The following is a 57,671-nucleotide window of genomic DNA, read 5'->3' as shown; positions in this document are numbered from 1 at the left end:
CTCCGTGAGGCCGAGCTCTGTCGCCTCGGCGAGCTCCTCCTCGATGATCTCGTTGCACAGGTCGATGCACTCGTCGCAGATGTACACCCCGGGGCCCGCGATGAGCTTCTTGACCTGCTTCTGCGACTTGCCGCAGAACGAGCACTTCAGCAGGTCGGCGCCGTCTGAGATACGAGCCACTACGCGTCTCCTTGTCCCGGTGCCGAGGCCTCCTGCCGTCGGGTTCGACGGCGCGGGGCCCGGGCACGGCCGAGCGAGTCCTGCTCCCCATTCCACACCACGGGGCCCTCGTTGTCAGGTGGGCTCCCCGTACGGGGCGCAACGTGTCGCGCCGCCGTCCCCCGGCGGGGGACGACGGCGCGGCGTGAGGTCATGCTGGTCGGGCGGTCACGGTCAGGGCTTGTTGACCGCGACGGCCTTGCGGCTCTCGAGGACCTGGTCCACGAGGCCGTACTCCTTCGCCTGCTCGGCGGTGAGGATCTTGTCGCGCTCGATGTCCTGGCGGACCTGCTCGACCGACTTGCCCGAGTGCAGCGCGAGCGTGTCCTCGAGCCACTCCCGCATGCGGATGAGCTCGTTCGCGTGGATCTCGATGTCCGACGCCTGCGCGTAGCCGCCACCCTCCATCGCGGGCTGGTGGATGAGCACGCGCGCGTTCGGGAGCGCGAGGCGCTTGCCCGGCTGTCCGGCGGCGAGCAGGACGGCCGCGGCGGAGGCCGCCTGGCCCAGGCAGACCGTCTGGATCTGCGGCTTGATGTACTGCATCGTGTCGTAGAGCGCGGTCATCGCGGTGAACGACCCGCCCGGCGAGTTGATGTAGAGGATGACGTCGCGGTCGGGGTCCTGGCTCTCGAGCACGAGGAGCTGGGCCATGACGTCGTCCGCGGACGCGTCGTCGACCTGGACGCCCAGGAAGATGATGCGGTCCTCGAACAGCTTGGTGTAAGGGTCCTGCCGCTTGAAGCCGTACGCGGTGCGCTCCTCGAACTGCGGGAGCACGTAGCGGGCCGACGGCGCGCCGCCCGGCAGCGCGATGCCGCCGGGGCGCGCGCCCGCGCCGGCGAGGCGCTGCGCGGTGGACAGGTACTGGGACTCGGCGCTGAAGCTCACGGGTTCTCCTCGGTGAAGTCTGGTGTCCGGTGCGGGGTCAGGAACCCGTGGTGCCGCCGCCGCCGGTCACGGACGACGCGTTGGTGACGACGTGGTCGATGAAGCCGTACTCCAGCGCCTCCTCGGCCGTGAACCAGCTGTCGCGGTCGTTGTCCTTGAGGATCTGCTCGAGCGGCTTGCCGGTCTGCTCGGCCGTCAGCTCGGAGAGCACCTGCTTCATGTGCATGATGAGCTGTGCGTTGATGCGCACGTCGGTCGCCGTGCCGCCGATGCCGCCCGAGGGCTGGTGCATCATGACGCGCGCGTGCGGCGTCGCGTACCGCTTGCCCTTGGTGCCGGACGAGAGCAGGAACTGCCCCATCGAGGCCGCCATGCCCATGGCGATCGTCGCGACGTCCGGCTGGATGTACTGCATGGTGTCGTAGATCGCCATCCCGGCCGTGATCGACCCGCCGGGAGAGTTGATGTAGAGCCAGATGTCCTTCTCCGGGTCCTCCGCGGCGAGCAGCATCATCTGCGCGCAGATGGCGTTCGCGTTCTCGTCGCGCACCTCCGAGCCGAGCCAGATGATGCGCTCCTTGAGGAGCCGGTTGTAGATGGAGTCGTTGAGTCCGAAGCCCGGACCCTCGGCGCGGTTGACCGGGGCCGTCGCATCGGACGGCAGGTACAGCTCGTTCACTTCCATCTCCTTCGTCGCTCCCGCGGGTCGCCCCCGCCTGCGCTGCCCTGGCCGGTACCGGGAGGGTGTCCCGGTCCAGCCGTGCTGCAAGTGACCCTAACGCGGTCCGTGCCCGGCGTTCGTCCCGATAGCGCGCGTTTTCGCTGACGGCGCACCACGCGGCCGGTGCACGCCGTCACGGCACCGGCACGACGACGGCCCGCCCCCTCGCGCGGAGGGTGCGGGCCGTCGTGCGACCTGCTCCGGCCGGACGGCCGGTGCCGTGTCAGGCCTTCGTCGCGTCCTTCTCGTCGTCCTCGACCGGCGCCTCGGCGGCGGCGTCGGCGGAGTCGTCGACGAGGGCCTCCTCGACGGGCTCGGCCGCGACGTCCTCGACCGACTCGTCCGCGGCGGCGTCCTCGTCGTCCGAGCCGATGAACTCGGTGAGGTCGACGACGTTGCCGGCGGAGTCCTTGACCTCGATCTGGCGCAGCGCGACGGCGAGCGACTTGGAGCGCGCGACCTCGCCGACCATCGCCGGGATCTGCCCGCCCTGGTCGAGCGACTGGATGAACTGGTTCGGGTCCATCCCGTACTGGCGCGACGCGCTCACGAGGTACTCGAGGAGCTCGTTCTGCGCGACCTTGATCTCGAGCTGCTCGGCGAGGGTGTCGAGCAGGATCTGGTTACGGATGGCGTCGGTCGCCTCCACGGTGACCTCGGCACGGTGCGTCTCGTCCTCCAGACGACCCTCGGACTCGAGGTGACGGTGCACCTCGGCCTCGACGACGCCCGACGGGACGGGGATCTCCACGGCTTCGCCCAGCGCCTTGAGGAGCTCGTCGCGCGCGGCGACGGCCTGGTTCGAGGTCTTGATGCTCGCGACCTGCTCGCGCAGGTCCGCGGTGAGCTCCTCGAGCGTGTCGAACTCGGACGCGAGCTGGGCGAAGTCGTCGTCCGCCTCGGGCAGGTCGCGCTGCTTGACGGACGTCGCCGTGACGGTGACGGACGCCTCCTTGCCCTCGTGCTCACCACCGGCCAGCGGGGCGTTGAACGTGGTCGTCTCGTCGGCCGAGAGGCCGGTCAGCGCCTCGTCCAGGCCCTCGAGCATGTTGCCCGAGCCGATCTGGTAGCTGACGCCGGAGACGGAGTCGACCTCCTCGCCGTCGATCTCGGCCTTGAGGTCGAGGACGACGAAGTCGCCCTCGGCCGCGGGACGGTCGACGCCGACGAGGGTGCCGAAGCGCTCGCGCAGCGCGTCGAGGCGCTCGGTGACGTCCTCGTCGGTGACCTCGGCGGGCTCGACCGTGATGGCGAGCGAGTCGAGGGCGGGCAGCGTGATCTCGGGGCGGACCTCGACCTCGGCGGTGAAGACCAGCTGGCCCTCGCCGGCCTTGGCCGGGATCTCGGTGACCTCGACCTCGGGCTGGCCGAGCGGGCGCAGGCTCTCCTCGCTCGCGGCCTGGCGGTAGAAGCCGGACAGGCCGTCGTTGACGGCGTGCTCGATGACGGCGCCCCAGCCGACGCGCTGGTCGATCACGCGCGGCGGGACCTTGCCCTTGCGGAAGCCGGGGATGTTCACCTGCTCCGCGATGTGCTGGTAGGCGTGCTCGATGCTCGGCTTGAGCTCGTCGTACTCCACCTCGACGGTCAGCTTGACCTTGGTGGGGTCCAGGGTCTCGACGGCGCTCTTCACTTCGATGATCTCCAACTGATCGGGGTGGGCCGGCGTCCGGCCGGGGACGGCTCCGCACGCAGGCGTACGGGCAACCGTTCCATGGTACGCGAGCGGTCAAGCGCAGCGGTCAGGCCGACGTGCGCGGACCCGGGCGCTGGACCACCAGGACGACGGCGAGCCCGACGACGGCGGTCGCGACGACGGTCTGCCACCGCAGCCCGACGACGCCGAGCACGTCGAGCAGCGCGGCCATGACCATCTGGCCGCCGACGACGGCGATCGTGAGGACGAACGTGCCGAGGTGGCGCACCGCGTACGCGGCCGCCACGGTGACGAGCGTCCCGAGCGGGCCGCCCAGGTAGAGCCACCACTGCCCGGGCAGCGTGACGCCGTCGAGCCCGCCGAGGGGCACGGCCAGCGCGCAGACGACGGAGATGCCGACGAGCCCGCCCGTGACCGAGGTGAGGGTCGCGACGACCGGGTCGCCCGTGAGCTGCGTGACCCGGCCGTTCCCGGCCTGCTGCCCGCACAGGACGGCGCCGCCGACGAACAGCGCGACGCCGGCGAGGACGGCGCCCCACCCCGCGTCGGTCGTCGCGCCGCCGAGCACCGCGACGCCCAGGCCCACGAGCGCCGCGAGTCCCGCGGCGGCCCGGCGCGCGGTGAGCCGCAGCGGGGCGGGGAGCCCGACGCCGCGCGCGTCGAGCGCGAGACCCGCGACCGTCTGGCCGGCGACCGAGCACACGGACGCGACCGCGACGCCGACGAGCGGGACCCCGGCGGCCATGGCGACGACGATCGGGACGCTGCACAGCCCGACCGCGAACCACCACCAGGACGCGGACGTGCGCAGGACGTGGAGCGTGGAGCGGACACGGCGGCGGGCGACCACCACGAGCACGGTCGCGAGGAAGGTCCCGACGTAGGAGAGCCAGGCGGCGACCACGGGTCCGGTCCCGGCGGCCGCGAGGTCGCCGTTGAGCCGCCCCTGGAGCGACAGCACCGCACCGCTGCCCGCCGCGACCAGGGCCGCGAGCGTGACCCCGGTCGCCGGGCCGGACGCGGGTGTGGTCGGGGTCACGGGCACCTCTCGAGGACGGGGCCGACGCGACGGCCCGGGCGTCGACGACGCCCCGCGACGCCCCCGAGGGGCGCCGCGCGAAGGTCGGGGTGACAGGATTTGAACCTGCGACCTTCCGCTCCCAAAGCGGACGCGCTACCAACCTGCGCCACACCCCGTCGCCCGCCGCGGCGGCGGGCCAGGGCAAGTGTACTGGCGGGTGAGGGCACCCTCGTCGACGCGGGACGCCACCGTGGCAGGCGGCGGGCAGGCGGCGGGCAGAGCCACCGGGGTTTGCTAAGGTTGCGGCCGCAGGTCGGCGCCGCGCCGGTCCTCGGCCCTCCGGCCGGGGAGCCCGGATCCCGGTCCCACGGCCCGCGCGGGCGTAGCTCAATGGTAGAGCCCCAGTCTTCCAAACTGGCTACGCGGGTTCGATTCCCGTCGCCCGCTCCCGCACGTCCCGGCTCCGTCCCGGACGTGGATGTCGAACGTCATGAGGGGCGCCCTGCCAGGCCGGCGGGGCGCCCCTCGTCGTCGTCCCGCCCGCCCCCGACCGGGCGACCGCCTCGTGGACGGCGTTGCAGGGTCCGGACGCGGACCGATAGCCTCGGGATCACACGCGCCGCCCGCAGCCCGGGCCTCCGGGCGACCGCGGCGCGACCGACCAGGAGGAGCGAGGAATGACCGCGACGATCGCGCGTCCCGCACCGCTGCAGCGCGCCACGTCGCGCGTCTCCTGTTGTCGCTGTCTCGGCTGTCGCTGACGCCCGCCGCCCCGCGCGCCTCTGCGCGCCGCATCCCGGCCGTCCGTCCGCACGAGCCGCCGCCGTCGTCCGCGCGCGCCCGCAGCGTCCCCGGGAGACGCTGGGCACCGTGGCCGCGGGACGCGACGGCCCCCGTCCCCTGATCGGTACCCCCACCCCCGGCTCACCCCGAGCCGTCGACAGAAGAGGAAGACATGGCACGCATCTACGACGACGTCACGCAGCTCGTCGGCAACACCCCCCTGGTCCGTCTCAACAAGCTCACGGACGGCCTCGGCGCCACCGTCGTGGGCAAGCTCGAGTTCTACAACCCGGCGAACTCGGTGAAGGACCGCATCGGCGTGGCGATCATCGACGCCGCGGAGGCGTCGGGCGAGCTGAAGCCGGGCGGGACGATCGTCGAGGCGACCTCCGGCAACACCGGCATCGCGCTCGCGATGGTCGGCGCCGCACGCGGCTACGACGTCGTGCTGACGATGCCCGAGACGATGTCGAAGGAGCGGCGCGCGCTGCTCCGTGCGTTCGGTGCCGAGCTCATCCTGACGCCGGGGTCCGAGGGCATGAAGGGCGCGGTCAACCGCGCGGACGAGGTCGTCGCCGAGCGCGAGGGCGCGATCCTCGCGCGTCAGTTCGCCAACGAGGCCAACCCCGAGATCCACCGCCGCACGACGGCGGAGGAGATCTGGGCCGACACGGACGGCGCCGTCGACATCGTCGTCGCGGGGATCGGCACCGGTGGCACGATCACGGGCGTCGGCCAGGTGCTCAAGGAGCGCAAGCCCGGCGTGCAGATCGTCGCGGTCGAGCCCGAGGAGTCGGCCATCCTCAACGGCGGCCAGCCCGGCCCGCACAAGATCCAGGGCATCGGCGCGAACTTCGTGCCCGAGATCCTCGACACCTCGGTCTACGACGAGGTGATCGACGTCAACGCCGAGACCGCGGTCGAGTTCGCGCGCCGCGCCGCGAAGGAGGAGGGGCTGCTGGTCGGCATCTCGTCCGGCGCCGCGATCGCCGCCGCGCTCCAGCTCGCCGCGCGCCCCGAGAACGCGGGCAAGCTCATCGTGACGATCATCCCCTCGTTCGGTGAGCGCTACCTGTCCTCCGTGCTCTACGCCGACCTGCTGGACTGACGTGACCGACCCGCGTCCCCACCACCGGACGGCCGGCTACCGGCTGCGCCGGTTCGTGCGCGTGCTCAGCGAGGACCTCGAGGCGGCCCGGCGGCGGGACCCCGCCGCCCGCAGCCGCCTCGAGGTCGCGCTGGCGTACCCGGGCGTGCACGCCGTGTGGGCCTACCGGCTCGCGCACCGCATGTGGCGCGAGCCTCTGCTGCGCCTCCCGGCACGCCTCGTCTCGCAGGCGGCGCGGGCGCTGACCGGCGTGGAGATCCACCCCGGCGCGCGCATCGGCCGGCGCCTGTTCATCGACCACGGCATGGGGGTCGTCGTGGGCGAGACGGCGGTCGTCGGCGACGACGTGGTGCTCTTCCACACGTCCACCCTCGGCGGGCGGTCGATGAAGCGCGGCAAGCGGCACCCGACGCTCGGGGACCGTGTCGTCGTCGGGGCAGGCGCCAAGATCCTCGGGCCGGTCTGGATCGGCGACGACGTGCAGGTGGGGGCCAACGCCGTCGTCGTGAAGGACGTGCCCGCCGGGGCGGTCGCGGTCGGGGTCCCGGCGAAGATCCGCACGCCCGCCGCCGCGCCCGCGGCGCGGGACGCCGTCGAGGACCCGTCGCTCCTCATCGAGTACGTCATCTGAGCCCACGGACGCGGGGCCGCCGTCGGGAACGACGGCGGCCCCGTCGTCGGACGTCTTTGTTCTAGTTGCCCTAGAACAACTAGACTGGACTCGTGATGTTCCGCATCGACCCGCAGGCCGACGAGCCGCTGTTCGCTCAGCTCGTCGCCCAGGTGCGCCTGGGCGTCGTCCAGGGGCGGCTCGCCCCGGGCGAGCGGCTCCCCGCGGCCCGTGAGCTCGCCGAGGCGCTCGACGTCAACGTGCACACCGTGCTGCGCGCCTACCAGGAGCTCCGTGACGAGGGCCTCGTCGACCTCCGTCGCGGGCGCGGCGCCGTCGTCACGGCACCCGCTGCCGTCGACCTCACGTCGCTGCGCGCCGCCGTCGACCGTGTCGCGGCCGAGGCCCGCGCCCTCGCCCTGCCGCCTGAGACCGTCCTGACCCTCGTGAAGGAGGCCCTCCGATGACCCCAGCCGCCCCGCGCCGCTCGCCCGGACGACCGACCGAGGACGGTCGCCCGGACGACCACCGCACGCTCGCGCTCGCCGTCGGCGCGGCGGGGGTGGTCGTCACCGTGGTCGCGGCGTTCGTCGCCCTCAGCTGGTCGGCGGACCTCCCCGACCCCGTGGCGATCCACTGGGGCACCGGCGGCGCGGACGGCTTCGCGCCGCTCGGCGCGGCGGTCGCGGGGAGCGCCGCCCTGGGCTTGGTCGCCTCCGCGGGGTTCGCGGCGATGACGGCGTTCCTGGGGCGGTCGGCGGCGAACCGGCGCGTCGCCGCGGGGGTCGCCGTCGGGCTCCCCGTCATGCTCGCGGTCCTCACCCTCGGGTCGCTCTGGATCCAGCGCGGCCTCGCCGACGCCCACGACGTCGGCGGGCTGGGCGCCGTCACGGCCGTCGCGCTGGGTACCGGTCTCCTCGTGGGCGTCGCGGTCGGGGTGCTGGTCCCGGGCGACCGCCCGGACCCGACCGACGCCGGGGTGCCCGAGGACGCGCCCCGGGTCGCGCTCCGGCCGGGCGAGCGGGCGGCCTGGGTCGGGCGCGTGAGCGGCGGGCCGACGGTGCTCGTCGCGATGGGCGCGATCGTCCTCACCACGGTCCTGGCGCTCGTCCTGCGCGAGTGGGCGCTCCTCCTCGTGCCGGTGGTCCTGGGACTGCTGCTCGCCGCGATGATGTCGTGGGTCGTGCGCGTCGACGAGGGCGGGCTCTCGGTCCGGTCGACGCTGGGGTTCCCCCGCACGCGTGTCCCGGTCGACGAGGTGGTGCGGGCCGACGTCGCCGACGTCTCACCGATGCGCGACTTCGGCGGCTGGGGCTGGCGCGCCGGTCGGGACGGCGCCGTGGGCATCATCGTGCGCGCCGGCGAGTCGCTGCGCGTCGAGCGTACGGGCGGCCGCGCGCTCGTGGTCACGGTCGACGACGCCGGGACCGCGGCGGCGCTCCTCAACACCCTCGCCGACCGAGCCCGCCGGATCCGCTAGTCTGGAGCAGGGCGGTACCCGAGACTCCGCGTACCGGATACCCCCTGCCCGGCGCGCGACCGGGTACCGCCCGCACCCGCGCACCACGCCCCGGCTCGGCGCCCGGTACGCGGGCGCACCCGTACGACGACCCTCGACGAGGAGGAGCCCGCATGCGTCTCGGCATCCACACCGGCTACTGGTCGGCCGGTCCCCCGGACGGCATCCAGGACGCGATCGTCGCGGCCGACCACCTCGGCGTCGACTCCGTGTGGACTGCGGAGGCCTACGGCTCCGACGCCTTCACACCGCTCGCGTGGTGGGGCTCGCGCACGTCCCGGATCCGACTCGGGACCGCCGTCGCGCAGCTCTCCGCCCGCACCCCGACCGCCACCGCGATGGCCGCGCTGACGATGGACCACCTCTCGGGCGGCCGGTTCGTCCTCGGGCTCGGTGTCTCGGGCCCGCAGGTCGTCGAGGGCTGGTACGGGCAGCCGTACGCGAAGCCGCTCGCCCGCACGCGTGAGTACGTCCAGGTCGTGCGCGACGTCCTGCGCCGCGAGGCCCCCGTCACGTCGGCCGGTCCGCACTACCCGCTCCCCCTGCCCGAGGGCACGGGCCTGGGAAAGCCGTTGCGCTCGACCGTGCACCCGCTGCGCGCGGACCTGCCGATCCACCTCGCCGCGGAGGGGCCCAAGAACATCGCGCTCGCGGCCGAGATCGCCGACGGGTGGCTCCCGCTCTTCTACTCGCCCCGCATGGACGCGACGTTCCGCGAGCTCCTCGCCGACGGCTTCGCGCGGCGCGCGCCGGAACGTTCTCCCGAGGCCGCGTTCGAGGTGAGCGCGACGGTCCCGGTCGTCGTACGCGAGCACGTCGAGCAGGCCGCCGACCAGGTGCGCCCGTTCCTCGCGCTCTACGTGGGCGGCATGGGCGCCAAGGGCGCGAACTTCCACCGAGACGCGCTCGACCGCCTCGGGTACGCTGAGGCGTGCGACGAGATCCAGGCGCACTACCTCGCCGGGCGCAAGGACCTCGCGGCCGCCGCCGTCCCGACGGCGATGGTCGAGGACGTCGCGCTCGTCGGCCCGCCGGAGAAGATCGCGCGGGACCTCGCCGCGTGGCGCGAGACCGCGGTCACGACCCTCCTCGTCCAGGGCGACGCGACGGCCGTGCAGACGCTCGCCCCGCTCCTCGCGCCCCGCCCCTCTCGCTGAGCGCCGGGCATCCGTCGTCCCGTGGTCGTTCGGACGACGGCTGCCCCGCGCTCAACGGTCGGGGGTGTCGTCCTCGGGGAACCAGACCGCGCGGCGCAGGTCGACGCGGCGGCCGTCGCGCGACAGCGGGCACCCCTCGGCGCGCAGCTCCGTGAGCGCCGCGTCGAGGTGGTGCGCAGGCGGCGAGCCCGCCGCGTTGACGACGCGCCACCACGGGACCGGCGCTCCGTCGTCGTCCACGCCGGACGACCCCGCGAGGACCTGCCCGACCTGGCGTGGGCCACCGCGGTTCAGCGTCTCGGCGACGATCTCCGCGACGAGCCCGTACGTCATGGCGCGCGCCGGTGGGATGCGCCGGACGAGCGCGAGCACGGCGCCCGCGTACTCGGCGGCGAGCGCCGTGCGGTCCGTGCCGGTGTCGCCGACCCGGGGCCGGTCCGCGGTCGAGCCTCCCGTGCGTCGTGCCATGGGTCCCGACCCTAGCCGCCGCATTTGTCCTGGCGCGACGCGTGCCGAGCCAGGAGGATCGAGGCCATGAACGACCACCGCCCCGCGCGCCTCCCCGACGGCTACGAGCTCGTCCCCCTCTCGGCGTCCGACCTCCGCGACGTGCTCGAGCTGGACACCACGACGTTCCCCTCCCCGGTCGAGGTCGACGAGCTCGTCGACCTCCCGTTCCCCCTCACGTGGGAGCGCACGCTCGGCGTGACGGTCGAGCACGAGGACGACGACGCGCCGCCCGTCGACGGCGCGCGGCCCGTGCGTCGAGAGCTCGTGGGCATGCACGCCTCGTACCCGTTCGCGCGGTTCCCCGTCCCCGGCGCGACCGCGCCGGTCGCCGGCCTCACGTGGGTGGGCGTCCACCCCGGGCACCGCCGCCGCGGGATCCTCTCCGCCATGATCGACACGCACCTCGCGCGGTGCCGCGAGCGCCGCGAGCCCGTGTCCGCGCTCTTCGCGGCGGAGGCGGCCATCTACGGGCGCTTCGGCTACGGCAAGGCCGCCGACGACGTCCGCCTCACCGTGCCGCGCGGCGCCGCGCTGCGCGACGTCCCCGGTGCCGAGCGCCACACCGTGCGCATCGAGCGGGCCGACCGCGAGCGCCACGGCGCGCTCGTCGCCGCGCTGCACGAGCAGGCCGGCGCCGACCCGACCGGCCAGGGCGCGGGAATCAACCGCCCGGGCTGGGCGACCCGCGAGACCTCCGAGCTCCAGGCCACGTTCTGGGACGACGCGAAGGTGTGGCGCAAGGACCGCGAGCCCACGCGCATCGCGATCGTCGAGCTCGACGGCGAGCCGCGCGGGTACGCACGGTTCCACCGCAAGCTGTCCTGGGAGGTCACCGGGCCGCGCGGGCCCGTGAGCACGGGCGAGGTCGTCGCGCTGGACGCCGCGGCGGCACGCGCGCTGTGGGGCGTGCTCACCGACCTCGACCTCACGCACGAGGTCACGCCCTTCATGCTGCCGGTCGACGACGTCGTCACGAGCCTCCTCGTGGACCCGCGCTCCGCGTCACCGCGCCTCGCGGACAACCTCTGGGTGCGCGTCGTGGACGTGCCGGCCGCGCTGACCGCGCGGCGCTACGCGGCGGACGTGGACGTCGTCCTGCACGTGACGGACGGGCGCCTGCCGCACAACGCGGGCCGCTGGCGGCTGCGGGCCGGAGCCTTCGGGGACGCGACGGCCGAGCGCACCGAGGACGCCGCGGACCTCTCGCTGGACGTGCGCGAGCTCGGCGCCGCGTACCTCGGCGGGACGTCGCTCGCAGCCCTCGGCGCCGCGGGTCTCGTCACCGAGCACTCCCCCGGCGCCCTCGCCCGCGCTGGCGCGGCGTTCGGCTGGCCCGTCGCCCCGGTGTGCAGCTGGGTCTTCTGAGGCTCAGCCCTGGCAGACGCCGCACCAGTAGAGGTTGCGGCCGGCGAGCTCCTTGAGCAGCACGGGCGTGCCGCACACGCGGCACGGCAGCCCGTCCCGGTGGTAGACGTAGAACGCGTCCTCCGCCGGGACGGCGTCGGGCGCGTCGTCGGTGTTCTGCCGCACGCGGCGGCGCCCGGGCGGCGTCTCGACCACGTCGGTCGTGGTCGCCGCGTCGTCGCGGTCCTCGGGCTTGGTCGTGACGATGGCCCCCGTCCGGGTGCCGTCGCGCATGAGCACGACGAGGTCGTCCCACAGCGCGCGCAGGTCCTCGGTGGGCACGTCACGACCGGGGCGCATCGGGTCGAGCCGCGCGCGGAACAGGGACTCCGCGCGGTAGATGTTGCCGACGCCGGCGACGACGTCCTGGTTCATGAGGAGCAGCCCCACCGCGCTGCGCGAGCGCCGCACGGCGGCGGCGAACTGCTCGCGCGGGTCGCCCTCGTCGGGAGCGGCGTCGCGGATCGGGTCGGGCCCGAGCCGGTCCTCGACGGCACGCTTCTCCTCGGCCGTGACCACCTCGCACGCCGTCGGCCCGGTGAGGTCGGCGACGGCGTGCGCCCCCACGAGCCGCACGCGCACCGCGCCGCGGGGCGGCGGGGGCGACCACGCGTCGTCGGGCGCAGGCTCGGGTGCGCCCGGCCCCGCCGGGACCGTCTCGCGCTCCCCGATGCGGCGCCGCGGGGCACCGATCGCGTGCACGACGGCGGTGCTGCCGTCGCCCGCGAACGTCCAGGCGCCGTAGAGGCCGAGGTGGACGCGGAGCCAGCGCACGTCGTCGGGCCGTCCGGCGGCCCCCCGACCGAGGAGCGTCGGGTCGGCGAACCCGAGGAAGAGCTGCTTGCCCCACGCCTCGCTCGCGACGAGGACGTGCCCGTCGAGCACGGCCGCGCCCGCGGCGAACCGGCCCTGCGGGCTGCTCACGGCGAGCGTCTCGCCCGTGAAGAGCTCGCCGAACGCGCGCGCGAGCCGGTGGACGGTGTGCCCCTCGGGCACGTCAGGCGGAGGTGCCGCGCGTCGCCTCGTACGCCGCGAGCTGGTCGATCCGGCGCTGGTGGCGCGGGTCGCCGCTGAACGGCTCGGCGAGGAACGCGTCGACGAGCTCGACGGCCTCGTCGACCGAGTGCTGGCGCGCACCCACCGCGACGACGTTCGCGTCGTTGTGCTGGCGGCCGAGGCGGGCGGTCTCGAGGTTCCACGCGAGCGCGGCCCGCACCCCGACGACCTTGTTGGCCGCGATCTGCTCCCCGTTGCCCGATCCGCCGATCACGACGCCGAGCGAGCCCGGCTCGGCGGCGACCGCCTCGCCCGCCGCGAAGCAGAACGACGGGTAGTCGTCCTGCGCGTCGTAGGTGTGGGCCCCGTGGTCGACGACGTCGTGCCCCGCGGCCTCGAGGTGCTCGACGAGATGGGTCTTGAGCTCGTAGCCGGCGTGGTCCGCGGCGAGGTGAACGCGCATGGGCCCATCATGCCCCAGCAGGGCACCGGGACGTCGGGGGGAGGCCGTAGCCTGAGACGCATGACACAGACCTCCCCGACGTCCACGCCCGCGTCCTCGTCCGGCACGACCGGAACCGTCGGCACCGAGCGCTCCGGCATCGACCTGGACGCGCTGGACCCTGCCGTCCGGCCGCAGGACGACCTGTACCGCCACGTCAACGGACGCTGGCTCGCGACGCACGAGATCCCCGCCGACCGCGCCATGGACGGCGCGTTCCGCGCGCTGCACGACCAGGCCGAGGTCCACGTGCGCGAGATCATCACGGACCTCGGCGAGCAGGTGGCATCGGGAGCCGAGGACGTCGGCGCCGACGCGGCGAAGGTCGGCGCGCTCTACGCGAGCTTCATGGACACCGACCGGATCGAGGCTCTCGGCACCACCCCGCTCCAGACCGATCTGGCGCTGATCGCGGCCGCGACGACGCAGGCCGAGCTCACCGGCGCGCTCGGCGCGCTCCAGCGCACCGGGGGCGCGGGCGCCGTCGGCTTCTGGGTGGACAACGACGCGAAGGACCCCGAGCGGTACGTCGCCTACCTCTACCAGTCCGGCCTGGGCCTCCCCGACGAGGCGTACTACCGCGAGGACCAGTACGCGCCGGTGCGCGAGAAGTACGTGCCGCACGTCGCGCGCATGCTCGCCCTCGCGGGCGTCACCGCCGAGACGTGGGGCGCGACCCCGGAGGACGCGGCCGCGCGGATCCTGGCGCTCGAGACCAGGCTCGCGGCGAAGCACTGGGACGTCGTGCGCGACCGCGACGCCGACCTCACCTACAACCCCCGCACGCTCGCCGCCCTCGCCGACGAGGCGCCCGGGTTCGACTGGCGCGCGTGGGTCCTCGCGCTCGGTGCGCCGCAGGGCTCGCTGGACGACGTCGTCGTGCGCGAGCCGGACTTCGCGGCCGGCTTCGCCGAGCTGTGGGCGAGCGAGCCGCTCGAGGACTGGAAGCTCTGGATGGTGTACCACCTGGTCACCGCCCGCGCGCCGTACCTCACCGACGAGGCCGTCGAGGCCAACTTCGACTTCTACGGCCGCACGCTGTCGGGCGCGCAGGAGGTGCGTGAGCGCTGGAAGCGCGGCGTGTCCGTCGTCGAGGGCGCGCTCGGCGAGGCCGTGGGCGCGCAGTACGTGGCCCGGCACTTCCCGCCCGCACACAAGGCGCGCATGGAGGAGCTCGTCGCCTACCTCGTCGCCGCGTACCGCGAGTCGATCACGACGCTCGAGTGGATGACGGAGGAGACCAAGGAGAAGGCGCTCGCCAAGCTCGAGGCCTTCACGCCCAAGATCGGCTACCCGGTGAGGTGGCGCGACTACTCGGCGCTCGTCGTCGAGGCGGACGACCTCGTCGGCAACGTCCGCCGCGCCCACGCGTTCGAGCAGGACCGCGAGCTCGGCAAGATCGGCAAGCCGCTGGACCGCGACGAGTGGTTCATGACCCCGCAGACCGTCAACGCGTACTACAACCCGGGCATGAACGAGATCGTCTTCCCCGCCGCGATCCTCCAGCCCCCGTTCTTCGACCCCGAGGCCGAGGACGCCGTGAACTACGGCGGCATCGGCGCCGTGATCGGGCACGAGATCGGGCACGGCTTCGACGACCAGGGCTCCAAGTACGACGGTGCGGGCCGGCTCGAGGACTGGTGGACGACGACGGACCGCGAGGAGTTCGAGAAGCGCACCAAGGCGCTCATCGCGCAGTACGACGCGTTCCGCCCCGCCCAGCTCGGCGAGGACGGCCCGCACGTCAACGGCGCGCTGACGATCGGCGAGAACATCGGCGACCTCGGCGGCCTGTCGATCGCGCTCAAGGCCTACCGGATCGCGCTCGGCCGACCGCTCGACGAGGCACCCGTCGTCGACGGGCTCACGGGGATCGAGCGCGTGTTCCTCGGCTGGGCGCAGGTCTGGCAGTCCAAGGGCCGGGACGAGGAGGTCGTGCGCCGCATCGCGACGGACCCGCACTCCCCCAACGAGTTCCGCTGCAACGGCGTGGTGCGCAACGTCGACGAGTTCTACGCGGCCTACGACGTGCAGCCCGGTGACGCGCTGTACCTCGCCCCCGAGGAGCGCGTGCGCATCTGGTGACGCGAAGCACGAGGGGCCCGCGGCAGTTCGCCCGCCGCGGGCCCCTCTGCGTGCAGGGACCGCCCGCGTGCCGGGATCGCCCGGCTCCGCTCCGAGCGGCTCTCAGCTGCTCAGAGCGTCCGGATGCCGGCGCGGGCGATCGTGAACCCCTTGCCCGTCGCGTCGTCGCGGCACGTCATGCCCGTCTCCGCGCTGTCGCACGTGAAGGGGCCGACCGTCTTGGACGTCCCGTAGTCCAGGACCGCGGTGCCGCTCGGTGCGGGCTGCGGCTGCTCGGCCGCCGGGACACAGGGCTGCTCGACGCTGCCGTCGGCGCCGAGGACGACCTTGTAGCCGACCGTGCCGTCGCAGCCCGCCACGGGCGCCGGCTGGGTCCCGAGCTGGGCGATCACGCACGTCGCGCTGAGGTCGGTGACCTCGCACGTGATGTTGAGAGACTCCGACGCGAACGTCTCGGACACGGTGGGCTCGGCCGGGGGCGCTTCCTCGGTCCCCTCCGTCGCGGTCGCGGACGGGGGCGGGGTCGCCCCGCCCGCGGGGTCGTCGTCGTCCCCGCTCCCGAGCAGCGAGATCGCGAACACGATCGCCCCGATGACGAGCAGCGCGTCGACCACGATGAACGCGATCCACCCGGGGCTCAGCCGGTCCGACCTGCGGCCACCGCCGCCGTTGCTCCCGCCGCGCCCGGCGGGCGGACGGGGCGTCGCGCCCGACGCACCCGCGCCGGCCGCCGCGCGGGGCGACGCCGCGGACGCCGCCGCCGAGGCCGGCGGGTGGTAGGCGGGCTGGGGCTGCTGCGCGGCCGAGGCGTAGCTCGCCGGCACCCCGGGGTCGTACGACGGAGCGCCGTACGCGCTCGTCGGCGCGTAGCCCGTCGGCGCGGCGTCCGCGTAGACCGGTCGGCTCGCGGCCGTCCCGACGGGAGCGGCGACACCGAAGCCGTTCTGCTCGGTCGCGTAGCGCACCCGCTGCGGGGGCACCGCGGCAGGCACCGCGGGCTGGGCCGCGGTCGGGAGCTCCGTGATCGGCGTGACGTGCTGGACCGTCGTCGGCTGGAACGACGACGCGACGACGGTCGGCTGCCCGTCCGCGGGCGTGGCGCGGGGCGCCTGGGCCGTCGGCCCGCTCGTGGGCGCGAACGACGGCGGCACGGCCGCCGCCGCGCCCGGCACCGGGCCGGCGAGCGCCTGGGTCGGCTGGGCGTCGTCCCTCCCGACCGCGCGCCCCGGCACGCCGCCAGGGGGCGGCGGCGGTGGTGGCACGGGTGCGTTCGGGGACATGCGGCTCCTCGCGGGCTCCTCGTCGGACTCACCCGGCACGACCGGGCGGCGGGCGCTCCTGACACCGCCCGCAACCTGACGAAGCATGGCACGAGGCACCCGTGCGGGTCGAACCCCACCGACGGCGGGACGGTCCCGTCGGCGAGGTTCCCGGGCCTGACCGGGTCAGTCGAAGACCGGGCCCTGAGTGCGCGTGCGCTTGATCTCGAAGAAGCCGGGGGTGCTGGCGACGAGCACGCACCCGTCCCACAGCCGACCTGCGGCCTCACCCTTCGGGGCGGGCGTCACGACCGGGCCGAAGAAGGCGGTGTCGCCGAACGCGACGACCGGCGTGCCGACGTCCTCGCCGACGCGCCCGATCCCCTCGGCGTGCGACGCGCGGAGCTGCTCGTCGTAGGCGTCGGAGCCCGCCGCCTCCGCGAGCGACGCGGGCAGGCCCACCTCCGCGAGCGCCTCGAGCAGCACCGCGTCGTAGTCCGTGCGGCCGCCCGGGTGCAGGCGCGTCCCGATCGCGTCGTAGAGCGGCTTGACGACCTCCTCGCCGTGCTCGACGCGCGCGGCGGTGACCACGCGCACCGGGCCCCACGCCTTCTCCATGAGCTCGCGGTACTCCTCCGGCAGGTCCCGGCCCTCGTTGAGCACGGCGAGGCTCATGACGTGCCAGCGGACGGTGACGTCGCGCACCTGCTCGACCTCACCCATCCAGCGGCTCGTCATCCACGCCCACGGGCACACGGGGTCGAACCAGAAGTCGGCGACGCGCACGGCGTCCTCGGTCGCGGTGGTGTCGGACGTCGCGGTGAGGGTCACGGGACGGGTCTCCTTCGTCGTGGGCGGCGCCCGGTGGACCCGGGTCGCCGGAGTGGCAGGGCGGCGCGCGCGGGCGGCCGACGGCGTCGCCCACCCAGTCTCGACACCGGGCGGGCGCGGCGTATTCCCGGAGGGTATTCCCGGGGGCGGGGGCGGACGCCCGTGGGATGATCGTCCGTGGCCCACAGGCCGCCGTCGAGGCCGCCCGGCCCGACCCGAGACCGAGGAGATGCAGTGCCCGGAGAGAACCTCACCCGCGCCGAGGCGAGCGAGCGCGCGGCGATCGTCGACGTCCAGTCCTACGAGGTCGACCTCGACCTCACGACGGGGGCGACGACGTTCGCGTCGACGACCGTGGTGCGGTTCACCGCGACCGAGGGGGCGAGCACGTTCGTCGACCTCGTCGCCCCGACCGTGCGCGAGGTCGTGCTCAACGGACGCTCCCTCGACCCGGCGGAGGTCGTCGCGGACTCGCGCATCGCGCTCGAGGGCCTCGCGGCCGACAACGAGCTGCGCGTCGTCGCCGACTGCGCGTACACGAACACGGGCGAGGGCCTGCACCGGTTCGTCGACCCCGTCGACGGCGAGGTCTACCTCTACACGCAGTTCGAGGTCCCCGACTCGCGGCGCGTGTTCGCCGTGTTCGAGCAGCCCGACCTCAAGGCCACGTTCGCGTTCACGGTCACCGCGCCCGCGGCGTGGGAGGTCGTGAGCAACCAGCCGACGCCGGCACCCGAGGCGCTCGGCACCAAGGCCGACCCGACGGGCACCGGCGCGGGTGACGTCGAGGTCGCGCGGTGGGCGTTCGAGCCGACGCCGCGGATCTCCTCGTACATCACCGCGCTCGTCGCGGGTCCCTACGTCGTGGAGCGCAGCGAGCTGACGTCGTCCGACGGCCGCACCATCCCGCTCGGCGTCTTCTGCCGCGCCTCGCTCGCGGACCACATGGACGCCGACTACGTCTTCGACAAGACCCGCGAGGGCTTCACGTTCTTCGAGTCCGCGTTCGAGCACCCGTACCCGTTCGACAAGTACGACCAGCTCTTCGTGCCCGAGTACAACATGGGCGCGATGGAGAACGCCGGGTGCGTGACGTTCACCGAGACCTACGTGTTCCGCTCCAAGGTCACCGACGCCGTCAAGGAGCGCCGCGTCGTGACGATCCTCCACGAGCTCGCGCACATGTGGTTCGGCGACCTGGTCACCATGAAGTGGTGGAACGACCTGTGGCTCAACGAGTCGTTCGCCGAGTACGCCTCCACCCTCGCGACCGCCGAGGCCACCGAGTGGCGCGAGGCCTGGACGACGTTCGCCGCGATGGAGAAGTCGTGGGCGTACCGCCAGGACCAGCTCCCCTCGACGCACCCGATCGTCGCGACGATCAACGACCTCGAGGACGTCTTCGTCAACTTCGACGGCATCACCTACGCCAAGGGCGCGTCCGTGCTCAAGCAGCTCGTCGCGTGGGTCGGCAAGGAGCAGTTCCTCGCCGGTGTCGCCGCGTACTTCCGCAAGCACGCGTGGGGCAACACCGAGCTGCGCGACCTGCTGGTCGAGCTCGAGGCGACGAGCGGCCGCGACCTCACGCAGTGGTCGGCCCTGTGGCTCGAGACGGCGGGCGTGAACACGCTGCGCCCCGAGTTCGAGCTCGACGCGCACGGTCGCTTCACGACCTTCGCCGTCCTGCAGTCGGCCGCCGCGGACCACCCGACGCTGCGTCCCCACCGTCTCGGCATCGGCCTCTACGACCTCGTGGACGGCGTCCTCACGCGCGTCCACCGCGTCGAGGTCGACGTCGACGGCGCCCGCACCGAGATCCCCGAGCTCCTCGGGCTCGACCGCCCGCAGCTCGTCCTGCTCAACGACGACGACCTCGCCTACGCGAAGATCCGCCTCGACGACGCGTCGCTCCAGGTGGCCACCGAGCACCTCGCCGACCTGGCGGACCCGCTGGCCCGCTCGCTCGTCTGGGGCTCCGCGTGGGACGCGACGCGCGACGGCGAGACGCCGGCCGGCGACTACGTGCGCCTCGTGCTCGGCAACATCGCGCGCGAGACCGAGTCGACGACGATCCGCACGACGCTCAACCAGCTCGCGCTCGCCGCGAAGACGTACGTCGCGCCGGAGCGTCGGGACGAGACCCTCGCGCACGTCGGGGACGTGCTCTGGTCGCTCGCGCAGGACGCCGCCTCAGGCTCCGACCTGCAGTTCCAGCTCGTGAAGTTCTTCGCGCACCTCGCCTCCACCCCCGCGCACGGCGAGGCGCTGCGGTCGCTGCTCGACGGCTCGGCCGCCCTCGACGGGCTCGAGATCGACACCGACCTGCGCTGGGAGATCCTCGAGGGCCTGGTCCTGCTCGACCTCGCGGACGACGCGGAGATCGAGGCGACCCTCGCCGCCGACTCGACGGCGACCGGCCAGCAGTCCGCCGCCCGCGCCCGTGCCACGGTGCCCACGGCCGAGGCGAAGCGCGCGGCATTCGACCGCCTCGTCGGCTCGGACGACGCGCCCAACGCGATCGTCCGCGCCACGACGCTCGGCTTCCAGCACGTCAACGACCCCGAGTCCCTCGCCCCGCTCGTCGGCGCGTACTTCGACGCGCTGCTGCCGCTGTGGGACCGGCGGTCGTACCACATCGCCGAAGCGCTGGTCACCGGGCTCTACCCGGCACCGCTCGCGAGCACCGTCCTGCGCGACGCGACGCAGGAGTGGCTCGACGCCAACGCCGACGCCGCACCCGCGCTGCGTCGCCTGGTCGTCGAGAACCTCGCCGGCGTCGAGCGCGCCCTCACCGCCCAGGCCGCCGACGCCTGACCTCTCCCCGAAGCGCCGGGTCGCCCGTCACGACGGGGCGGCCCGGCGCTTCGCAGTCTGTCTCGACGCGCGGTCGGTGTCCGCGACCCGCAGTCGTCCTCAAGCCCGCGAGGCCGGGTCCGCGGTGCGGCGCGGCCCACGCCCCGCCGCCCGCCGAGGTTGAACCGTAGTCGTGCGCGACGGTGTTCGCTCACCTGGCGCGGTCGGTTCGTCAACGGTAGCCGGCCACCAGTGCGGCGCAAGGCTGGGCCGCGACCGCGAGACGCGAGACACCACGCGGACATCCGCCCGGGAAGACGAAGACCAGGATGAGACGGCGCCGGGCGAGGTGGATGGTGGTGCCGCGTCGTGGCGGGCCTGGAACGAGGGATCGTCCGGAGTGAGCCGGCGAACGCAGGACGATCCCGACCGAGAACGCGGGAGCCGCGAGGAACGAGCGGCGGGTGGTAGACGCGGCGCCACCACCCACCCCGACCACCCCACCCGGCCACACGCCGTCGAGCCCAAAGACCACGGCTCTACCTCGCGCTACCAGGGTTCTACCTCGCGCTACCAGGGTTCTACCTCGCGCTACCAGGGTTCTACCTCGGCCAACCAGGGTTCTACCTCGGCGGGTCAGAGGGCGTCGTTCATGGCCTTCGCGAGGGAGCGCAGGCGGGCGGAGTCGAAGAGGTCCTCCAGCAGGACGACGTTGCCCGACGCGTCGCCGAGCGGCACCTTCCAGTTGGGGTACTCCTGGTCCGTGCCGGGCTGGTTCTGCGAGCGGCGCTCCCCCACCGCGTCGGCGAGCGAGACGCCGAGCAGGACGGCAGGCGTGCTGCGGATCAGGCGGTGCAGGGCCTCGACGAGCTCGCGCTCGGACGGGTCGTCGCCGACGAGCCCGCGCTCGCGCAGGAACGCGACCATGGCATCCCGCTCAGCACGGGCGGCGCGGCGCACGTCGGCGACGTCCTCGGTGAGGACGCCGAGCCGGTCGCGCAGCTCGACGTGCTCGCCCGCGAGGTAGCCGGCGGAGGGTGGCAGGTCGTGGGTCGTGACGGTCGCGAGCGCGAGCCGGCGGTAGTCCTCCGGGGGAAGCGGCGCGCCGTCGCCCGTCTTCTCGAACCAGAGCACGGACGTGCCGAGCACGCCGCGGTCGGCGAGGTAGTCGCGCACCCAGGGCTCGAACACGCCGAGGTCCTCCCCGATGACGATCGCCCCGGCGCGGTGGGCCTCGAGGCACAGGATGCCGATCAGGGCCTCGTGGTCGTAGCGGACGTACGCGCCGGCGTCGGCGCGCGCTCCGCCGGGGATCCACCACAGGCGGAAGAGCCCGATGACGTGGTCGATCCGGATCGCGCCCGCGTGGCGCAGGACCGTCCGCAGCATGTCGCGGTAGGGCGCGTACCCGGCCCGGGCGAGCGCGCGCGGGTGCCACGGCGGCTGGGACCAGTTCTGCCCCTGCTGGTTGTACATGTCCGGGGGCGCGCCGACGGAGACCCCGGTGGCGAGCACGCCGCGGTGCGCCCACACGTCGGCGCCCTCGGGGTGCACGCCGACCGCGAGGTCGTGCATGATCCCGACCGACATGCCGGCCTCGCGCGCGGTGCGCTGGGCAGCCCGGAGCTGCTCGTCGGCGACCCACTGGAGCCAGCAGTAGAACTCGACCCGGTCGGCGAGCTGCTCGCGCAGGGCCGCGACGGTCGGGCCGTGCGGGTCGTACGCGCCGGGCGGCCAGTCGCGGTCGCCGTAGTGGTCGGCGAGCGCGCACCAGGTCGCGAAGTCCTCGAGGCCACGTCCCTGCTCGGCGCGGAACGCGTCGAGCGACGCCTGGCGCGCGGTCGACCGAGGAGCCGCGAAGACGACCTCGAGCGCGGCCTTCTTGGCGTCCCAGGCGGCGTCGCGGTCGATCGGTCCGGGATCGGTGTCGAGGTCGCGCACCGGGTCGAACGCCCACTCGACGAGCGAGCGGTCCGCGGCCGACAGGTAGCCCGTCTCGCGGATGTCCTCGACCCGGACGTAGATCGGGTTGACGAAGCGCCGGCTCGTCGGCAGGTAGGGCGAGGGCGTCATGGGGGTGCGCGGCTCGGCGGCGTGCAGCGGGTTGACGAGGACGAAGTCGGCCCCGGCCTCGCGCGCGGACAGCCAGGCGAGGTCGGCGAGGTCGGCGAGGTCACCGACGCCCCACGAGGCCCGGGAGCGCACCGAGTAGAGCTGTGCCATGAAGCCCCAGGCGCGGCGCTCGAGGACCGGGGCGGGCAGCTCGAGGCGCTGCGGCGTCACGACGAGCGTCGCGCGGGCCTGCGTCCCGTCGCTCTCGGCGTGCAGGTCGTGCCACCCGAGGGGCAGGTCGGCGGGCACCTCGAACGTCGCGCGCCCCACGCGCCGGCCGTCGACCGTGCGCGGCTCGACGAACACGTCGAGCTGGCCCAGGTCGCGGCGCTCGCGCGCGGCCCGTGCCGCGTGCTGCCCGGTCGGCTGGCCACCGTGGCGTGACGGCTCGGCCTCGAGCTCGACCCACACCTCGACGGCGGACCCGTCGGCGACGTGCACGGGGAGCGGGACGGCGTCGCCCTGCCGCACGACGACCGTCGGCGGCAGCATCTGGCGCCACGCGTCGTCGCGCGAGTGCTCGAGGCTCACCGCCACCTTCTCGGGCGACGAGGCGGGGACACCGAGGGCCTCGAGCACGGCGACGAGAGTCGAGGCGCGGACCTGGCGGCGCGACCCGTCGAAGTCCCAGAAGTCGGACGCGACGCCGTGGGCGTCGGCCAGCTGCACCAACGGCTCGGGCAGGTCCGTCTGCGGGGGTTCGCTCACGCCTGCATCCTGCCAGAACGCGGGCCCGCGAGCAGCGCGTTCGCCCGGCGCGCCCAGGGACCGCCCACCTGGCCCGGGTACTCTGCGCTCATGTCCCACCCCCTTCTCGCCCCCGTCCTGCGCGTGCCCGCGGAGGTCCCGGAAGAGGTGCGCAACGGCTTCGACCCGAGCAACCCCGACGACTGGTTCGAGTGGTTCGTCGGGGTCCCGCTGCGCGTGCTCCTGATCATCGGCATCGGCGCGATCGTGCTCGCCCTCGTGCGACGGCTGATCCGCAAGGTCACGGAGCACATCGCCGAGGGGACGCCGACCCTGCGGAGCAAGCGCCTCCAGGGCATCGGGTCGTCGGAGGTCGGCTCCGTCCTGCTCCGGGCCAACCCGCTCGCGAGCGCTCGGCGGGCGCAGCGCGCGCGCACGGTCGGGTCCGTGCTGCGCTCGACCGCCAACATCGTCATCGGCGCGACGATCGTGCTCATGGTCCTCACCGAGCTGGGCGTGAACATCGCGCCGTTCCTCGCCTCCGCGGGCATCGCCGGGGTCGCCCTCGGCTTCGGCGCGCAGAGCCTCGTCAAGGACTTCCTGTCCGGGACGTTCATGCTGCTGGAGGACCAGTACGGCGTCGGCGACACCGTCGACTTCGGCGAGGTGACGGGGACCGTCGAGGAGGTCGCGCTGCGCGTCACCAAGGTCCGCGACGGCAACGGGACCCTGTGGTTCGTGCGCAACGGGGAGATCCTGCGCACGGGGAACAAGACGCAGGAGTGGGGCCGCGCCGTGGTGGACGTACGCGTGGCGTACTGGGCGGACGTCGAGGCGGTGCGCGCGGCGCTGCTCGCCGCGGCCGAGGACGTCGGCGCCGACCCCGTGCTCGGCACGTACTTCCTGGAGCCCCCGGAGGTCACGGGCATCGAGTCGATGACGGCCGAGGCGTTGCAGCTCAAGGTGCAGGTGAAGACGCAGGCCGCGATGCAGTGGGAGGTGGCGCGCGCGCTGCGCGCCCGCGTCCGGCAGGGGCTCTCCGACGCGCGGATCCCCCTCGCGGGTGCGCAGCAGGTGGTCGTCCTCGACCACTCGCCGTCCGTACCGGACGAGCGGCCTGACGACGGCCCGGGCGCGTCGGCGCCGGACGAGCAGGCATCGCGGGACCGCCGCGGCGCCGCGGCGGCGGCCGTCGTGCAGGACCGCACCGGTGGCGCGGTCGGACCGACCGCCTGAGCCGGGTGGCGCCGTCGGGCTCGCGGACCGACGGCGCCGGCCCTCCGCTCCGGAGGGCCGCAGGGGTCAGCGCAGGCCGTCGAGCTCCGCGGCGAGGTTGTCGGCCTCCGGGCCGACGATGACCTGGACGACGCGGCCCGAGCGCACGACGCCGAACGCGCCGGTCGCCTTGAGCCGCGCCTCGTCGACGAGCTGCGGGTCCGTGACCTCGACGCGCAGGCGTGTGATGCACGGCTCCAGGTCGACCACGTTGCCCTGGCCCCCGAGGGCTTCGAGGATCTGCTGTGCCTTCTGGTCCGAGGGGGTGCTCATCGAAAGTGTCTCCTGAGGCGTGTCGCGGGTGGGATCCGCGCGGGGGGATCCGGGGTGTCGGGGTGCCGTGCACCTGGGATCAGCCTAGTCTCCTCGCGAGGTTGTCACCGGATCGACGCGAGCCCGCAACCACGGCGCAACGGACGTGTGCCGGGCGCGTGCGACGGTCGCTACGGTGGCGGGCACGCGTGCGCACCGGCCCGGGCACCCGGGTCGCACGCCCGAGGCGGACAGGAGCGAGGTCGTGACGGGCGGAGTTCAGGACGAGGCACGGCAGGTCATCACAGGCATCGGCGTGTGCCCCGGGACGGTGGTCGGACCGGTGGTGCTCATGCCGGAGCCGATCGCGGAGCCGGCACCCGGACTCCGGATGGGACCGCGCGAGGACCACGAGGCGCAGGCCCGGCGCGTGGACGCCGCGGCCGCGCAGGTCGCCGCCGACCTCCAGCGAGCCGCGGACGCCGCCGACGGCGAGGCGCGCGACGTGCTCGAGGCGACGGCGGCGATGGCAGGCGACCCCACCCTGGCTGCCGACGCGCGTCGCCGCGTCCTCGACGAGCACCTGGTGCCGGAGCGCGCCGTGTGGGAGGCCGCGGAGGAGGTCGTGCGGCAGTTCACGGAGCTCGGCGGGTACTTCGCCGAGCGCGCTCGTGACGTCGCCGACGTGCGCGACCGGCTCGTCGCGGCGCTCACGGACCGCCCCGCGCCCGGCGTGCCCGAGCACGCCGAGCCGTTCGTGCTCGTCGCACCCGACCTCGCACCGTCGGCCACCGCGGCCCTCGACCCGGCGCGCGTGCTGGCCATCGTCACCGATGGCGCCGGGCCGACGTCGCACACCGCCATCGTCGCCAACGCCAAGGGCATCCCCGCGGTCGTCGCGGCGACCGGGGCGAGCGCCGCGTTCGCGCCCGAGGACGTCGTGCTCGTCGACGGCGCCGCCGGGACCGTCGTCGTGCACCCGTCCGAGGAGCAGATCGCCTCGGCGCGTGCGCGCTCGCTGCGGGTACGCACGTTCGACGGCACCGGTCGCACGCGCGACGGGCACCGCGTGCAGCTCCTCGCGAACGTCGGGGACCCCGCGGGCGCCGCGCCCGCGGCTGCGGCGGGCGCGGAGGGCGTGGGGCTGTTCCGCTCCGAGTTCTGCTTCCTCGACCGCGAGCAGCCTCCGACCGTGGAGGAGCAGGTGGCGGCCTACCGCACGGTCTTCCACGAGTTCCCCGCGCGCAAGGTCGTCATCCGCACGCTCGACTCCGGCGCGGACAAGCCGCTGCACTTCCTCACGGTCGACGACGAGGAGAACCCGGCGCTCGGCGTGCGCGGGCTGCGCACGGCTGCGCGCTGGCCCGAGCTGCTGGAGCAGCAGCTCGACGCGATCGCCCAGGCCGCCGCGGCCGAGGAGGCCGAGGTGTGGGTCATGGCACCGATGGTCTCGACGGTGGGCGAGACCGAGTGGTTCGTCGAGCGCTGCCGCGCCCACGGCCTCGACGTCGCAGGCGTCATGGTCGAGGTGCCGAGTGCCGCGCTGCTCGCGGGCCCGATCCTCGCGCGCGCCGCCTTCGCCTCGATCGGCACGAACGACCTCACGCAGTACACGATGGCCGCCGACCGTCTCCTGGGCTCGCTCGCCGAGCTGAGCGACCCGTGGCAGCCTGCCGTGCTCCGGCTCGTCGAGGCGACGTGCGCGGGCGGGGCCCAGCAGGGCCGGCCCGTGGGCGTGTGCGGCGAGGCGGCCTCGCAGCCCGTGCTCGCCGTCGTGCTCGTGGGGCTCGGGGTGTCGTCGCTCTCCATGACGGCCCGGGCGATCCCCGACGTCGCCGCGCTCCTGCGCGAGGTGGACCTCGACGAGTGCCGACGGCTCGCGCGGCTCGCGGTCGAGGCCGAGAGCGCGGCGGAGGCCCGCGCCGTCGTCCGCGAGAACCTGCCGGTGCTCGCCGAGCTCGGCCTCTGACGCACCCCCGTGTGACGCGCGCCCCGGAACACGTGCTCAGGCCGGACGGGGCGGCGCCCGGTGCGATGATGGGCCGGTGACGACCGAGCCCAGCCCCCGCACGTCGCTGCCCGTCGCCGGCCTGTCGAACGGCACGACGACAGGCCCGGCGACCGGACCGACGACCGGCGCCGCGCCGGTGCGCCCGAGCCGCACGTTCTACGACGAGGTCGGCGGGCACGAGACGTTCGTGCGCCTCGTCGACGCGTTCTACGAGGGCGTCGCGGACGACCCGGTCATGCGGCCCATGTATCCCGAGCAGGACCTCGGTCCGGCGCGCTGGCGCCTCACGGCGTTCCTCGAGCAGTACTGGGGCGGCCCGACGACGTACAGCGAGCAGCGCGGGCACCCGCGCCTGCGGATGCGGCACGCCCCGTTCAAGGTCAACCCCGAGGCGCGCGACCGCTGGCTCGCGCACATGCGCGCCGCCGTCGACACCCTCGACCTGCCGCCGATCCAGGAGGCGACGCTGTGGGACTATCTGGAGCGCGCGGCGCACTCGCTCCTCAACACCTTCGAGGACTGACCGACCCGCCGCCCGAGCGAAGGAGCCCCCACCCGTGACCCCCGAGCCCACGCCGCCGTCGACCTCCTCGGCCTCTCCCGGCCCGACGTCGGACGCCGCCCCGCGCGAGCAGGTCCCCAACCCGCTGAACCACCTCCTCGACGTGCTGCGCCTCGAGCGGGTGGGCGACGGCGACGGGTCGGCCGCCGACCCCGAGCACTTCCGCGGGGTCTCCGTGCACCAGCCGACGGGGCGCGTCTACGGCGGTCAGGTCCTCGCGCAAGCGGTCCTCGCCGCGGGGCGCACCGTCCCCGAGGGGCGTCTCCCCCACTCGCTGCACGGCTACTTCCTGCGGCCCGGCGGTCTCGACGTGCCGATCGACTTCGCGGTCGAGCGGCTGCGCGACGGGCGCTCGTTCAGCGCGCGCCGCACGCACGCGATCCAGCACGGCAAGCCGATCCTGTCGATGATCGCCTCGTTCCAGGAGGACCAGGGGGGCATCGAGCACTCGTCGCCGATGCCCGCCGCCCCCGCCCCGGAGGAGGTGCCGTCCGCGCTCGACGTGCTCGGCGGCATCGACCACCCGATCGCACGCTTCTGGTCGCACCACTCGGCGTTCGAGCTGCGGCACGTGGGCGGCTCGCTCTACCTCGCTCCCGACCACGAGCCCAAGGACCACCAGATGGTGTGGATGCGCGCGCGCGGCGACGTCGGGGACGACCAGCTGCTGCACCGCGCGCTCATGGCGTACGCGTGCGACCAGGTGATGCTCGAGCCGATCCTGCGCCAGTCGGGCACCAGCTGGGTCACGCCCGACCTGTCGATCGCAAGCCTCGACCACGCGATGTGGTGGCACCGCGACGCGCGCGTCGACGAGTGGCTGCTCTACGTGCAGTCCGCGTCGAGCGCGCAGGGCGGCCGCGGGCTCGGCGCGGCGCGCGTGTTCGCCCAGGACGGGACGCTCGTCGCGTCCATCGCGCAGGAGGGAATGGTCCGCCTCCCGGCGCTGTGAGCGCCGGGAGGCGGACCGCCCTCATCGCGTGTCAGCCGGGTGTCAGCCGCACGCGACCGTCGGTGACGACGGCGGCGCGCCCGTGCCGATGAACCCGAACGACGTCGTGCCGCCGGCGGCGAGCGTGCCGTTCCAGCCGACGTTCGTCGCGGTCAGGACGCTCCCGCTCACGCTCGTCGTCGCGTTCCAGGCCTGCGACAGGCCGCCGGGAGCGAGGTCGAGCGACACGGTCCAGCCCGCGACCCCGGACGGTCCGGCCGTGACCGTGACCTCGCCCTGGTACCCGCCCTGCCACGACCCGCGCGTCGCGTAGGTCGCGGTGCACGCGCCGGGCTCCGGCCCGCCGTCGTCCGCGAGCGTCGTCGCCTCGGCGGCGAGCGACACCGGCGAGATGTTCCCCGCCGCGTCACGCGCCCGCACCGTGTACCGGTACGTGGTCTCGGGCGCGAGGTCCTCGTCGGTGTACGTGGTGCGTGCCGTGGATCCGACGACCGCTCCGTCGCGCAGCACGTCGTAGGCGACCACGCGCACGTCGTCCGTCGACGCCGTCCACGACAGCGACGCGGTCGTGGCCGTCGTCCCCGTCACCGCGAGGTCGGCGGGCGTCGTCGGCGGCTCGGTGTCCGGCTCGGTGGGGACGTCCTCGCCGAACAGGCGGTCGTAGTCCGCGAGCGCCGTCGCGACGGCGGTCTGGGCCCAGAACCGGTGGTAGGTGAACTCGGGCGCCGGTCCGCCGTCGAGGTGCGCCTGGACCTTCGCCCAGTCCGGGTCGTCGAGGTAGAACGACCGCAGGTCGAGGAACGACACGCCGGGCTCGATGACGTCGCCGTTCGGCATGGTCCCCGTCCACCCGGCCGGCACGTAGGTCCCGTCTCCCGTGGTCGACGTCAGGACGTCGTCGAAGCGTGCGTAGTCGGCGCGCGTCTCGGTCGTCGCGACGCCGAGCGGGTCGCTGTTCTGCTCCCAGATCGCGTCGAGCAGGTCGCGTGCGACCTGCTGAGCCGCGTCGTGCTGCGGCCCCTCGCCCCCGGCCGCGTAGTACATGAGCGAGCGGGCGAGCGCGCCGGCGACGCCGACGTCCTGGCCGTAGCCCGTCACCTCGACGCTCAGGCCGGCGTTGTCGCCCGGGTTCTCCGGGTCCCAGTCGTCCGGCTGGCCCGACCACGCGAGGTTGGACGGGATCTGCCAGGAGTCGTCCGTGACCGTGACGTGGTCGATCACCCACGGCACCCACCTGTCGAGGATCGCCTCGGCGCGCTCGTCGCCCGTCTCCTCGTAGAGCTGCGCGATCCGCTCGACCCCCCAGCCCTGCATGCCCATCCACGAGTTCGACGGCGGGTCGTGGTAGACGGGCGCCTCGGTGTAGGCCGTGCCGTAGAACGTCGCGACGTCGTCCGGGCGGTCGGCGTAGTGGCCGTCCCACGAGTTCGTGCTGCCGCCCGCGATCCCGCCCTCGGGCGACTGGAGCCACTGGAAGAGCTCGATCTGGCGGTCGAGGCTCGTGCTCCAGTCGTCGCTCGCCGTGGGCGAGGCCGGCTGGAGCGCGGGATCGTTCGCGAGCGCCCAGGCGGCCATCGGGTTCTGGTACCCGAAGTGCGCGTGGCTCGACCCGATGCGCCAGGCCCACGGGCCGGACGTGTCGAGCGCCCCGCCCCACGCGTAGTACCAGGACAGCAGGTAGTGGGCGCTGCTCCGGCCCGACCCCGCGGCGCACGACGTGGACTCGCAGCCCGGCGTCTTGAAGTACTTGTCGAACAGCGCGTAGCGCAGGTAGTCGCCCATCTTCGAGGCCTTGCCGACCGTGTTGGCGACGGCCTCGGGCTGGCCCTGCTCGGTCGCGAACTTGTTCGCCCAGTAGGCCGCCTCGACCGCGCGCGCGTCGGCGTCGGGCGCGTTGGTGTACTTCCACTGCTTCGCGTACGAGGCGTCGCCCGTGAAGAGGTCGAGGTAGCCGTTCTCGCCGCCGTAGCCGAAGTCGTCGATCGACGGCTGGGGCACCGTCTCCCAGACGGACTCCTGCGGGCCGCGCTGGAACGTGTTGATGTACGACGTGCCCTCGTGGTCCGGCCCGAGCAGCGTCGAGGAGCCCGGCGCGGCGCCGAACCCGTAGACGTTGTCGACGTCGGCGAGCCAGTGCATGCCGTAGACCTCGGGCGTGCCGTACGTCGACCGCAGCTCGGCCCCGATCGGGTCGGTCCCGACGGACACCGAGGAGTCGAGCCGCGACGGGTACTGGCTCGGGTGGTTGAACTCCGGCGCGTACGTCGCGGGCTTGGCCGGGTCGTACGCCCCGTTGGTGGGCTGGTTCTCCGTGGTGGGGATCATGTACGCCTCGAGCGTGTCCCACGCGTGGTTGAACGGCTCCCAGTCGCCGGTCACCTGGCCGTACGACGTCTCGAGCCACAGCCAGAAGGAGTACGCCTCCGACGTCGTCTCGTGCCCGTAGTCCGGCGCCTCGACCATGAGCGTCTCGACCGCGTGGTACGGGATGCCCTGGGGCGAGAAGTAGCCGTTCGCGGGGTCGTGGATCTTCGCGTACAGCTCCAGGAAGCGCTGCGTGTACTCGCCGTCGACGAGCGCTGCGGCCGTCCCCGCCGTCGTCGACCGGGGCTCCGCGGGGTCGGCGCTCGCCGGGGGGACGGTGGCGAGCGCCGCGAGCGCGACGCCCGCCGCGAGCGCGGCGGCCGTCGTGCGCCGGCCCCGCGCGGCTCGGGCGTGCGGGGCGGTGGGTGGTGGCGCTGCGCGCCGGGACGTGCGTGGCATCGTGCTCCCTCTCGTCGTCGAGCCCCGCGACGGCGGTCGCGGGGCGCCGCCGTCGGCTCCCCCACCCCCGCGGGTCGATCGACTCTCGGCGGACGCGACCGGCCGTCACAACGCACGAAACGTTTCGGACGGCGCCGACCACGGCACGACGGTTCCGTACGCGCGGGCCCGACGCCGCGCGAGCGCGACCCCGGCGCGGCGCAGCACCTCGAGCGCGTCCGGGGCGCCGGTGACGTCGCCGAGGTGCTCGACGACGGCCGAGCCGCACGCCCCCGCCGCGCGGACCGCGGCGTGGCGCGCCGCGTCGTCGGAGACGCCGTCGAGGAGCACCACGAGGTCGGTCGGGGCCAGCGCGCACAGGGAGCCCGCCGGGCCCACCGCGCCGCCGAGTCGGTGCAGCGCGGGGACCGTCGGCGGCGCCTCGAGCCCGACGGCCAGGACGTGCGCGCCGTACCCCTCGACCCGCCCGCCACGCCCGATCGCCTGCTCGAGCCGGTCCACGAACAGGGTGCGGTGCAGCACTCCCGAGTCGGGGTCGACGAGCGCCCGCTCGCGCAGCTCGCTGCGGTACCGCTCGACGTCGGACAGGACGGCGAGGGCGCCGACCATACGGGCCGGACGCCCGCCGGCGTCGTGCACGGTCACGGCGCGGCAGCGGACCCGCACGTGCTCGCCGTCCGCGCACCGGAGGCGGTGCTCGACGTCGAGCGGCTCGGTCGTCCCCGCGAGCTGCGCGGCGACGGCCGCGTGCACGGCCTGCACGTCGTCCGGGTGCACGCGGCCGAGCCACTCCTCGGGGTCGTCCCGGAGGTCGGCCACGTCGCAGCCCACGATGCGGGCCCACGCCGGCGACCAGCGCACGGTGCCCGTCTCGACGTCCCAGTCCCACGTGCCGTCGTGGGACGCGATGGACACGAGCGCCGCGCGCTCCGCCCCCGCCTCGACCTCGAGCGCGAGCTCGCGGACGCGGCCGGCCGCGTCCGCGAGCGCGCGCTGCTGCTCCTGCAGCGAGCTGACCAGGGTCTCCCGGTCGAGCGCGACGGCGAGCATGGCCGCCCAGTGGTTGTACCGCTCGCGGGTGCTCGTCGTCCGCGTGTCCACGAGGCCGCCCACCACGAGGAACCCCCAGTCGGAGCGTCCGAACGCGACGGGCGCGACGACCGTGAGCGACCGCGGGTCGAGGAGCTCGCGCGGCGGGAACTGCGCGGTCGGCAGGACCGTCCCCACGAGCCGCTCGACGGCCGTCCCCCCGCCGCGCACGCCGACGACCCGCAGCACGCGGCGCCCGGAGCCGTCGTCGGCGTCCTCCCACAGCGCGAGGGCCGCCGTACCGCCCACCCCGCGCGGGAGCCAGTCGAGGCGGCGCAGCCCTGCTTCGTCGCCGCGCAGCAGGCCGAGGTCGACCTCGTAGAGGTCCACCAGGTCCTGCTCGAGCCGTCCCGTGCGCGCGACGGCCCCGTGCGCGCACCCGCGCGCGACGGCGACGACCACCTCGGCCGCCGTCGCCCGGACGGCCTCGGCGCGCACGGCGGCGGAGCTCGCCGGGGGGTCCCGGTGGGCGCCGCGCGACAGGACGGTCCGGCCGAGCTGGGACGCGCGCGCGCCCGGGCGTCGCCGCCGTACGTCGCGCACGAGCGCGGCGACCTCGGTCTCGAGCGCCGGCACGATCTGCTCGAGCGCCTCCTGCGACGGGCGCAGGCCGGCGGTCCGGTCCGCAAGCGAGCGGAGCGCCGCGGCCGGGGGGACGGCACCCGTCTCGGCGGCGCCCCGGAGCAGGTGCCGGAGCACGAGGAGCCACGCGTCGACCGGCGCGGGGCGCTGGCCGCCGTCCGGCCCGCGCCGGCGCAGCACGCCGCGCGCGTCCGACCGGTCCAGGACGGGGGCGAAGACGACCCGGGCGACCTCGTCGAGGGGCCGGGCCGCGTCGACGGGCGCCGGCACGGCGTCGGCGCGGACGGCCGGGGCGCCGATGAGCTCGCCCTGCGTCCCCTCCAGGCACCCGCACGACTCGCGCCGGATGAGGGCCGCACGGCCCAGCCGGTTCTCCCGGCCCACGCTCTCTCCCCGGGCCTGCGCGACGAGCAGCTCCGCGACCCGCTCGCCGACCTGGTCGTGCAGGGGGTCGACGGTCGACAGCCGGGGACGCGAGCGCGCGCCCGAGTCGGCGTGGTCGAACCCCACCACCGCCTGCTCCGCGGGCAGCTCGAACCCGCTGGCCTGGAGGCCGCGCATGAAGCCGATGGCGTTGCGGTCGGTGGCCGCGAGCGTCGCCGTCGTCGGCAGTCCCCGGGACGCGATCCGCCGCGCGACGGCCTCCGCGCTCGCCTCCTGGTTGTCGCGCGTGCGGTAGACCCACGACGGCGACCACGCGAGGTCGTGCGCCGCCAGCGCCGCCCGGTAGGCGTCGTAGCGCTCGAGCGTGTCGCGCTGCTCGGTGTTGCCCACGAAGCCGATGCGCTGGTGGCCGTGCTCGACGAGGTGGTCGACGGCGGCGCGGACGCCGCCCGCGTTGTCCGGCGACACCGCGGGAGCGCGCAGCCCGTCGGCGCGCACCCCGAGGAGCACGAGCGGGATGCCCGACGCGTCCAGCTCGCGCAGCTCCGCGTCTGCGAGCGCGGTCGTCATGACGACGAACCCGTCGAACGACGAGCGCCCGAGCAGCGGGCGCCGGCCCGGTGGGCCCGGGAACTCGTCGCGGTCGAGGTCCGCCGGGTAGGTCTGGAGGGCGACCACCCGGTGCCCGTGCGCCCGCAGGACCCGGGCGATCCCCGCCAGGGACCGCCCGAAGTAGAAGCCTCCGACCACGGGGCACAGCACACCGAACGTCAGGTGCTCCCCCGCCTGTCTCGGGCGCCTCGTCGCGTCCGTCGACATCCTCGTCACCGTCCCCGTCACGTCATCGTCACCGAGTCCTGATAGGCATCATGCACCCAAACCGGGCACAGTGTGGGAGCGTGACCACTCACTCCTCCGGCGCAGCGTCCTCACCACGCCCCGCCAGCCCCGCCGAGCGGCGCATCACGATCACCGACGTCGCCCGCGCGGCAGGGGTCTCGATCGCCGTCGTCTCCTACGCGCTCAACGGCCGTCCGGGCGTGTCCGAGCGGACCCGCCGGCACGTCCTGCGCACCGCGGCCGACCTCGGCTGGCGCCCGAGCGCGGCCGCCCGCTCCCTGCGCACCAGCGCCCGCAGCGTGGCGCTCCAGGTCGTGCACGCGGCGGAGGGGTCCGCCGGACCCGCCCGCGCCCTCGCGCTCGCCGCCGGCATGCGCGCCGTCCTCGCGGAGCACGACCTCGCCCTCGGCCTGGAGGTCACCGACGACCGCGACGAGGGCGCCCGGGACCTCGAGGCGGGCTGGTCCGAGCGGCGGCACGCCGCGTACGTCGTGGTCGACGCCCACGCGGGCGACCCCCGGGTCCGCGTCGCACGCGACGCCGCGATCCCGCTCGTGGAGGTAGCCCCCGGCCCGCCCGACCCCGACGCGCCGGGCGTGCGCACCTGGTTCGCGGGCGACGCGGACGCCCGCGCGGCCCGCTACCTCGTCGAGCTCGGCCACCGCCGGATCGCGGTCCTCGTCTCCGACGCGCAGGACGAGGTGGCACGCACCCTGGTCGCGGCGACCCACGACGCGGGCGGCCCGGAGGCCCGGGTCGACGTCGTCGAGTGCCGCACGTGGGAGGAGACGCGCTCGCGCGCGGCGAGGCTGGTCGCTCACGACTCGCGCCCCACCGCCGTGCTCACCGACACGGACGTCGCCGCGCTCGCGGTGCTCGAGGCCGGGCGGAGCCAGGGGCTCGAGGTGCCGTGGGACCTGTCGGTGCTGTCCGGCGAGGACTCCGCGACGTGCCGGCTGGTCGCTCCCGCGCTCACCGCCGTGCACCGGCCGTTCCAGCGGCTCGGGGCGCACGTCGCGGACGTCGTCGTCGCACGGCTCGGCCTCGGGCGCCCGGTCGCACGCCCCGAGGCCGACCCTGCCACGACGCACCCGGCCGTCGACCGTGAGCGCCCCGCCGCGCGCCTCCTCCTGCGCGGGACGACCGCGCCACCGCGGGGCGCCTAAACGTTTCAGCCGGTAGCCGACGACGGCCCCGTTTCGTCACGTTGTCCCCACCGGGCAGAGCCGCCCGGTGCGCGGACCCGTCCGCGCCCCCGGACCCTTGGAGGACCACGTGCCATCCCGATCCAGCCGACCGCGCAGGGGCGCGGCCGTCGCCGCGTCGCTCGCGCTGCTCGCCGTCCCGCTGGTCGCGACCACCGCGCCGGCGAACGCCGCCGAGCCACGCGTGAGCAACCCGTTCGCCGGTGCCACGCAGTACGTCAACGACTTCTGGTCCGCCAACGTCGAGGCCGCCGCCGATCGCGCGGGTGGCGACCTCGGTTCCCGCATGCGGGCCATCGCCGAGGAGCCCACCGCGGTCTGGATGGACCGCATCAGCGCGATCGAGGGCAACGCCGACGGCCCGGGCCTGCGGCACCACCTCGACGCCGCGATCGAGCAGAAGCAGCCCGGCGTGCCGATGGTGTTCAACCTCGTCATCTACGACCTGCCCGGCCGCGACTGCTACGCGCTCGCGTCCAACGGCGAGCTCAAGCCGAACGCGACGGACATGGCGCGGTACGAGACCGAGTACATCGACGTCATCGCCGACATCCTCGACGACCCCGCCTACGAGGACCTGCGCATCGTCGCGACGATCGAGCCGGACTCGCTGCCGAACCTCATCACGAACATCAGCACGCCGGACTGCCAGGCGTCCGCGCCGTACTACCGCGAGGGCGTGAAGTACGCGCTGGACGCGCTCCACGACGTCGGCAACGTGTACTCCTACATCGACGCGGCGCACGCCGGCTGGCTGGGCTGGCCGAGCAACGCGGGCCCCGCGGCGAAGCTGTTCAAGGAGGTCGTGCTGTCGACGGAGGCGGGCTACGCGTCCGTCGCGGGCTTCGTCACGAACACCGCCAACTCCACGCCGCTGCACGAGCCGTTCCTCGAGGACGTCCAGCTCGGCAGCACGCCCGTGCGCTCGGCGTCCTTCTACGAGTGGAACGCCGACTTCGACGAGGCCGACTGGACGGCGCACCTCTACGACCTGCTGGTCGCCGAGGGCTTCCCGACGTCGATCGGCATGCTCGTCGACACGTCGCGCAACGGCTGGGGCGGCGAGGACCGCCCGACCGCGGTGAGCACGTCGACGAGCCTCAACACCTACGTGGACGAGTCGCGCGTCGACAAGCGCATCCACCGCGGTGCCTGGTGCAACCCGGCCGGCGCCGGGATCGGCGAGCGGCCGCAGGCCTCGCCCGCAGGCTTCCCGGAGTCGCACCTGCACGCCTACGTGTGGGTCAAGCCTCCGGGCGAGTCGGACGGCGCGTCGTCCGACATCCCGAACGACCAGGGCAAGCGGTTCGACCGCATGTGCGACCCGACCTTCGTCTCGCCCAAGCTCTCCAACCAGCTCACCGGCGCCCTGCCGGACGCCCCGCTCGCGGGTCAGTGGTTCGAGTCCCAGTTCCGGATGCTCGTCGAGAACGCCTACCCGGCGATCGAGGGCGACGGGAGCGGCGGCCCCGCGGACACGACCCCGCCGTCGGTCCCGACGGGCCTCACGGCCGGGGCGACCACCGCGTCGTCGGCGAGCGTGAGCTGGACCGCGTCGACCGACGACCGCGGCGTCACGGGCTACACCGTGCTCGTCGACGGCACCGCCGTGGGCACGACGGCCACGACCTCGTTCACGGTCACCGGACTCGACGCGGGCACGTCCTACGCCGTGACCGTCCGGGCGCGCGACGCCGCGGGCAACGTCTCGGCCGCGTCCGCGCCGCTCACGGTGACCACGGACGAGGACGGCGGCCCGGGCGGCGACGACCAGGCGCCGTCCGCCCCGACGGGGCTGCGGGTCTCGGGCGTGACGACCTCCACGGTCGCGCTCGCGTGGAACGCGTCGACCGACGACACCGGCGTGACCGGGTACCGCGTGTTCCGCGACGGGACGCAGGTCGCCGAGGTCTCGGCGACGTCGTTCACCGACACGGGCCTCGCGGCGGGCACGGCGCACGTCTACGCGGTGCGCGCGGTCGACGGCGCGGGCAACGTGTCCGCGACGTCGGGCACCGTGACCGGCACGACGGCACCAGGGGGCGGCACCCCCGGCGCCTGCACCGTCACGTACACGGCGAGCTCCTGGAACACCGGGTTCACGGGGTCGCTGCGGATCACCAACGGCTCCGCCACGGCCCTGCAGAACTGGACCCTGACGTTCGCCTTCGCGGACGGCCAGACGATCACGCAGGGCTGGTCCGCGCAGTACGCGCAGTCCGGCGCGACCGTCACCGTGACCCCGGCCGCGTGGAACACCACGCTCGGCGCGGGCGCGAGCGTCGAGGTCGGCTTCAACGGCTCCCACACCGGGACCAACACCGAGCCGACGTCCTTCGTCCTGAACGGCGCGACCTGCACGGTCGCCTGACCTGACGCCGACGGCCGGGGCGCGTGCGCCCCGGCCGTCGGCGCGCCGCGGGCGGCGTCCCCCGGCGCGCGAGCGGGCCACGTGTCCCGCACGATGACCGGGTGCGACTTCGTCGGGTGTCCGTGACCTCCCCCGGGTACTCGCGGCGCCCCAAGGGCGACTCGTGGGTGTTCCTCGACGTCGAGGGACTTCCGCTCGCCGACGAGGAGGAGCTCGCGCGGTGCACGCGCCTCGCAGTGCCGCCCGCCTGGTCCGACGTCTGGATCTGCCGGTACCCCAACGGGCACATCCAGGCGTTCGGGCGCGACGTCGCCGGTCGCGGCCAGTACCTGTACCACGAGCAGTGGCAGGTGCGGCGCGCGCGGCGCAAGCACGACCACGTGCTCGACGTCGGCCGGCGCCTGCCCGCGGCCCGGCGTCGCGTCGCGCGCGAGCTCGCACAGCCCGGCATGGGGCGCGACACCGTGCTCGCCCTCGCGTTCCGGCTGCTCGACCTGGCGTACTTCCGGGCCGGTGGCGAGATCTACGCGAAGCAGAACAACAGCTACGGCCTGGCGACGATCCGCAAGGAGCACGCGCGCGTGCGGCGTGACGGGAGCGTGCACTTCCACTACCCCGCGAAGTCGGGCCAGGTGCGCGACGTCGTGGTGGACGACCCGGTGGTCGCCGAGCTCGTCACGACGCTCAAGCGGCGCCGCGGCGGCGTCGAGCTGCTCGCATGGCGCGAGGACGGCCCCGACGGGCGCGCCGTGTGGCACGACGTCACGAGCGCCGACGTCCAGGCGGGCATCAAGGAACGGCTCGGGGACGACGCGACGCCCAAGGACTTCCGCACCTGGCACGCGACGGTGCTCGCGGCACGCGCGCTCGCCGACGCGGGGGCCGCGCCCGCCTCCGAACGGGCGCGGCGCAAGGTCGTCACAGGGATCGTCAAGGACGTCGCGGAGGAGCTCGGGAACACGCCCGCCGTCGCGCGGTCCTCGTACATCGACCCGCGCCTGTTCGACCTGTGGGAGCGTGGCGAGACCATCGGGTCCACGCGGTCGCAGACGCGCGCCGAGCGCGAGCTCCTGGAGCTCCTCTCGTGAGGGCCGCGGTCACCGGCGTCACCGGCTACGTGGGCGGACGGCTCGTGCCCGAGCTCCTGCGCGCGGGGTTCGAGGTGCGCGCACTGGCACGGCACCCCGAACGGCTCGCGGGGCGTGAGTGGGTGGACGACGTCGAGACGGTGGCGGCCGACGCGTCGGACCTCGAGCAGATCCGGGCGGCGCTCGAGGGCGCCGACGTCGCGTACTACCTCGTGCACTCGCTCGGCACCGGGAGCACGTTCGAGGCGCGCGACCGCCGCACCGCGCTGACGTTCGCGCGCGCGGCGCGCGAGGCGGGCGTCGGACGGATCGTCTACCTCGGCGGGATGTTCCCGGACGTCCCGGAGGGTGAGCTCTCGCGCCACCTGGCCTCGCGCAAGGAGGTCGGCGAGATCCTGCTCGCGTCGGGCGTCCCGACGACGGTCCTCCAGGCGGCGGTGATCCTCGGCTCCGGGTCCGCCTCGTTCGAGATGATGCGCTACCTCACCGAGCGGCTCCCCGCCATGACGACGCCGAAGTGGGTCGACAACCGCATCCAGCCCATCGCGGTGCGGGACGTGCTGCGCTACCTCGTGGGGTCCGCGACGATGCCGCCCGACGTCTCGCGCGCGTTCGACATCGGCGGGCCCGAGGTCCTCACCTACCGCGACATGATGCAGCGCTACGCCAGGGTGGCCGGGCTCCCCCGCCGCGCCATCGTCAGCGTGCCGGTGCTCACGCCCAAGCTGTCGAGCCTGTGGGTCGGGCTCGTCACGCCCGTGCCGTCGGGCATCGCCAGGCCGCTGGTCGAGTCGCTCCAGCACGAGGTCGTGTGCCGGGAGCACGACGTCCGGCGGTACGTGCCCGACCCGCCCGAGGGCCTCCTCGGGTTCGACCGCGCCGTCGAGCTGGCCCTGGAACGCATCCACGACGGCGAGGTGGTGACGCGCTGGTCGTCCGCCTCGGTCCCGGGAGCGCCGTCGGACCCGCTGCCGAGCGACCCCGACTGGGCCGGCGGCTCGCTGTACGTCGACGAGCGGCGGACCGTCGTCGACGCGCCGCGCGACGTGCTCTGGCGCGTCGTCGAGGAGATCGGCGGGCAGGGCGGCTGGTACTCGTGGTCGCTCGCGTGGCGCGTGCGCGGGCTCCTGGACCGCGCCGTCGGCGGACCCGGGCTGCGCCGTGGTCGGCGCGACGAGCGGCACCTGCGCGTGGACGACGAGCTCGACTGGTGGCGCGTCGAGGCGATCGAGCCGGGCCGTCGCCTGCTGCTCCGGGCCGAGATGCGCCTGCCCGGGCTCGCGTGGCTCGAGCTGCGCGTCGACGAGGCCGCCGCCGAGCTCCCCGACGCGACCGACCCCGACGCGCCCGGGCCCTCGCCCGAGGACGCGAGCGGGCCCGGCCGGACCTACTTCGCGCAGCGCGCGCTGTTCTACCCGCACGGCCTCGCGGGCCAGCTCTACTGGTGGACCGTCAAGCCCTTCCACGGCGTCGTGTTCGGCGGGATGCAGCGCAACGTCGCCGCCGCGGCGGAACGCGCCGCGGACGACGGCTAAACGTTTCGGGGTGGCGCGGGTCCTTGACCTCGGCTCCGCCGCGTCCGGACAGTGGCGTCGACCTGCGTCGACGCGGACGCAGCCGGACGAGAGGCAGCCATGCACCCACGACCCACCGCGGTCCTCGCCACGGGCGCCCTGCTCGCCGCGAGCCTCGCGGCCACGACCCCGGCCTCGGCCACGACGAGCCCGGCGTCGAGCGCGTCGTCGGCCGTCGCCTCTGGCGCCGAGCCGAACTACGCCGAGGCGCTCCAGAAGTCCCTGTTCTTCTACGACGCCCAGCGCTCGGGCGACCTCCCCGACGACTTCCGGGTGAGCTGGCGCGGCGACTCCGCGCTCGACGACGGCGCCGACGTCGGGCTCGACCTCACGGGCGGCTGGTACGACGCGGGCGACCACGTGAAGTTCGGGCTGCCCATGGCGTTCACCACGACGATGCTCGCGTGGGGCGCGATCGCGAGCCCCGACGGGTACGCGGCGTCGGGCCAGCGGGACGAGCTGCTCGACTCGCTGCGCTGGGTCAACGACTACTTCGTCAAGGCCCACCCCGAGCCGGACGTGCTCTACGCGCAGGTGGGTGACGGCGACGCGGACCACAAGTGGTGGGGCCCCGCCGAGGCGATGCAGATGGCCCGGCCGGCGTACAAGGTCGACCGGTCGTGCCCCGGGAGCGACGTCGCGGGCGAGACCGCGGCGGCCATGGCCGCGTCGTCGATCGTCTTCGCGGACTCCGACCCGGCGTACGCGGCCGAGCTCGTGGAGCACGCGGAGCAGCTCTTCGCCTTCGCCGACACCTACCGCGGCAAGTACTCCGACTGCGTGCCCGCGGGCGCGTTCTACAACTCGTGGTCCGGGTACCAGGACGAGCTCGTGTGGGGCGCGGCGTGGCTGTACGAGGCGACGGGCGACGCGTCCTACCTCGCGAAGGCCGAGCAGGAGTACGCCGGTCTGTCGCGCGAGAACCAGACGAGCACGCCGTCGTACCGCTGGACGATCGCGTGGGACGACAAGACGTACGGGGCGTACGCGCTGCTGGCCCAGGCGACGGGCAAGCAGCAGTACGTCGACGACGCGAACCGGTGGCTCGACTTCTGGACCACCGGGTACCAGGGCTCGCGCGTGCGGTACTCCCCCGGCGGGCAGGCGTTCCTCGACTCGTGGGGCTCGCTGCGCTACGCCGCGAACACGGCGTTCGTCGCGCTGACCTACGGCGAGTGGCTGCGGGGGCGCGGCGACGCGACCCGCGCGCAGACCTACCAGGACTTCGGCGAGCGCCAGATCGGCTACGCGCTCGGCGACAACCCGCGCGGCGCCTCGTACGTCGTCGGGTACGGCGAGGACCCGCCGCAGAACCCGCACCACCGCACCGCGCACGGCTCATGGCTCGACTCGCTCGCGGAGCCCGCGGCGACGCGGCACGTCCTGTACGGCGCGCTCGTCGGCGGGCCCGGCGCACCGGACGACGCCTACACGGACAGTCGATCGGACTACGTCGCGAACGAGGTCGCCACGGACTACAACGCGGGCTTCACGTCGGCGCTCGCGTTCCTCGTCGGCGTGCACGGGGGTGCCCCGCTCGCCGACTTCCCGCAGCCCGAGGCCCCGGACCAGGACGAGTTCTTCGTCGAGTCCCGCCTCAACCAGCCCGGCACCGCGTTCACGGAGATCAAGGCCGTGCTGCGCAACCGGTCGGCCTTCCCGGCGCGCGTGCTCGACGACGTCCGCCTGCGGTACTGGTTCACGCTCGACGACGGCGCCGACCCGGCGACCCTGCGGGCCACGACCAACTACTCCGAGTGCCCCGGCGCGACCGCGACCGTCGGCCACGCGGGCGGCGACCAGTACGTCGTCGAGATCGACTGCTCAGGCTCGGTCGTGTACCCCGGCGGCCAGTCCCAGCACCGCCGCGAGGTGCAGTTCCGCGTCACGGCGGACGTCTGGGACGCCGCGGACGACTGGTCGTTCGCGCAGGTCGCGACAGGCGACGCCCCGACGAAGAACCCCCGCATCACCCTCTACGAGGGCGACGAGCTGCTGTGGGGCACCGAGCCCACCACCGGGCCCGTCGAGCCGGACACCACGCCGCCGTCGACGCCCGGAACGCCGACGGTCTCGGGCGTCACCGCGACCGGGGCGTCCGTCGCGTGGGCACCCTCCTCGGACGCGGGCAGCGGTGTCGCCGGGTACGACGTGCTGCTCGACGGCGTCCGGGTCGCGGCCACGTCGGGTACCAGCCGGGCACTGACGGGTCTCGCGCCCGAGACGACCTATCGCGTCGCCGTCGTCGCGACCGACCGGGCCGGGAACGCGTCCGCGCCCGGTCCGGCGGCGACCTTCACGACCCCGGCGACGTCGACGGGTCCCGCGCCCGGCGCCTGCGCGGTCCGGTGGTCGTCGAGCGACTGGGGCTCCGGCGGGACCGTGACCCTCCGGCTCACGAACACCGGGACCACGCCGCTCGACGGCTGGACGCTCGCGTTCGCCCTCCCGTCCGGGCAGACGGTGACGAACGGCTGGAGCGCGACGTGGACGCAGTCGGGCGCCGACGTCACCGTGCGGTCCGCCGCCTGGAACGGCACGCTCGCCCCGGGGGCGTCCGTCGAGGTCGGCGCGAACGTCGCGCACGGCGGGGCGAACACACCTCCGGCGGGCTTCACGCTGGTCGGCGCGTCGGGCGAGACGGAGTGCACCGTGGGGTGATCCCGCACGGCAGCCACGGACGATCGTCGCCCGCGCCGGGACGCTGCTCCCCGGCGCGGGCGACGGTCATCGCCGCCGGCGGAAGGTCAGCGGCTCCTCCGCGAACGGCTCCCACGCCGCACGCTCGGCCTCGGTGATGCGGCGGGGCGCGCCGGTCGCCGCGTCGACGACGACGATCGTCGTCACCGCCTTCGCGTAGGGGGCACCGCCCGAGGTGGGGCCGGTGCGCTCGAAGCGGGCGGCGCCGTCGTGCACCTCGTAGCAGACCTCGAGGCTCGCGCCGCCGAGGTGCCCGATCCACAGCTCGACGCGCACGGGCGTGCGCGTGAAGCCGAGCGGGCGCAGGTACTCGATCTCCTGCCGCGCGACGAGCGTGTGGCTCGTCGCGGCCGGCCCGGTCTCCAGGACCGCCGTCGGCCAGGCGTCCTCGCCCGCGTCCGGGTGGGTCCAGAACGCCGTGATGCGCGCGTCCTCGAGCAGCCGGAACATCTCCACGTTGTTCACGTGCGCGTACGCGTCGAGGTCCGACCACCGCAGGGAGACGGGGACGTGCAGGCGGGTCATTCGGAGGTCCTCTCGCTCGACATGGCGCGGCCGGACGTCTCCCGGGGACAAGTACCCCGGTCACCGGGCCGCGACCATTCTCCACCGGCCCGCCGAGCACGACGCCACCCCGCGCCGAGCACGACATGAGGGTCGTCATGGGCATGTTGACGGCCCTCATGTCGTGTTCGGCGGAGGGGCGGGTCGTCAGGAGGCGGCGACGAGCGCCGCGGCGCGACAGCTCGAGAGCGCGGACAGCTCCTCGCCCACCGGGAGCCGCACGCGGCGGTCCGCGACCTGCCCGACGGCGTCGCGCAGGCGGCGCCGGGCCCGGGCCGCGCGGCGACGCCCGCCGACGGACGCGGCGGCGCGCGAGAGCAGCGCGACGAGGACGCCGACGACGACTCCTCCGAGCGCGAGCAGGGTCGGCCACGGCAGCTCCGGGGCGCCCGGTCCGCCGAGCGTGAGCACCGGCGTCGGCGGCTCGGGCAGGCGCAGGTACGTGAACCCCCACAGCGCGGCGAGCCACAGCAGCCCGACGACGAGCGCCGCGAGCACGAGCCACTGGAGCGCGCCCACGACGCGCCACCACACGGGGCGCCGCGACGCCTCGAGCTCCGTCCCGGCCACCGCCTGGTCGAGCGCATCGGCGAGGTCGGTCGCGCCCTCGGCGGCCCGACGCCGCACGGCGAGCGCCCAGTCGTCGGGAACGCCGGCGGTGGCCTCGGCCGCGTAGTCGCGCACGGCCGTCTGCGCACCGGCGCGCAGCGCCGCGCCGACCGCGGGGAGCGACGTCCGGGCGAGCTCGGGGCGCACCTCCGCCTCGCCCGCTCCGAGCTCCTTCGCGGAGCGTGCCCGGGCCGAGCCGGGCGCGGGACCGGTCCGCAGCCCGATCCGCCGCAGCGGGTCGGGCCGGAACCGCCCGACCCAGCGCGTGACGGGCCAGCCGGTCGCGGCGCGCGCGTCGCGGACCGCGGAGCCCCGCACGGCCGCGACGACCGTCGGCACACCCGCGGCGGCCTCGAGCGCGTCCACGAGGCCGTCGCGGGCGCGGCGCGCGGCCCGCTCCGGGACGGGCTCGCCGCACGCGGCGGCGACGCGCCGGGCCACGGCGCGCACGTCGGCCGCGAGCCGGTCGTTCGCCGCTCGACGACGCGCGGCGGCGTCCGCCAGCAGGCCGCGCAGCTCGTCCAGTCCCTGGCCGGTGCGTGCCGACACCCCGAGGACGCGCGCGTCGCCGAGCCCGTCCGCGGCGGCGAGCCGACGCAGGTCCGCGAGGCACGCGTCCGCGTCGGCGGGGGCGAGCCGGTCGATCTGGTTGAGCACGAGCACGACGACCGAGCCGTGCCCCGCGAGCGGGCGCAGGTAGCGCTCGTGGAGCGCGGCGTCCGCGTACTTCTGCGGGTCCACGACCCACACGAGCAGGTCCGCGCGCTCGACGAGACGCTCCGCGCGCACGCGGTGCTCGACGACGACCGAGTCGTGGTCGGGCAGGTCGAGCAGCACGAGGCCGCTCGTGACCTCTGCGGCTCGCCGGCCCTTGAGGAGCCCGCGGAGGCCGCCGCCCGCCCGCGCGTCATCGGGGTCCCCCGACGTGAGCGGCGTGCCCATCTCGTGCCGACGCCGCACCTCGAGCCAGTCGAGGAGGGCTCCGGCCCCGGCCGCGCCGGGCGTGGTACCGGACAGGGTGCCGCTCGCCGGGTGCGTCACCGCGCCGGCGCCCCACACGGCCGCCAGGGGGTGCGACGTCGTCGGACGCCGGACCCCGACCGCCGCCAGGTCTGCCCCGGCCAGCGCGTTGAACACCGACGACTTGCCCGAGCCCGTCGCGCCGGCGAGCGCGACGACGGTGTGGTCGGCCGAGAGGCCCGCACGCTCGCGGGCCCGGGCGACGACGGTGCGCGCGTCGGCGAGCAGGGCGGCGTCCACGCGCCCTTCGCCCGCGCGGACGGCGGTCTCGAGGGCGGTCGTGCGCGCGGCGAGGTCGATCGTCATGCGCGCTCACCGCCCAGGAGCCGTCGCCAGAACCCGGGGCGCGGCGCAGGCTCCGGCCCGTCCTCGCCCGGTGCGGCGACCGGCTCGTCCTCCGCCGCACGCCATCCCGCACCGCGCAGGAGCCGCGCGGCGTGCCGTCCGACCGCGGCGCGTCCCGCGTCGGGGCCCGTGCCTCGCGCGGAGCGCTCGACGCGCGCCGCCGCCTCGACCGCCCGCGCGGCCTCGCGCACGGAGCGCGCCGTCTCGTCGGCGTCGGCGGTACCGAGCGCGTCGAGCTGGGCCGTGTAGCGCCGGGCCTCGTCGTCGAGCACGGCCCGTACCCTCTCGGCGAGGCGCTCGCGCGCGGTCCGCGTGAGGCGACGCACGGCGTCGTCGCCGAACACGGCCTCGAGCAGCTTCTGCGCGAGGATCGCCGTCCCGCCGGCGATGCCGACCTCCGCGCCCGTGAGGCCACCCGTCGACGCGAACACCACGACCATGAGGCTCAGTCCGAGCCCGTTGATCCCGAACGACAGCGCACGCGCCGCCCCGCGCTTGCCCGCTCCCTGCTCGCGCACGAGGTCGAGGACGTCCGACTGCCAGCCCCGGATCTCCTCGGCGACCCGGGCCCGCACGCCAGCCGACGAGCGCGACAGGTCGAGCCCGTCCAGCAGGGCCGTGCCGGCCGGGTCGGCGCGCCACCCGCCGTAGGCGCGCTCCGCGGCCGCGTCGGTCGCGTCGAGCACGACGGCCTCCAGCCCGTGCGCGATCGCCTGCTCGACCTGCGGTGCCTGCGCGGGACGACCGCGGAAGAACGCCGCGACGGCGTCGCGCACGCGCCCCACGCCCTGCTCCACGGACCGGAACAGCTCGCTCGTCCCGACGAAGTCCTGCCAGCGCGCGAGCACCTCGCCGCGCAGCAGCGCCCCATCGCTCGTCGCGGCGTCGACGGTCGCGGCGGCCTCGTCGTACGCGCGCCCGACGACGGCCCGCAGCCGCGCGTCGGACGTCGCCTGGGCGTCGGCCGCGCCCGCCACGAGCGCGGCCCGGCGCACGAGGTCGTCCACGACCCCGTCACGCGTCGCGGTCGCGACCCGGTCGCGCGCGTCGCCGTCCGCGCCGAGCGCGGACAGCCACGACGCGACCTCCGCGACCGAGGGCTCCGGGAGGAAGCCGTCCACCAGCTCGGACTCCCCCACCGCGAACAGCGGCGCGGCGTCCAGGCCGTTCTCGTCCATCATGCGGCGCAAGTCGTCGGCCACGGCCTCGGCGCCGGGGTCGACCCGGTCGAGCACGATCGCGACCTGTGCACGACGCTCCGCCGCGCGGTGCAGCAGGTCCCACGGGACCGCGTCGGCGTAGCGCGCGGCCGTCGTGACGAAGAGCCACAGGTCCGCGGCCGCGAGGAGCTGGGCGGCGAGCTCGCGGTTCGCGGTCTCCACGGAGTCGACGTCGGGCGCGTCCACGAGCGCGAGACCCTGCGGCAGCGCGTCGCTCGCGACGAGCCGGAGCGTGCGCGTCGGGTCGGGCTGCACCGCGGGAGCGGTCCCGCCCGCGGTCACGTCGGCGCCCGCGCGCGGTCCGTGCTCGCTCACGCGCGCGAGGCCCGGCAGGACGCGGTCGGTCGAGAACCACCGCTCGTCGAGCGGGTGGTGGACGAGGACGGGCGCGCGCGTCGTCGGACGCAGCACGCCCGGCGCCGACACGTGCTCGCCGAGCAGGGAGTTCACGAGCGTGGACTTCCCTGCGCCGGTCGACCCGCCCACCACGACGAGCAGCGGCGCGGCGTGCGAGCGCAGGCGCGGTAGCAGGTAGTCGTCGAGCTGGTGCACCGCGAGGTCGAGGTCCTCGCGCGCGGCCGCGGCGCCCGGGAGATCCAGCGGGAGCCGCGCGGCGGCGAGCCGGCCGCGCAGGATCTCCAGGGCCTCGACGAGCCCGGCCGTCGCCGCGGCGCCCGCGGCGACCGAACCACCCGTCGTGGTGCCGTCCCGCGCCACGGCGTCCCCGGCGGACGCGCCCGTGCGGACCGCGTCGTCTCCGGGGTCACCGCTGGCCGTCATCCCGCCAGTCTGCCGGAACGCCGCTGGTCAGGCCCGGTGTGACACGGGCCGCCGCACGAGATCGACCCGCCCGGCACGAGATCGGCCCTCCGAAGGTCGATCTCGAGCGCCCAGGTCGATCTCGCGCTCGCGACTCGCTCCCCCAGCCGGCGCCGGAGCCACCCTGCCCTGGACGCACGGACGCCGGGCGGGAACGTGTCCCGCCCGGCGTCGTGGTCGACCGAGGTCGCGACGTCAGTCGCGCGTGAGCTTGCGGTACGTGACGCGGTGCGGCCGCGCCGCGTCGGCGCCCAGGCGCTCGACCTTGTTCTCCTCGTAGGACGCGAAGTTGCCCTCGAACCAGTACCAGTTCGCCGGGTCCTCCTCCGTGCCCTCGTACGCGAGGATGTGGGTCGCGACCCGGTCGAGGAACCACCGGTCGTGGGACACGACGACGGCGCAGCCGGGGAACTCGAGCAGCGCGTTCTCCAGCGAGCCCAGGGTCTCGACGTCGAGGTCGTTCGTCGGCTCGTCGAGCAGCAGGAGGTTGCCACCCTGCTTGAGCGTGAGCGCGAGGTTGAGGCGGTTGCGCTCACCACCGGACAGCACGCCCGCGGGCTTCTGCTGGTCCGGGCCCTTGAACCCGAACGACGCGACGTACGCGCGCGACGGGATCTCGACGTTCCCGACCTTGATGAAGTCGAGCCCGTCGGACACGACCTCCCACAGCGTCTTCTTGGGGTCGATGCCGCCGCGGGACTGGTCGACGTACGAGATGGAGACCGTCTCGCCGACCTTGAGGTCGCCGCCGTCGAGCGGCTCGAGCCCGACGATCGTCTTGAAGAGCGTCGTCTTGCCGACGCCGTTCGGGCCGATGACGCCGACGATGCCGTTGCGCGGCAGCGTGAAGCTCAGGCCGTCGATGAGCTGGCGGCCGTCGAAGCCCTTCTGGAGGTTCGACGCCTCGAGGACGACGTTGCCCAGGCGCGGGCCCGGCGGGATCTGGATCTCCTCGAAGTCCAGCTTCCTCGTGCGCTCCGCCTCGGCCGCCATCTCCTCGTAGCGGGCGAGTCGGGCCTTCGACTTGGTCTGGCGGCCCTTGGCGTTGGACCGGACCCACTCGAGCTCCTCCTTGAGACGCTTGGCGAGCTTCGCGTCCTTCTTGCCCTGGACCTGGAGGCGCTCGCCCTTCTTCTCGAGGTAGGTCGAGTAGTTGCCCTCGTACGGGTACAGGCGCCCGCGGTCGACCTCGCAGATCCACTCCGCGACGTGGTCGAGGAAGTACCGGTCGTGGGTGACCGCGAGGATCGCTCCGGGGTACGTCGCGAGGTGCTGTTCGAGCCACAGCACGGACTCGGCGTCCAGGTGGTTCGTCGGCTCGTCGAGCAGCAGCAGGTCCGGCTTCTCGAGCAGGAGCTTGCACAGCGCGACGCGGCGACGCTCACCACCGGAGAGCACCGACACGTCGGCGTCCGGCGGCGGGCAGCGCAGCGCGTCCATCGCCTGCTCCAGCTGGGAGTCGAGGTCCCACGCGTCCGCGGCGTCGATGGCCTCCTGGAGCGTACCCATCTCCGCCAGGAGCGCGTCGAAGTCGGCGTCAGGCTCCGCCATGAGCGCGGAGATCTCGTCGAAGCGCTGCTTCTTGGCGAGGATGTCCGCGACGGCCTCCTGGACGTTGCCGAGGACCGTCTTCTCCTCGTTGAGCGGCGGCTCCTGGAGCAGGATGCCGACGCTGTAGCCCGGGGAGAGGCGCGCCTCGCCGTTCGACGGCGTGTCCAGGCCGGCCATGATCTTGAGGATCGTGGACTTCCCGGCGCCGTTGGGGCCCACGACGCCGATCTTGGCGCCGGGCAGGAAGTTCAGGGAGACGTCGTCGAGGATGACCTTGTCTCCGTGCGCCTTGCGCGCCTTGTACATGGAGTAGATGAACTCAGCCACAGCCTGTCGTTCCACCGTTTCGGTCGGGAGAGGTACGGGATTCGTCGACCACTCAGCCTACGCGGTCGGGCCGCCCGGGCGCGCCCGACGGCGCCGCGACCCGCCTGGGCCGCGGCACCAACCGAACGTCCCCCGCTCAGGCGGACAACAGCGCGCCCGTCTCGGCGTCGACGTCGGAGCCGGAGTCGGAGTCGGAGTCGGAGTCGGCCACCGTCTCAGGGTCGGCCCCGTTGTCGGCCGCGGACTCCTCGTCGGACGCGCTCGCGAGCGCCGCGCCGGCGTCCGCGAGGGTCCACGGGTCGTCGAGCACGCGCCCGTCGAGCGGCCCACCGTCGAACGCGGTGCCGTCGTGCCCCGTGGCCCCCGGTCCGCCGCGCGCCCTGTCCCCCCGGTCCGCCCCGCCGCCGCCACCGACGGTCCCGGACGCGGCGACGCCGGTCGCCTCGGCCCGGCGCGCGCCGTCGTCCTCGCGCCGGTGGACCGTGCGCGCGAACCGGGCCTCGCCGAGGGTCAGGTCGGGGCCGAGCGCCGTCGCCTCCACGACCAGGCTGGTGCGCGGGCCCTCGGGGCCGTCCCACTCGTCGAGCGAGAGCCGCCCCGTGACCACCACGGGGTCGCCCTTGTGCAGGGACAGCGCGACGTTGCGCGCGACGTTCTTCCACGCCTTGACCGTGAACCACAGCGTGCGGCCGTCGACCCACTCGCCGCGCTCGCGGTCGAGGTAGCGGCGTGTCTGGGCGATGCGGAAGCTCGTGAAGTCGTTGCCGGACTGCGAGCGGAACAGCGTGGGCGTGGTCGCGACGAATCCGGACAGCGTGACCGTGACGTCACCGGGCATGGTTCCTCCTGAGGTCGGCGGCCGGGCTGGTCCCGGCCACCGTCTCAGGGTGCTGTCGGAGCGGCCGCGCCGTCCGTCGTCGTGCCCTCGCCTGTGGACGGGTCCGCGAGACCCGGGCCTGTGGGTAGCCGTAGCGCCCCGGTGAGCGGCGCAGCCGGCGCCTTGTCCCGGGCGGACTGCGCCAGCTCGCGGACCTGGCGGTGGGTGTCGAGGAGCGTCTGGGTCGGCTTGCCCATGGCGTCCTGCACGACCCGCTCGATCGCTCCCCGGCCGGAGGCGAGGACCTGTTGCTCGCGGCGTCGCGCGAGCGTGCGGCGCACCTGGAGCGCGACGAGGAACGCGACCACCGCGCCGAGCACGGCCACCGCCGCGACGATCGCGCACACCGTGACGAGCGTCCGTCCGAGGTCGAGCACGCGCAACGAGCCGAGCACGGCGAGCACGCCGGCGACGACCCCGACCGCGAGCGCGGCCCACGCGCCGCGCCGCGTGGGGCGCGACGACGACGGCCCGCGCGTGTCGAGGGGGATCTTCGCGAGCGCGGACCGCGTCGCCTCCGCGACCTTGCCCGACGGCGCGACCGCGTCGTCGAGCGCCTTCTGCCACCCCGGTCGCAGGGACCGCCCCGCGCGCGCGAGCCAGCGCGAGCGCGAGAGCGCGACGGCGTCGGGCTGCGGGGGCGAGAACTCGGGGCGGCCGTAGCCGTTGCGCACCGCCGCGCCGACCTGGCCTGCGACGGCGGCGAGGCCGGTCGCGTCGGCCAGCGCGTCGACCTCCTCCTCGACGGCCGTGCTCATGGTCCACGGCACGTCCCCCGGGAGCTGCTCCAACAGCAGCGCACCGGCCCGGTCGAGCTCGCCCGCGACGCGGCTCGCGGCGACGCTGCGGCGCGCGACGGCCTGCTCGAGCAGCGACCGCAGCTCGTCCAACCCTTCGCCCGTGCGCGCGGAGACGGTCGTGACGTAGACGCCGTCGAGCCCGTCCTCCTCGAGCAGCCGCCCCATGTCCTCGACGAGCGCGGCGCGGCGCGCCTCGGGGACGGTGTCGATCTGGTTGAGGGCGACGACCATCGACCCCTCGAGCCCCGCCGACTTCTGGAGGTAGCCCGAGTGCAGCGCGTCGTCCGCGTACTTCTGCGGGTCGACGACCCACACGAGCAGGTCGACGAGCGGGAGCACCCGGTCGACGACGTCGCGGTGCGCCGGCTCGATCGAGTCGTGGTCCGGCAGGTCGAGCAGCACGAGGCCGCCGAGCGCCGCCTCGTCCTCGGCGTCGAGCTCGCCGTCGCGCGTGATCCGGCGCTCGGGGTCCACGGCGAGCCAGTCGAGCAGGGCCGTCGCCGCGCCGCTCCACGAGCACGCCGTGACGCGCGCCGTCGTCGGGCGCTTCACGCCGACGTCCGCGAAGTCGAGCCGGGACACGCGGTTGAACAGACTCGACTTGCCCGACCCGGTGCCGCCCGCGAGCGCGACGACCGTGTGGTCGACGCCGAGCGCGAGGCGCTCGCGCACGCCCCCGATCGCGTCGCGCACCTGGGCCGCGACCACGGGGTCGAGGCGGTCCCCCGCGAGGTCCACCGCGCGCGCGAGGTCGTCGACCCGGGCACGCAGCTGGGCGTCGTGGGACGTCACATGAGCCTCCTCAGCTCGGCGAGTCGTAGGCGCAGCCCGACGGCGGCGTCCGCGGCGAGGGCGGGGTCGGCGAGCGCGGTGAGAACGGGCTCGGCCTCACGCTCGACCATGGTCGCGGCCCGGTCGGCGAGGTCGTCACGCAGGGCCGCGAGCGCGTCGTCGCCCGTGTCGGCGAGCACGGTCCGCACGAGGCGGGCCGCGTCGTCGCTCCCGGCGGCGCCCGCGAGCAGCAACGCAGCCAGACCGGTCTCGCCGAACGCCTTGACCGACGCCCGCGCGGGCTCGCTCGCCGTCGGAGCAGCGAGCTCGGTCACGACCTGCTCAGCCCGCCGGGACCACTGGAGCACCTGGGTCGTCGCCGAGGCCTCGCGCCGCGCCGCGGCGTCCTCCTCCGTCGGCAGGACGTCCGCGGCGCCCGGCAGCGGCCGGTCCCCGTCGAGCGCGGCACGCAGCGCCTCGTGGGCGAGGACGCCGTTCGCGGCGAGCGTGCGGTGCGCGGCGTCGCGCGTCTCCTCGAGGAGCGGCGCGAGCACGAGGTCGCGCGCGCGTCCGCGTCGCTTGGACGACCGGACCACGCCGCCGCGCACCTTGACGCGGTCCACGCGCTCCGCGCCCGTCACCTGCGCCCACCGCGCCTCGAGCGACCCGTGCGCGACGGCACCGTCCAGCGCCGCCTGCCGCGCGGCGTCACGCACGGCCGGGAGCGCCTTCTCCGCCGCCGAGCGCAGGTCGGCCGCGGCCTCCACCTGCTGCTCCACCGCGTCCGAGACGCCCGTGACCCAGGCGGGCAGCGCGCCGAGCGCCCCCTTGAGCGTGCGCACGATCACCGCGCGCGACCGGTCCGGGCCCGCGAGCATCGTCAGCCAGCGCGCCACCGGCGCCACGACCGAACGGTCGAGCAGCCCCTCGTGCGGCCCGACGTCGGGCACGACGAACAGCGGCGTCCCGTCCATGCCGTGGTCGCGCAGGCGCTGGAGCAGGTCGCCGCGGATCGTCGTCAGCGTCTCGCGCGGGACGCGGTTGAGCACCATCGCGACGCTCGCCCCGCGCTCCTTCGCGCGCGACAGCGCCTGCCACGGCAGCGCGTCGCCGTAGCGCGACGCGGTCGTCACGAACAGCCACAGGTCCGCCGCCTCGAGCAGCAGGCTCGCGGTGTCCCGGTTCTCCGAGAGGAGCGAGTCCAGGTCCGGGGCATCGAGCAGGCCCGTGCCGCGCGGGACGCCGTCGTGGTCGACGACGCGCGCGACGCGCGTCACCGGGCCCTCCACGATCACGTCCGCGTCGAGCGGGTTGAACGCGAGGACCGGCTCGCGCGTCGTGGGCCGCAGCACGCCCGCCTGCGACACCTCCTCGCCGAGCAGCGAGTTGTACAGCGTCGACTTGCCCGCACCCGTCGAGCCCGCGATCACGACGATCGCCGGCGACGACAGCTCGCGCAGCCGCGGCAGCAGGTGCTCGTCGAGCTGCGTGAGGAGCCGGCGCCGGGAGGCGTCCGACTCCGCCGCGCCATCGATCGCGAGCGGGAGGCGCACATCCGCCACGTCGCGGCGCAGGTCGCGCGCGACGTCGTAGACCGTGACACCGAGCTCCTCGGTCGCCTGCGCGGGCCTCCACGAGCCCGGCGACCGGCCGGGCGCGGCGGGGCTCGCGTCGCTCGTGGCGGCGTCTGGGGTTCTCACTGGTTCATAGTGACGGCTGCCGGGGGCCCCGCCAAACGCACGCGCCGCACGACGCGCGACCACGCCACCTGCACGTCCGTCACCACGGCCTCCACCTCCCGAGCATGCCCCGCGCCCACTACGATGGGCGCGCGCCTCGATAGCTCAATGGATAGAGCAACGGCCTTCTAATCCGTAGGTTGCAGGTTCGAGTCCTGCTCGGGGCACCACTCCTTCAGCCGAACGACGGCGCCGTCGCGTGGTCGATCTCGACCAGGTAGGCGTGCCGCTCCTCCCCGCGCGGGTACGGGCCGCCGGTGTAGAGGACGGAGAGGCGGTCGACGACCGCCCAGCCCGCATCGCCGTCGAGCACCTCGACGACGCGCCCGCGCAGGGTCGCCATGACGTACGGGTTCCCGGTCTCCGTCAGGGACACCGCGACGCGCGGGTCGCGCGCGAGGTTGCGGGCCTTGCGCGACCCGGGGCCGGTGAGGAACGCGAGCCGGTCCCCCTCCCAGCCGACCCAGAGCGGCACGACGTGCGGGCCGCCGTCGGGCAGGACGGTCGCGAGGTGCGCGACGTGCGGGCCGGCCACGAGCGCGCGGGCTGCCTCGGGGACGTGGGCGGGTCCGGGCACGGGGCCGGCGCTCACACGATCGCCCCGCACGAGAGGTCGACGACGACCCCCGTCGTCGCGCCCGCGGCGTCGGACGCGAGGTACACGGCCGTGCCGGCGACCTCGGAGAGGCGGGGAAGGCGGCCGAGCAGCGTGTCCTTCACAAGCATGGGTAGGTCGTCGTCCGACGCGCCGACGGTCTCTGGCGTGAAGTTGGGCCGGAGCCCGACGACGCGTACGCCGTGGCGGCCGACCTCGCCGGCGAGGCTGCGCGCGAGGGTCTCGATCGACGCGCACGCGAGGCTGAACCCGCCCATCTCGTGCCGCGACTCCCGCGCGGCCGTCGACGAGAGCATGACGATCGCCCCGGACCTCTGGGCGACCATGTGCCGCGCCGCGGCGGTCGCGGTGAGGAAGTGGGTCGTCGTCGCGGACACGATCGGCGCCACGAAGTCCTGGAGGGCCATGTCGACGAGCGGGACGTTCTGGAGCACGTCGTAGGCGACGGCGTTGAACGACACGTCGAGGCTCCCCGCCTGCTCGACCACGCCTGCCGCGTGCGCGTCGACCGACTCCTTGTCCGTCGCGTCGACGACGGCGGCGTGCGCCTGCCCGCCGGCGGCGCGGATCTCCTCCGCGAGCGCGTCGAGCGTGGCGGCCGTGCGCCCCGCGAGGAAGACGCGCGCACCCGCGGCGGCGAACGCGCGGCTCACCGCCGACCCCATCGACCCGGCGGCGCCGTAGACCACCGCGTTCTTCCCGGCGAGCTGCATCTCTCTTCCCTTCGTCGGCGGCGCACGCGCCTCCTCGGGCGGGGCGCGCGGCGGGCTCTCGCACACGGACGACGCCGCGGGCGGGCGGAACTCATCGGCCGCCCGGACGTTGGGTCTGGCATGGGGAGTTCTCACCCTCCCGATCCCCGGAAAGGGTAAAGATCAGGCCACCCGCCGTAGATATACTCGGCCGACCGGCGCAAGCCGGTTCCGCCCGGTTCGCCCGGGTCGAGGGGGAGCTCGCGAGGGCCGCCCCCCACCCGCCACCGACGGCGTCCGACGGCACGCACGAGCGAAGGACCGACATGACCGAGGCAGCACCGCTCCAGCCCCCCGCCCCGACGGAGACGCTCACGCTCAGCGCCCCGGAGCCCGTCAAGCCGGTCGCCGCCACGCAGGCGCCGTCGCTCGCGCCGCGCGTCGACGAGGCCGCCATCCCGGGCCTCGAGTCGAAGGTCTCCTCCTACCTCGACCAGCTCCTCGCGACGGACACGCGCTCGCCCGACTTCGCGGCGAAGGCCGACGACATCCGCAAGATGGGCGACAAGGACATCCGCGCCGCGGCCGACGTGTCCAACCGCATGCTGGAGATGCCGGTCAAGGAGCTCCGTGAGGGCGGCGTCTCCGACAGCTCCAAGGTGAGCAAGTCGCTGCTCGAGCTGCGCCGCACGGTCGAGGACCTCGACCCGAGCGAGGCGAGCGTGGGCAAGAAGTTCCTGGGTCTCATCCCGTTCGGCGGCAAGCTCCAGGACTACTTCCGCCGCTACGAGAGCTCGCAGAAGCAGCTCAACGCGATCGTCCAGTCGCTCTACAACGGCCAGGACGAGCTCCGCAAGGACAACGCCGCCCTGAACCTCGAGAAGCAGAACCTCTGGGACTCGATGGCGCGCCTCAACCAGTACATCTTCATCGCCGAGCGGCTCGACACCGAGCTCTCGACGAAGATCGCCGAGCTCGAGGCGAGCGACCCCGAGCGGGCCCAGGCGCTGCGCGAGGACGTGCTGTTCTACGTCCGCCAGAAGCACCAGGACCTGCTCACGCAGCTCGCGGTGTCCATCCAGGGCTACCTCGCGATGGACATCATCATGAAGAACAACGTCGAGCTCATCAAGGGCGTCGACCGCGCGACGACGACGACGGTCTCGGCCTTGCGCACGGCCGTCATCGTGGCGCAGGCGCTCGCGAACCAGAAGCTCGTGCTGGACCAGATCACGGCGCTCAACACGACGACGTCGAACATGATCGCCTCGACCTCGAAGATGCTGGCCGACCAGTCGGCGAGCATCCAGCAGCAGGCCGCGAGCGCGACGGTCGGGCTCCCGCAGCTCCAGCAGGCGTTCGCCAACATCTACGCGACGCTCGACTCGATCTCGACGTTCAAGACGCAGGCGCTCGACTCGATGGCGCAGACCATCGGGGTGCTCGAGACCGAGACGACCAAGGCGAACGAGTACCTCGACCGCGCGCGCCGCTCGGACCAGTCGCAGGTCGGCAACGGCTCGCTCGACATCGGGCGCCTGTGAACCCTGACGACGTACGCCTTCCGTCCTCCGGCGGCGTGACCGCCGCTCCCCGCACCACAGATCGGACCCCGAGCTAGATGGGCTGGTTCTCCGACGTGATCGGCCGCCTCGGCGGCCGGTCCCCCGCGCCCGAGCCCGCGCTCGAGCTGCCCGCCCCGCCGACGTCGGCCGAGATCCTCGCCTCGGTCGAGCGCGTGGAGCAGCAGATCGAGGGGCGTGTGCCGCCCGCCGTCACGGCGCGCGTGCACCGCATCACCGGCACGGTCGAGGAGATGGTGCCCCGCCTCGACCGCCTCGGCGGCGGGTCGCAGCAGGCGCACACGGTCGTCGCGACGGCCACGAGCTACCTGCCCGAGGCCGTCGGCGCGTACCTGCGCCTGCCGCGCGACTTCGCCGACCGGCGGGTCGTCGCGCAGGGCAAGACGTCGCTCATGCTGCTGTGCGACCAGCTCGACCTGCTCGGCGTCACGCTCGACAAGATCTCCGACGCGGTCTCGCGTGCCGACGCCGCCGCGCTCGTCGCGCACGGCGCGTTCCTCGCGGAGAAGTTCCGCGACTCGTCGATCGCGCTCGACCCCGGGGCGGGCCAGGGCACGCCCCAGCCGCCGAGCGGCCCGCCCTCGGAGCCCGGACGACTGGAGGCACCATGACCGGCCCGGTGACCCCCAGCCTCGCGGCGGCGCTCGACGCGCTGGACGCCGCGGCGCGCGCCGCGGGCGTGGACGAGGAGGCGGCGCGGGACGAGGGCGCGCGCCTCGCGGCGGCCGTCGCCGAGTCCTCCCCCGGGGCGCCCGCGGCGTGGCTCGCGGCGCTCGGGCACGACCCCGCCGCGACGGGCGCGTTCTTCACCGCCGCGTCGAGCGCCCGGCGCTGGCGCACGTCGCCGACGGACGTGCTCGCCGCGCTCGGCACGGCCCGCTCGAAGCACGCCGCCGCGTACGGGCAGGCGCTCGCCGACGTCGCACGCGCGGCCGGGCACCTCGGCTCCCCCGGCCCGCACGTGGCCGGGGCCGCCGCGGCCACCGCCGCGGTGCAGCGGTCGGGCGGTGCCCCGGTGCCGGCACCCTTCCCAGGTGCCGGTCGTGCGCCGTCAGGCCCGACGACGCTGCCGGCCGCCGGTGGCCCGGCCGCCGCGCGCTCGGCGACGGGCGGGCCGGACCCGTTCGACCTCGGCGACCTGCTCGCCGCGCAGGGCTCGCTCGACGCCCTGCGCCGGCCTGCGCCCGAGGTCCCGTCCGTCGAGTCGATCCTCGACGCGCTCGGCGCGCGCCCGACCGCGGCGTCGCCCGGCACGCCCGCCGCGCCGTCGGGCACGACGCCGGCCGGTGCACCCGTGGGAGGCGCCGGGGCCACCGCCACGCAGCCCGCGGCGGCCACGACGACCGAGGCCGCGGTCGAGGAGGAGCCGCCCCGCTCGATCGAGGAGCTGCTCGCCGAGCTCGACGCGCTCACGGGGCTCGCACGGGTCAAGGACGAGATCCACCGCCAGACCGAGCTGCTGCGCGTCGAGAAGCTGCGCACCGAGGCGGGGCTGACCCGCCCGACGCTGACGCGCCACCTCGTGTTCCTCGGCAACCCGGGCACCGGCAAGACGACGGTCGCCCGCCTCGTCGCGGGGATCTACCGCGCGCTCGGGCTGCTCGAGAAGGGGCACCTCGTCGAGG

The 57,671-nt window shown here is 74.7% G+C and carries 43 protein-coding genes and 3 tRNA genes (2 of these 46 only partly in view); 22 read left to right on the top strand and 24 right to left on the bottom strand.

Annotation, left to right across the window (positions count from 1 at the left end):
* The 6 genes from AC6CH9_RS18880 to AC6CH9_RS18855 all read right to left on the bottom strand — a co-directional run.
* The coding region annotated (locus AC6CH9_RS18880; RefSeq protein ID WP_498156267.1) for a ClpX C4-type zinc finger protein crosses the window boundary (this coding region is incomplete at its 3' end): on the bottom strand, positions 1–180 show 180 of its 321 nt. The annotated region extends 141 nt beyond the left edge of the window.
* Positions 181–393: 213 nt separating this feature from the next.
* A complete protein-coding gene (locus AC6CH9_RS18875; RefSeq protein ID WP_047232615.1) occupies positions 394–1,110 on the bottom strand; it encodes an ATP-dependent Clp protease proteolytic subunit in 717 nt (238 codons plus the stop codon).
* Positions 1,111–1,147: 37 nt separating this feature from the next.
* Positions 1,148–1,795 (bottom strand): ATP-dependent Clp protease proteolytic subunit, encoded by a 648-nt coding sequence (locus AC6CH9_RS18870; RefSeq protein ID WP_087471688.1) that lies wholly within the window; start codon positions 1,793–1,795, stop codon positions 1,148–1,150.
* A gap of 259 nt (positions 1,796–2,054) precedes the next feature.
* A complete protein-coding gene (gene tig / locus AC6CH9_RS18865; protein WP_498156266.1) occupies positions 2,055–3,464 on the bottom strand; it encodes a trigger factor in 1,410 nt (469 codons plus the stop codon).
* 109 nt (positions 3,465–3,573) lie between these two features.
* On the bottom strand, positions 3,574–4,527 hold the full coding sequence (locus tag AC6CH9_RS18860) for a DMT family transporter (RefSeq protein ID WP_498156265.1): 954 nt from the start codon (positions 4,525–4,527) through the stop codon (positions 3,574–3,576).
* A gap of 84 nt (positions 4,528–4,611) precedes the next feature.
* A tRNA-Pro gene (locus AC6CH9_RS18855) sits at positions 4,612–4,685 on the bottom strand.
* A gap of 200 nt (positions 4,686–4,885) precedes the next feature.
* Here AC6CH9_RS18855 and AC6CH9_RS18850 point away from each other — a divergent pair.
* The 6 genes from AC6CH9_RS18850 to AC6CH9_RS18825 all read left to right on the top strand — a co-directional run bounded on the left by AC6CH9_RS18850 (position 4,886) and on the right by AC6CH9_RS18825 (position 9,686).
* A tRNA-Gly gene (locus AC6CH9_RS18850) sits at positions 4,886–4,956 on the top strand.
* A 508-nt stretch (positions 4,957–5,464) separates the two neighbouring features.
* Complete coding sequence (gene cysK / locus AC6CH9_RS18845) at positions 5,465–6,400, top strand: cysteine synthase A (RefSeq protein WP_498156264.1); 936 nt, start codon at positions 5,465–5,467, stop codon at positions 6,398–6,400.
* Between the two features lies 1 nt (position 6,401).
* On the top strand, positions 6,402–7,031 hold the full coding sequence (gene epsC, locus AC6CH9_RS18840; protein ID WP_498156263.1) for a serine O-acetyltransferase EpsC: 630 nt from the start codon (positions 6,402–6,404) through the stop codon (positions 7,029–7,031).
* A 92-nt stretch (positions 7,032–7,123) separates the two neighbouring features.
* The gene (locus AC6CH9_RS18835; protein ID WP_426311444.1) at positions 7,124–7,477 is read left to right on the top strand and encodes a GntR family transcriptional regulator; all 354 of its coding nucleotides are present in this window, start codon (positions 7,124–7,126) and stop codon (positions 7,475–7,477) included.
* Positions 7,474–8,490: a DUF1648 domain-containing protein gene (locus tag AC6CH9_RS18830; RefSeq protein ID WP_498156262.1), complete on the top strand. Its 1,017-nt coding sequence runs from the start codon at positions 7,474–7,476 to the stop codon at positions 8,488–8,490. Before AC6CH9_RS18835 ends, AC6CH9_RS18830 begins: the two co-directional genes overlap by 4 nt.
* Before the next feature lie 152 nt (positions 8,491–8,642).
* Entirely contained in the window at positions 8,643–9,686 is a 1,044-nt protein-coding gene (locus AC6CH9_RS18825; RefSeq protein ID WP_498156261.1) for an LLM class F420-dependent oxidoreductase, read from the top strand.
* A gap of 51 nt (positions 9,687–9,737) precedes the next feature.
* Here the strand turns inward: AC6CH9_RS18825 and AC6CH9_RS18820 are convergent, their stop codons facing one another.
* A complete protein-coding gene (locus tag AC6CH9_RS18820; RefSeq protein WP_498156260.1) occupies positions 9,738–10,154 on the bottom strand; it encodes an MGMT family protein in 417 nt (138 codons plus the stop codon).
* Between the two features lie 66 nt (positions 10,155–10,220).
* Here AC6CH9_RS18820 and AC6CH9_RS18815 point away from each other — a divergent pair, with 66 nt between their 5' ends.
* The gene (locus AC6CH9_RS18815) at positions 10,221–11,561 is read left to right on the top strand and encodes a GNAT family N-acetyltransferase (protein ID WP_498156259.1); all 1,341 of its coding nucleotides are present in this window, start codon (positions 10,221–10,223) and stop codon (positions 11,559–11,561) included.
* A 3-nt stretch (positions 11,562–11,564) separates the two neighbouring features.
* On the opposite strand, the gene AC6CH9_RS18810 is transcribed toward AC6CH9_RS18815, so the two are convergent.
* Both AC6CH9_RS18810 and AC6CH9_RS18805 read right to left on the bottom strand, forming a co-directional pair.
* A complete protein-coding gene (locus AC6CH9_RS18810) occupies positions 11,565–12,596 on the bottom strand; it encodes an Fpg/Nei family DNA glycosylase (protein ID WP_498156258.1) in 1,032 nt (343 codons plus the stop codon).
* A 1-nt stretch (position 12,597) separates the two neighbouring features.
* On the bottom strand, positions 12,598–13,059 hold the full coding sequence (locus AC6CH9_RS18805; RefSeq protein WP_047234459.1) for a ribose-5-phosphate isomerase: 462 nt from the start codon (positions 13,057–13,059) through the stop codon (positions 12,598–12,600).
* Between the two features lie 60 nt (positions 13,060–13,119).
* Here AC6CH9_RS18805 and AC6CH9_RS18800 point away from each other — a divergent pair, with 60 nt between their 5' ends.
* Complete coding sequence (locus AC6CH9_RS18800) at positions 13,120–15,183, top strand: M13 family metallopeptidase (protein WP_498156257.1); 2,064 nt, start codon at positions 13,120–13,122, stop codon at positions 15,181–15,183.
* A gap of 110 nt (positions 15,184–15,293) precedes the next feature.
* Here AC6CH9_RS18800 and AC6CH9_RS18795 read toward each other — a convergent pair whose 3' ends face one another.
* On the bottom strand, positions 15,294–16,463 hold the full coding sequence (locus AC6CH9_RS18795; protein WP_498156256.1) for a hypothetical protein: 1,170 nt from the start codon (positions 16,461–16,463) through the stop codon (positions 15,294–15,296).
* A 165-nt stretch (positions 16,464–16,628) separates the two neighbouring features.
* A complete protein-coding gene (locus AC6CH9_RS18790) occupies positions 16,629–17,273 on the bottom strand; it encodes a mycothiol-dependent nitroreductase Rv2466c family protein (RefSeq protein WP_389280324.1) in 645 nt (214 codons plus the stop codon).
* Between the two features lie 234 nt (positions 17,274–17,507).
* On the opposite strand from AC6CH9_RS18790, the gene pepN reads away from it, so the two are divergent.
* Positions 17,508–20,087, top strand: a complete 2,580-nt coding sequence (gene pepN, locus AC6CH9_RS18785; RefSeq protein ID WP_498156255.1) for an aminopeptidase N — start codon at positions 17,508–17,510, stop codon at positions 20,085–20,087.
* 615 nt (positions 20,088–20,702) lie between these two features.
* Here the strand turns inward: pepN and malQ are convergent.
* Positions 20,703–22,886, bottom strand: coding sequence for a 4-alpha-glucanotransferase (gene malQ, locus AC6CH9_RS18780; RefSeq protein ID WP_498156254.1), 2,184 nt, complete (start codon positions 22,884–22,886; stop codon positions 20,703–20,705).
* 90 nt (positions 22,887–22,976) lie between these two features.
* Between malQ and AC6CH9_RS18775 the strand changes: the two genes are divergently transcribed.
* Positions 22,977–24,101: a mechanosensitive ion channel family protein gene (locus tag AC6CH9_RS18775; RefSeq protein WP_498156253.1), complete on the top strand. Its 1,125-nt coding sequence runs from the start codon at positions 22,977–22,979 to the stop codon at positions 24,099–24,101.
* A gap of 66 nt (positions 24,102–24,167) precedes the next feature.
* Here AC6CH9_RS18775 and AC6CH9_RS18770 read toward each other — a convergent pair whose 3' ends face one another.
* Positions 24,168–24,413 (bottom strand): PTS sugar transporter subunit IIB, encoded by a 246-nt coding sequence (locus tag AC6CH9_RS18770; RefSeq protein WP_024842193.1) that lies wholly within the window; start codon positions 24,411–24,413, stop codon positions 24,168–24,170.
* 244 nt (positions 24,414–24,657) lie between these two features.
* Here AC6CH9_RS18770 and ptsP point away from each other — a divergent pair, with 244 nt between their 5' ends.
* The 3 genes from ptsP to AC6CH9_RS18755 all read left to right on the top strand — a co-directional run bounded on the left by ptsP (position 24,658) and on the right by AC6CH9_RS18755 (position 27,917).
* Complete coding sequence (ptsP, locus tag AC6CH9_RS18765) at positions 24,658–26,361, top strand: phosphoenolpyruvate--protein phosphotransferase (protein WP_498156252.1); 1,704 nt, start codon at positions 24,658–24,660, stop codon at positions 26,359–26,361.
* A gap of 178 nt (positions 26,362–26,539) precedes the next feature.
* Positions 26,540–26,926, top strand: a complete 387-nt coding sequence (locus AC6CH9_RS18760) for a globin (RefSeq protein ID WP_237843608.1) — start codon at positions 26,540–26,542, stop codon at positions 26,924–26,926.
* A gap of 142 nt (positions 26,927–27,068) precedes the next feature.
* Entirely contained in the window at positions 27,069–27,917 is an 849-nt protein-coding gene (locus AC6CH9_RS18755; protein ID WP_498156271.1) for an acyl-CoA thioesterase, read from the top strand.
* Positions 27,918–27,959: 42 nt separating this feature from the next.
* Here AC6CH9_RS18755 and AC6CH9_RS18750 read toward each other — a convergent pair whose 3' ends face one another.
* Both AC6CH9_RS18750 and AC6CH9_RS18745 read right to left on the bottom strand, forming a co-directional pair.
* Positions 27,960–30,680 (bottom strand): glycoside hydrolase family 48 protein, encoded by a 2,721-nt coding sequence (locus tag AC6CH9_RS18750; RefSeq protein WP_498156251.1) that lies wholly within the window; start codon positions 30,678–30,680, stop codon positions 27,960–27,962.
* A gap of 105 nt (positions 30,681–30,785) precedes the next feature.
* Entirely contained in the window at positions 30,786–33,485 is a 2,700-nt protein-coding gene (locus AC6CH9_RS18745; protein ID WP_498156250.1) for a substrate-binding domain-containing protein, read from the bottom strand.
* 149 nt (positions 33,486–33,634) lie between these two features.
* On the opposite strand from AC6CH9_RS18745, the gene AC6CH9_RS18740 reads away from it, so the two are divergent.
* The 5 genes from AC6CH9_RS18740 (at position 33,635) to AC6CH9_RS18720 (ending at position 42,474) form a co-directional block, all read left to right on the top strand.
* On the top strand, positions 33,635–34,741 hold the full coding sequence (locus AC6CH9_RS18740) for a LacI family DNA-binding transcriptional regulator (protein ID WP_498156249.1): 1,107 nt from the start codon (positions 33,635–33,637) through the stop codon (positions 34,739–34,741).
* Between the two features lie 109 nt (positions 34,742–34,850).
* Positions 34,851–37,151 carry a glycoside hydrolase family 6 protein gene (locus AC6CH9_RS18735; protein WP_498156248.1) on the top strand — a complete coding sequence of 767 codons (2,301 nt, stop codon included), beginning with the start codon at positions 34,851–34,853 and terminating at the stop codon, positions 37,149–37,151.
* A gap of 101 nt (positions 37,152–37,252) precedes the next feature.
* Complete coding sequence (locus AC6CH9_RS18730; protein WP_452110262.1) at positions 37,253–38,239, top strand: DNA topoisomerase IB; 987 nt, start codon at positions 37,253–37,255, stop codon at positions 38,237–38,239.
* Positions 38,236–39,774 (top strand): SDR family oxidoreductase, encoded by a 1,539-nt coding sequence (locus AC6CH9_RS18725; protein ID WP_498156247.1) that lies wholly within the window; start codon positions 38,236–38,238, stop codon positions 39,772–39,774. Before AC6CH9_RS18730 ends, AC6CH9_RS18725 begins: the two co-directional genes overlap by 4 nt.
* A gap of 99 nt (positions 39,775–39,873) precedes the next feature.
* Positions 39,874–42,474, top strand: coding sequence for a glycoside hydrolase family 9 protein (locus tag AC6CH9_RS18720; protein ID WP_498156246.1), 2,601 nt, complete (start codon positions 39,874–39,876; stop codon positions 42,472–42,474).
* A gap of 66 nt (positions 42,475–42,540) precedes the next feature.
* On the opposite strand, the gene AC6CH9_RS18715 is transcribed toward AC6CH9_RS18720, so the two are convergent.
* From AC6CH9_RS18715 to AC6CH9_RS18685, 7 genes are all read right to left on the bottom strand, one after another.
* Complete coding sequence (locus AC6CH9_RS18715) at positions 42,541–43,038, bottom strand: acyl-CoA thioesterase (protein WP_498156245.1); 498 nt, start codon at positions 43,036–43,038, stop codon at positions 42,541–42,543.
* Between the two features lie 186 nt (positions 43,039–43,224).
* The gene (locus tag AC6CH9_RS18710) at positions 43,225–45,012 is read right to left on the bottom strand and encodes a dynamin family protein (protein ID WP_498156244.1); all 1,788 of its coding nucleotides are present in this window, start codon (positions 45,010–45,012) and stop codon (positions 43,225–43,227) included.
* Positions 45,009–47,051, bottom strand: a complete 2,043-nt coding sequence (locus AC6CH9_RS18705; protein WP_498156243.1) for a dynamin family protein — start codon at positions 47,049–47,051, stop codon at positions 45,009–45,011. The genes AC6CH9_RS18710 and AC6CH9_RS18705 overlap by 4 nt, the downstream gene beginning before the upstream one ends.
* A 234-nt stretch (positions 47,052–47,285) precedes the next feature.
* On the bottom strand, positions 47,286–48,968 hold the full coding sequence (gene ettA, locus AC6CH9_RS18700) for an energy-dependent translational throttle protein EttA (RefSeq protein ID WP_047233192.1): 1,683 nt from the start codon (positions 48,966–48,968) through the stop codon (positions 47,286–47,288).
* Between the two features lie 136 nt (positions 48,969–49,104).
* Positions 49,105–49,806 carry a single-stranded DNA-binding protein gene (locus AC6CH9_RS18695; RefSeq protein ID WP_498156242.1) on the bottom strand — a complete coding sequence of 234 codons (702 nt, stop codon included), beginning with the start codon at positions 49,804–49,806 and terminating at the stop codon, positions 49,105–49,107.
* A 44-nt stretch (positions 49,807–49,850) separates the two neighbouring features.
* Positions 49,851–51,437, bottom strand: a complete 1,587-nt coding sequence (locus tag AC6CH9_RS18690) for a P-loop NTPase family protein (RefSeq protein ID WP_498156241.1) — start codon at positions 51,435–51,437, stop codon at positions 49,851–49,853.
* Positions 51,434–53,116, bottom strand: coding sequence for a GTPase (locus AC6CH9_RS18685; RefSeq protein ID WP_498156240.1), 1,683 nt, complete (start codon positions 53,114–53,116; stop codon positions 51,434–51,436). The genes AC6CH9_RS18690 and AC6CH9_RS18685 overlap by 4 nt, the downstream gene beginning before the upstream one ends.
* Positions 53,117–53,249: 133 nt before the next feature.
* Between AC6CH9_RS18685 and AC6CH9_RS18680 the strand changes: the two genes are divergently transcribed.
* Positions 53,250–53,325, top strand: a tRNA-Arg gene (locus tag AC6CH9_RS18680).
* Between the two features lie 5 nt (positions 53,326–53,330).
* Here AC6CH9_RS18680 and AC6CH9_RS18675 read toward each other — a convergent pair.
* Both AC6CH9_RS18675 and AC6CH9_RS18670 read right to left on the bottom strand, forming a co-directional pair.
* Positions 53,331–53,732 (bottom strand): PPOX class F420-dependent oxidoreductase, encoded by a 402-nt coding sequence (locus tag AC6CH9_RS18675; RefSeq protein ID WP_498156239.1) that lies wholly within the window; start codon positions 53,730–53,732, stop codon positions 53,331–53,333.
* 11 nt (positions 53,733–53,743) lie between these two features.
* Positions 53,744–54,484 (bottom strand): SDR family NAD(P)-dependent oxidoreductase, encoded by a 741-nt coding sequence (locus tag AC6CH9_RS18670; RefSeq protein ID WP_498156238.1) that lies wholly within the window; start codon positions 54,482–54,484, stop codon positions 53,744–53,746.
* 305 nt (positions 54,485–54,789) lie between these two features.
* Here AC6CH9_RS18670 and AC6CH9_RS18665 point away from each other — a divergent pair, with 305 nt between their 5' ends.
* The 3 genes from AC6CH9_RS18665 to AC6CH9_RS18655 form a co-directional block, all read left to right on the top strand.
* Positions 54,790–56,007, top strand: a complete 1,218-nt coding sequence (locus tag AC6CH9_RS18665; RefSeq protein WP_498156237.1) for a toxic anion resistance protein — start codon at positions 54,790–54,792, stop codon at positions 56,005–56,007.
* A gap of 77 nt (positions 56,008–56,084) precedes the next feature.
* On the top strand, positions 56,085–56,657 hold the full coding sequence (locus tag AC6CH9_RS18660) for a hypothetical protein (protein WP_498156236.1): 573 nt from the start codon (positions 56,085–56,087) through the stop codon (positions 56,655–56,657).
* Positions 56,654–57,671, top strand: the 5' portion of a protein-coding gene (locus tag AC6CH9_RS18655) for an AAA family ATPase (RefSeq protein ID WP_498156235.1). 704 nt of this gene lie beyond the right edge of the window; the window shows 1,018 of its 1,722 coding nt (coding positions 1–1,018); it begins with the start codon at positions 56,654–56,656; its stop codon lies off the right edge, out of view. The genes AC6CH9_RS18660 and AC6CH9_RS18655 overlap by 4 nt, the downstream gene beginning before the upstream one ends.

The organism is Cellulosimicrobium sp. GQ32 (assembly GCF_059758455.1).
This window is presented reverse-complemented; position numbering and strand designations above follow the sequence as displayed.

Bases quoted from the DNA above. Each gene is read 5' to 3' on its own strand.
- AC6CH9_RS18770 (WP_024842193.1), bottom strand. From the start codon at position 24,413: ATGAGCACCCCCTCGGACCAGAAGGCACAGCAGATCCTCGAAGCCCTC.
- AC6CH9_RS18750 (WP_498156251.1), bottom strand. From the start codon at position 30,680: ATGCCACGCACGTCCCGGCGCGCAGCGCCACCACCCACCGCCCCGCAC.
- AC6CH9_RS18775 (WP_498156253.1), top strand. From the start codon at position 22,977: ATGTCCCACCCCCTTCTCGCCCCCGTCCTGCGCGTGCCCGCGGAGGTC.
- AC6CH9_RS18820 (WP_498156260.1), bottom strand. From the start codon at position 10,154: ATGGCACGACGCACGGGAGGCTCGACCGCGGACCGGCCCCGGGTCGGC.
- AC6CH9_RS18805 (WP_047234459.1), bottom strand. From the start codon at position 13,059: ATGCGCGTTCACCTCGCCGCGGACCACGCCGGCTACGAGCTCAAGACC.
- cysK (WP_498156264.1), top strand. From the start codon at position 5,465: ATGGCACGCATCTACGACGACGTCACGCAGCTCGTCGGCAACACCCCC.
- AC6CH9_RS18720 (WP_498156246.1), top strand. From the start codon at position 39,874: ATGCACCCACGACCCACCGCGGTCCTCGCCACGGGCGCCCTGCTCGCC.
- AC6CH9_RS18695 (WP_498156242.1), bottom strand. From the start codon at position 49,806: ATGCCCGGTGACGTCACGGTCACGCTGTCCGGATTCGTCGCGACCACG.
- AC6CH9_RS18660 (WP_498156236.1), top strand. From the start codon at position 56,085: ATGGGCTGGTTCTCCGACGTGATCGGCCGCCTCGGCGGCCGGTCCCCC.
- AC6CH9_RS18670 (WP_498156238.1), bottom strand. From the start codon at position 54,484: ATGCAGCTCGCCGGGAAGAACGCGGTGGTCTACGGCGCCGCCGGGTCG.
- AC6CH9_RS18815 (WP_498156259.1), top strand. From the start codon at position 10,221: ATGAACGACCACCGCCCCGCGCGCCTCCCCGACGGCTACGAGCTCGTC.
- AC6CH9_RS18825 (WP_498156261.1), top strand. From the start codon at position 8,643: ATGCGTCTCGGCATCCACACCGGCTACTGGTCGGCCGGTCCCCCGGAC.
- AC6CH9_RS18795 (WP_498156256.1), bottom strand. From the start codon at position 16,463: ATGTCCCCGAACGCACCCGTGCCACCACCGCCGCCGCCCCCTGGCGGC.
- AC6CH9_RS18705 (WP_498156243.1), bottom strand. From the start codon at position 47,051: ATGACGGCCAGCGGTGACCCCGGAGACGACGCGGTCCGCACGGGCGCG.
- AC6CH9_RS18715 (WP_498156245.1), bottom strand. From the start codon at position 43,038: ATGACCCGCCTGCACGTCCCCGTCTCCCTGCGGTGGTCGGACCTCGAC.
- AC6CH9_RS18665 (WP_498156237.1), top strand. From the start codon at position 54,790: ATGACCGAGGCAGCACCGCTCCAGCCCCCCGCCCCGACGGAGACGCTC.
- AC6CH9_RS18870 (WP_087471688.1), bottom strand. From the start codon at position 1,795: ATGGAAGTGAACGAGCTGTACCTGCCGTCCGATGCGACGGCCCCGGTC.
- AC6CH9_RS18800 (WP_498156257.1), top strand. From the start codon at position 13,120: ATGACACAGACCTCCCCGACGTCCACGCCCGCGTCCTCGTCCGGCACG.
- AC6CH9_RS18830 (WP_498156262.1), top strand. From the start codon at position 7,474: ATGACCCCAGCCGCCCCGCGCCGCTCGCCCGGACGACCGACCGAGGAC.
- AC6CH9_RS18710 (WP_498156244.1), bottom strand. From the start codon at position 45,012: ATGACGATCGACCTCGCCGCGCGCACGACCGCCCTCGAGACCGCCGTC.